The organism is Nocardia sp. NPDC049707, from assembly GCF_040674855.1.
Lineage (GTDB): Bacteria > Actinomycetota > Actinomycetes > Mycobacteriales > Mycobacteriaceae > Nocardia.
The window spans coordinates 1-44,648 of the sequence record NZ_JBFANN010000055.1 but is presented as its reverse complement, the minus strand read 5'-3'; the positions used below and the strand labels follow the sequence as shown (position 1 = coordinate 44,648).

At 65.7% G+C, this 44,648-nt stretch carries 39 protein-coding genes and 2 pseudogenes; 29 read left to right on the top strand and 12 right to left on the bottom strand.

Going from position 1 to position 44,648, the window contains the following annotated elements:
- Positions 1 to 223 precede the first annotated feature (223 nt).
- From AB0J29_RS32675 to coaD, 3 genes are read left to right on the top strand one after another with little or no spacing between them, the layout of a single operon-like run.
- Positions 224 to 3,628, top strand: coding sequence for a pyruvate carboxylase (locus AB0J29_RS32675; protein WP_364794418.1), 3,405 nt, complete (start codon positions 224 to 226; stop codon positions 3,626 to 3,628).
- Positions 3,625 to 4,185, top strand: coding sequence for a 16S rRNA (guanine(966)-N(2))-methyltransferase RsmD (gene rsmD, locus AB0J29_RS32670; RefSeq protein WP_364794417.1), 561 nt, complete (start codon positions 3,625 to 3,627; stop codon positions 4,183 to 4,185). The genes AB0J29_RS32675 and rsmD overlap by 4 nt, the downstream gene beginning before the upstream one ends.
- 53 nt (positions 4,186 to 4,238) lie before the next feature.
- Positions 4,239 to 4,724, top strand: a complete 486-nt coding sequence (gene coaD, locus AB0J29_RS32665; RefSeq protein WP_364794414.1) for a pantetheine-phosphate adenylyltransferase — start codon at positions 4,239 to 4,241, stop codon at positions 4,722 to 4,724.
- A gap of 32 nt (positions 4,725 to 4,756) precedes the next feature.
- Here the strand turns inward: coaD and AB0J29_RS32660 are convergent, their stop codons facing one another.
- Positions 4,757 to 5,269, bottom strand: coding sequence for a GtrA family protein (locus AB0J29_RS32660; RefSeq protein WP_364794412.1), 513 nt, complete (start codon positions 5,267 to 5,269; stop codon positions 4,757 to 4,759).
- A 394-nt stretch (positions 5,270 to 5,663) separates the two neighbouring features.
- Between AB0J29_RS32660 and AB0J29_RS32655 the strand changes: the two genes are divergently transcribed.
- The 10 genes and pseudogenes from AB0J29_RS32655 (at position 5,664) to AB0J29_RS32610 (ending at position 13,775) form a co-directional block, all read left to right on the top strand.
- The gene (locus tag AB0J29_RS32655) at positions 5,664 to 6,410 is read left to right on the top strand and encodes a DivIVA domain-containing protein (protein WP_364794410.1); all 747 of its coding nucleotides are present in this window, start codon (positions 5,664 to 5,666) and stop codon (positions 6,408 to 6,410) included.
- A 76-nt stretch (positions 6,411 to 6,486) separates the two neighbouring features.
- The gene (locus tag AB0J29_RS32650) at positions 6,487 to 7,116 is read left to right on the top strand and encodes a DUF177 domain-containing protein (RefSeq protein ID WP_364794408.1); all 630 of its coding nucleotides are present in this window, start codon (positions 6,487 to 6,489) and stop codon (positions 7,114 to 7,116) included.
- A gap of 54 nt (positions 7,117 to 7,170) precedes the next feature.
- Entirely contained in the window at positions 7,171 to 7,353 is a 183-nt protein-coding gene (rpmF, locus tag AB0J29_RS32645) for a 50S ribosomal protein L32 (protein WP_364498663.1), read from the top strand.
- 22 nt (positions 7,354 to 7,375) lie between these two features.
- Complete coding sequence (rnc, locus tag AB0J29_RS32640; RefSeq protein WP_364794406.1) at positions 7,376 to 8,098, top strand: ribonuclease III; 723 nt, start codon at positions 7,376 to 7,378, stop codon at positions 8,096 to 8,098.
- A 1-nt stretch (position 8,099) separates the two neighbouring features.
- Entirely contained in the window at positions 8,100 to 8,966 is an 867-nt protein-coding gene (gene mutM / locus AB0J29_RS32635) for a bifunctional DNA-formamidopyrimidine glycosylase/DNA-(apurinic or apyrimidinic site) lyase (protein WP_364794404.1), read from the top strand.
- A 58-nt stretch (positions 8,967 to 9,024) separates the two neighbouring features.
- A complete protein-coding gene (locus tag AB0J29_RS32630) occupies positions 9,025 to 9,606 on the top strand; it encodes a dihydrofolate reductase family protein (protein ID WP_364794403.1) in 582 nt (193 codons plus the stop codon).
- Positions 9,607 to 9,611: 5 nt separating this feature from the next.
- A pseudogene (locus AB0J29_RS32625) lies at positions 9,612 to 10,685 on the top strand (PHP domain-containing protein).
- A 58-nt stretch (positions 10,686 to 10,743) separates the two neighbouring features.
- Positions 10,744 to 11,622: a hypothetical protein gene (locus AB0J29_RS32620; protein ID WP_364794402.1), complete on the top strand. Its 879-nt coding sequence runs from the start codon at positions 10,744 to 10,746 to the stop codon at positions 11,620 to 11,622.
- A 120-nt stretch (positions 11,623 to 11,742) separates the two neighbouring features.
- The gene (locus AB0J29_RS32615; protein ID WP_364794400.1) at positions 11,743 to 13,269 is read left to right on the top strand and encodes a substrate-binding domain-containing protein; all 1,527 of its coding nucleotides are present in this window, start codon (positions 11,743 to 11,745) and stop codon (positions 13,267 to 13,269) included.
- Between the two features lie 65 nt (positions 13,270 to 13,334).
- Complete coding sequence (locus AB0J29_RS32610; RefSeq protein ID WP_364794399.1) at positions 13,335 to 13,775, top strand: carboxymuconolactone decarboxylase family protein; 441 nt, start codon at positions 13,335 to 13,337, stop codon at positions 13,773 to 13,775.
- 90 nt (positions 13,776 to 13,865) lie between these two features.
- Here the strand turns inward: AB0J29_RS32610 and AB0J29_RS32605 are convergent, their stop codons facing one another.
- The gene (locus AB0J29_RS32605; protein WP_364794398.1) at positions 13,866 to 14,171 is read right to left on the bottom strand and encodes a hypothetical protein; all 306 of its coding nucleotides are present in this window, start codon (positions 14,169 to 14,171) and stop codon (positions 13,866 to 13,868) included.
- 787 nt (positions 14,172 to 14,958) lie between these two features.
- On the opposite strand from AB0J29_RS32605, the gene AB0J29_RS32600 reads away from it, so the two are divergent.
- The 3 genes and pseudogenes from AB0J29_RS32600 (at position 14,959) to AB0J29_RS32590 (ending at position 16,684) form a co-directional block, all read left to right on the top strand.
- A complete protein-coding gene (locus tag AB0J29_RS32600) occupies positions 14,959 to 16,062 on the top strand; it encodes a glycosyltransferase family 4 protein (RefSeq protein ID WP_364794420.1) in 1,104 nt (367 codons plus the stop codon).
- Positions 16,059 to 16,418 (top strand): annotated as a pseudogene (locus tag AB0J29_RS32595) (glycogen debranching N-terminal domain-containing protein); the annotation flags it as partial. The gene AB0J29_RS32600 and the pseudogene AB0J29_RS32595, both read left to right, overlap by 4 nt.
- A gap of 80 nt (positions 16,419 to 16,498) precedes the next feature.
- On the top strand, positions 16,499 to 16,684 hold the full coding sequence (locus AB0J29_RS32590) for a hypothetical protein (protein ID WP_040693417.1): 186 nt from the start codon (positions 16,499 to 16,501) through the stop codon (positions 16,682 to 16,684).
- Between the two features lie 80 nt (positions 16,685 to 16,764).
- Here AB0J29_RS32590 and AB0J29_RS32585 read toward each other — a convergent pair whose 3' ends face one another.
- From AB0J29_RS32585 to AB0J29_RS32570, 4 genes are read right to left on the bottom strand one after another with little or no spacing between them, the layout of a single operon-like run.
- Complete coding sequence (locus AB0J29_RS32585) at positions 16,765 to 17,652, bottom strand: potassium-transporting ATPase subunit C (RefSeq protein ID WP_364794396.1); 888 nt, start codon at positions 17,650 to 17,652, stop codon at positions 16,765 to 16,767.
- 1 nt (position 17,653) lies between these two features.
- Positions 17,654 to 19,795, bottom strand: a complete 2,142-nt coding sequence (gene kdpB / locus AB0J29_RS32580) for a potassium-transporting ATPase subunit KdpB (RefSeq protein WP_364794394.1) — start codon at positions 19,793 to 19,795, stop codon at positions 17,654 to 17,656.
- A gap of 1 nt (position 19,796) precedes the next feature.
- The gene (kdpA, locus tag AB0J29_RS32575; RefSeq protein WP_364794393.1) at positions 19,797 to 21,467 is read right to left on the bottom strand and encodes a potassium-transporting ATPase subunit KdpA; all 1,671 of its coding nucleotides are present in this window, start codon (positions 21,465 to 21,467) and stop codon (positions 19,797 to 19,799) included.
- Positions 21,468 to 21,554 (bottom strand): potassium-transporting ATPase subunit F, encoded by an 87-nt coding sequence (locus AB0J29_RS32570; protein WP_364499176.1) that lies wholly within the window; start codon positions 21,552 to 21,554, stop codon positions 21,468 to 21,470. It lies immediately after the preceding gene.
- 378 nt (positions 21,555 to 21,932) lie between these two features.
- Between AB0J29_RS32570 and AB0J29_RS32565 the strand changes: the two genes are divergently transcribed.
- The 8 genes from AB0J29_RS32565 (at position 21,933) to AB0J29_RS32530 (ending at position 28,909) form a co-directional block, all read left to right on the top strand.
- Complete coding sequence (locus tag AB0J29_RS32565) at positions 21,933 to 22,091, top strand: hypothetical protein (RefSeq protein WP_364794391.1); 159 nt, start codon at positions 21,933 to 21,935, stop codon at positions 22,089 to 22,091.
- Positions 22,088 to 24,589 (top strand): sensor histidine kinase KdpD, encoded by a 2,502-nt coding sequence (locus AB0J29_RS32560; RefSeq protein ID WP_364794389.1) that lies wholly within the window; start codon positions 22,088 to 22,090, stop codon positions 24,587 to 24,589. The genes AB0J29_RS32565 and AB0J29_RS32560 overlap by 4 nt, the downstream gene beginning before the upstream one ends.
- A 38-nt stretch (positions 24,590 to 24,627) precedes the next feature.
- Positions 24,628 to 25,335 (top strand): response regulator, encoded by a 708-nt coding sequence (locus AB0J29_RS32555; protein ID WP_364794387.1) that lies wholly within the window; start codon positions 24,628 to 24,630, stop codon positions 25,333 to 25,335.
- 105 nt (positions 25,336 to 25,440) lie between these two features.
- Positions 25,441 to 25,911 (top strand): OsmC family protein, encoded by a 471-nt coding sequence (locus AB0J29_RS32550; protein ID WP_364498713.1) that lies wholly within the window; start codon positions 25,441 to 25,443, stop codon positions 25,909 to 25,911.
- A complete protein-coding gene (locus AB0J29_RS32545) occupies positions 25,911 to 26,189 on the top strand; it encodes an acylphosphatase (protein WP_364794385.1) in 279 nt (92 codons plus the stop codon). Before AB0J29_RS32550 ends, AB0J29_RS32545 begins: the two co-directional genes overlap by 1 nt.
- 466 nt (positions 26,190 to 26,655) lie before the next feature.
- Complete coding sequence (locus AB0J29_RS32540) at positions 26,656 to 27,267, top strand: hypothetical protein (RefSeq protein ID WP_364794383.1); 612 nt, start codon at positions 26,656 to 26,658, stop codon at positions 27,265 to 27,267.
- Positions 27,267 to 28,430 (top strand): glutathionylspermidine synthase family protein, encoded by a 1,164-nt coding sequence (locus AB0J29_RS32535; RefSeq protein ID WP_364794381.1) that lies wholly within the window; start codon positions 27,267 to 27,269, stop codon positions 28,428 to 28,430. The genes AB0J29_RS32540 and AB0J29_RS32535 overlap by 1 nt, the downstream gene beginning before the upstream one ends.
- 29 nt (positions 28,431 to 28,459) lie before the next feature.
- On the top strand, positions 28,460 to 28,909 hold the full coding sequence (locus tag AB0J29_RS32530; protein ID WP_364794379.1) for a DUF350 domain-containing protein: 450 nt from the start codon (positions 28,460 to 28,462) through the stop codon (positions 28,907 to 28,909).
- 88 nt (positions 28,910 to 28,997) lie between these two features.
- Here AB0J29_RS32530 and AB0J29_RS32525 read toward each other — a convergent pair whose 3' ends face one another.
- A complete protein-coding gene (locus tag AB0J29_RS32525) occupies positions 28,998 to 29,870 on the bottom strand; it encodes a pyridoxamine 5'-phosphate oxidase family protein (RefSeq protein WP_364794377.1) in 873 nt (290 codons plus the stop codon).
- Positions 29,871 to 29,998: 128 nt separating this feature from the next.
- The gene (locus tag AB0J29_RS32520; RefSeq protein ID WP_364794375.1) at positions 29,999 to 30,511 is read right to left on the bottom strand and encodes a GNAT family N-acetyltransferase; all 513 of its coding nucleotides are present in this window, start codon (positions 30,509 to 30,511) and stop codon (positions 29,999 to 30,001) included.
- A gap of 69 nt (positions 30,512 to 30,580) precedes the next feature.
- Here AB0J29_RS32520 and AB0J29_RS32515 point away from each other — a divergent pair, with 69 nt between their 5' ends.
- A complete protein-coding gene (locus AB0J29_RS32515; protein WP_364794373.1) occupies positions 30,581 to 31,537 on the top strand; it encodes a LysR substrate-binding domain-containing protein in 957 nt (318 codons plus the stop codon).
- Positions 31,538 to 31,842: 305 nt separating this feature from the next.
- On the opposite strand, the gene AB0J29_RS32510 is transcribed toward AB0J29_RS32515, so the two are convergent.
- Both AB0J29_RS32510 and AB0J29_RS32505 read right to left on the bottom strand, forming a co-directional pair.
- Positions 31,843 to 33,990, bottom strand: a complete 2,148-nt coding sequence (locus tag AB0J29_RS32510) for a hypothetical protein (protein WP_364794371.1) — start codon at positions 33,988 to 33,990, stop codon at positions 31,843 to 31,845.
- Positions 33,991 to 34,352: 362 nt separating this feature from the next.
- Entirely contained in the window at positions 34,353 to 34,778 is a 426-nt protein-coding gene (locus AB0J29_RS32505) for a DUF1707 domain-containing protein (RefSeq protein ID WP_364794370.1), read from the bottom strand.
- A gap of 897 nt (positions 34,779 to 35,675) precedes the next feature.
- Between AB0J29_RS32505 and AB0J29_RS32500 the strand changes: the two genes are divergently transcribed.
- Entirely contained in the window at positions 35,676 to 36,206 is a 531-nt protein-coding gene (locus AB0J29_RS32500; protein ID WP_364794369.1) for a hypothetical protein, read from the top strand.
- Between the two features lie 471 nt (positions 36,207 to 36,677).
- Positions 36,678 to 40,292, top strand: a complete 3,615-nt coding sequence (smc, locus tag AB0J29_RS32495; protein WP_364794368.1) for a chromosome segregation protein SMC — start codon at positions 36,678 to 36,680, stop codon at positions 40,290 to 40,292.
- Between the two features lie 200 nt (positions 40,293 to 40,492).
- Here smc and AB0J29_RS32490 read toward each other — a convergent pair whose 3' ends face one another.
- Positions 40,493 to 41,419, bottom strand: coding sequence for an NmrA family NAD(P)-binding protein (locus tag AB0J29_RS32490; protein ID WP_364794366.1), 927 nt, complete (start codon positions 41,417 to 41,419; stop codon positions 40,493 to 40,495).
- Positions 41,420 to 41,525: 106 nt separating this feature from the next.
- Between AB0J29_RS32490 and AB0J29_RS32485 the strand changes: the two genes are divergently transcribed.
- Positions 41,526 to 42,323, top strand: coding sequence for a helix-turn-helix domain-containing protein (locus AB0J29_RS32485; RefSeq protein WP_364794364.1), 798 nt, complete (start codon positions 41,526 to 41,528; stop codon positions 42,321 to 42,323).
- A gap of 93 nt (positions 42,324 to 42,416) precedes the next feature.
- Here the strand turns inward: AB0J29_RS32485 and AB0J29_RS32480 are convergent, their stop codons facing one another.
- The gene (locus AB0J29_RS32480; RefSeq protein ID WP_364498746.1) at positions 42,417 to 42,806 is read right to left on the bottom strand and encodes a DUF2237 domain-containing protein; all 390 of its coding nucleotides are present in this window, start codon (positions 42,804 to 42,806) and stop codon (positions 42,417 to 42,419) included.
- Between the two features lie 120 nt (positions 42,807 to 42,926).
- Here AB0J29_RS32480 and ftsY point away from each other — a divergent pair, with 120 nt between their 5' ends.
- A complete protein-coding gene (gene ftsY, locus AB0J29_RS32475) occupies positions 42,927 to 44,519 on the top strand; it encodes a signal recognition particle-docking protein FtsY (RefSeq protein ID WP_364794363.1) in 1,593 nt (530 codons plus the stop codon).
- Positions 44,520 to 44,648 lie beyond the last annotated feature (129 nt).

The following is a 44,648-nucleotide window of genomic DNA, read 5'->3' as shown; positions in this document are numbered from 1 at the left end:
TCGCGTCCGAGTCGTCGAAGCGCATGCGACGAAGTCGCGAGTCTCGACGGCTCGGACGCGAGACAGAAGGGGGCCGCGAACACGCCGCGCCGCAGGCGCGGCAAATCAAACACGGCAATCAAACACCTCACAACTTCGCAACTTTGCTAGGACTCGTTGTGAAGATTTCTGCTAATGGGACTTCCCTGTCGGGGCACCATTCCGGGCCGGGTACCTTAGTTCAATGTTCTCGAAAGTCTTGGTTGCGAACCGTGGCGAGATCGCCATCCGCGCCTTCCGCGCGGCCTACGAACTCGGCATCGGGACCGTCGCAGTCTTTCCGTACGAGGACCGCAACTCGGTCCACCGGTTGAAGGCCGCGGAGTCCTACCAAATCGGCGAGCAGGGGCACCCGGTCCGGGCGTACCTGTCGATCGAGGCGATCATCGCGGCGGCCAAGTCCGCCGGTGCCGACGCCATCTACCCCGGTTACGGCTTCCTGTCCGAGAACCCGGACCTCGCGGCGGCCTGCGCGCGTGAGGGCATCACCTTCATCGGTCCATCGGCCGAAGTGCTCGAGCTGGCTGGTAACAAGGCCCGCGCGATCGAAGCGGCCAGGGCGGCGGGTCTGCCGGTGCTGAAGTCCAGCGCCCCCTCCGCCGATGTGGACGAACTGCTGGCCGCCGCCGCGGACCTGGACTATCCGATCTTCGTGAAGGCCGTGGCGGGCGGTGGCGGGCGCGGCATGCGCCGGGTCGCCGATCCGGCGCAGCTGCGCGAATCGATCGAGGCGGCGTCTCGCGAGGCGGAGTCAGCTTTCGGTGATCCGACCGTCTTCCTGGAACAGGCCGTGGTGAACCCGCGCCACATCGAGGTGCAGATCCTGGCCGATCAGCACGGCAATGTCATGCACCTGTTCGAGCGCGACTGTTCGGTGCAACGCCGCCACCAGAAGGTGATCGAACTCGCGCCGGCCCCGAATCTGGATCCCGCACTGCGGATGCGTATCTGCAACGATGCCGTGGCCTTCGCCCGTCAGATCGGCTACAGCTGCGCGGGCACCGTGGAGTTCCTGCTCGACGAGCGCGGCAACCACGTGTTCATCGAGATGAATCCGCGCATCCAGGTAGAGCACACCGTGACCGAGGAGATCACCGATGTCGATCTGGTGCAGTCCCAGCTGCGCATCGCGGCGGGGGAGACCCTCGAACAGCTCGGCCTGAGCCAGGACAAGGTCGCCATTCGCGGCGCGGCCCTGCAATGCCGGATCACCACCGAGGATCCGGCCAACGGCTTCCGCCCCGACACCGGCCGCATCACCGCCTACCGCACCCCCGGCGGCGCGGGCATCCGTCTCGACGGCGGTGCGAACCTGGGCGCGGAGATCGGCGCCTACTTCGACTCGATGCTGGTCAAGCTCACCTGTCGCGGCCGCGATCTGCCCGCCGCGGTGGCCAGGGCCAGTCGCGCGCTCGCGGAATTCCGCATCCGCGGCGTCACCACCAATATCCCGTTCCTGCTCGCGGTGCTCGACGATCCCGACTTCAAGGCGGGCCGGGTCACCACGTCGTTCATCGATGAGCGCCCGGAGCTGCTGACCCTGCGCGGTTCGGCCGATCGCGGCACGAAAATCCTGAATTACCTTGCCGATATCACCGTGAACAAGCCGCACGGCGAGCGCCCGACCACGGTGTATCCGCACGACAAACTGCCCGCCATCGATCTGAGCGTGCCGCCGCCGGACGGTTCCCGTCAGCGGTTGTTGCGTCTCGGCCCCGAAGGTTTCGCGCAGGCGCTGCGCGAGCAGAAAGCTGTCGGCGTCACCGACACCACCTTCCGCGACGCGCATCAATCGCTACTGGCCACCCGCGTGCGCACCAATGGTCTGCTCGGTGTCGCCGGACATGTCGCGCGCCTGACACCGGAGCTACTGTCCATCGAGGCCTGGGGCGGTGCGACTTACGATGTGGCACTGCGTTTCCTGTTCGAGGATCCGTGGGAGCGGCTGGCGGCACTGCGTGAGGCCGTGCCGAATATCTGTCTGCAGATGCTGCTGCGCGGCCGTAATACCGTCGGCTACACACCGTATCCGGAGCAGGTGACGCGCGCGTTCGTCGCCGAGGCCACCGCCACCGGCATCGATATCTTCCGCATCTTCGACGCGCTCAACAATGTCGACCAGATGCGTCCGGCCATCGATGCGGTGCGCGAAACCGGTACGGCCATCGCGGAAGTCGCGATGAGCTACACCGGCGACCTGTCCAACCCGGACGAAAACCTCTACACCCTCGACTACTACCTCAAGCTCGCTGAGCAGATCGTCGACGCGGGTGCGCATGTGCTGGCCATCAAGGATATGGCCGGCCTGCTCCGCGCTCCGGCCGCCGCGACCCTGGTCTCCGCGCTGCGCAGCAACTTCGACCTCCCGGTGCATGTGCACACCCACGACACCCCGGGGGGTCAGCTGGCCACCTACCTCGCCGCGTGGCAGGCCGGTGCCGACGCGGTCGACGGTGCGAGCGCCGCCATGGCCGGAACTACCAGTCAGCCAGCACTTTCCGCGATCGTCGCGGCCGCCGCGCACAGCGAATACGACACCGGTCTCAACCTGCAGAATGTCTGTGATCTGGAGCCGTACTGGGAGGCACTGCGAAAGGTATACGCGCCCTTCGAATCCGGGCTGCCCGCGCCGACGGGCCGGGTGTACACCCACGAAATCCCGGGCGGTCAGCTGTCGAATCTGCGTCAGCAGGCCATCGCGCTCGGTCTCGGCGACCGATTCGAAGAGGTCGAGGCGAAGTACGCTGCGGCGGACCGACTGCTGGGCCGGTTGGTCAAGGTCACCCCCTCCTCGAAGGTGGTCGGCGACCTCGCGCTCGCCCTGGTCGGCACCGGGGTCGATATCGAAAGCTTCGCCGCCGATCCGGGCCGCTACGACATTCCGGATTCGGTCATCGGTTTCCTGCGTGGCGAACTCGGTAATCCGGCGGGCGGCTGGCCCGAGCCGTTCCGCAGCCGGGCTCTGGCCGGGCGCGGTCCGGCCAAACCGGAGACACCGCTGACCCCGGCGGACGAAGCCGGACTCGCGGGTTCGTCCGAACAGCGCCGCGCCACGCTCAACCGCCTGCTCTTCCCCGGTCCCACCGCGGAATTCCTCGCACACCGGGAAAAGTACGGTGACACCATGGGCCTTTCGGCCAACCAGTTCTTCTACGGACTGCGCCGCGGCGAGGAACACCGTGTGCAACTGGAGAAGGGCGTCACTCTGCTCATCGGACTGGAGGCCATCTCCGAACCCGATGCGCGCGGTATGCGCACGGTCATGTGCATCATGAACGGCCAACTGCGCCCGGTCGCCGTGCGCGACCGCTCCATCGCCAGCGATATCCCGGCTGCGGAGAAGGCCGATAAGAACAACCCCGGTCATATCGCGGCGCCGTTCGCCGGTGTGGTGACACTTGCTGTGTCCGAAGGTGATTCGATCGCGGCGGGCGATATCGTCGGCACCATCGAGGCGATGAAGATGGAGGCGGCCATCACCGCGCCGCGCGCTGGCATCGTCGGCCGGGTCGCGATCGGCAAGGTGCAGCAGGTCGAAGGCGGCGACCTGCTGGTCGAACTCACGGTGCGCGAGTCCACGGCCGAATGACCCGGATCGTCGCGGGTGCCGCGGGTGGGCGGCGGCTACGTGTCCCGCCCGCAGGTACCCGGCCCACGTCTGATCGAGTGCGCGAGGCGCTGTTCAGCGCCCTCGACGCCCGCATCGATTTCGACGGCGTCCGCGTACTGGACCTCTACGCCGGATCCGGCGCATTGGGCCTGGAGGCCCTCTCCCGCGGCGCCGCCCACGCCTTGCTGATCGAATCCGACCGCAAGGCCGCAGCCATCGTGCGCGGCAATATCACTGATCTCGGACTGCCCGGCGCCGAACTCCGCATCGGATCCGTCGCCACTGTCCTGGCGGGCGGCGGTGCGGGCAAATACGACATCGTCTTCTCCGATCCGCCCTACGAGGTCGACACCGCGACGGTCACCGCCGACTTGCGCGCGCTCGCCGGACACGACTGGCTGGCACCGGACGCCCTCGTCGTGGTGGAGCGTTCCATCCGCTCCCCCGAGATCGTCTGGCCCGCAGGCTATATCCCCGCGAAGGCGCGCAAATACGGCGAAACCCGCATCGAACTAGCCGAATTCGCCCCGGAGTGACGTCGCGTCGCGGCATTCGAGGTCATGATCCGGCCTCCTGATACCGTCTGTGCATGGCAGGAGCGTTGTGCCCGGGCTCGTTCGACCCGGTGACCAATGGACATATCGATGTTTTCGAGCGGGCCGCGGCCCAGTTCGACGAGGTCGTAGTGACCGTCATGATCAATCCCAAGAAGCAGGGCATGTTCAGCGTGGAGGAGCGCATCGAGATGCTGCGCGAGGCCACCGCGCACCTGCCCAATGTCCGGGTGGAGTCCTGGCAGGGGCTGCTGGTGGATTTCGCCAAACAGGAGGGGATCGGCGCGATCGTCAAGGGACTGCGTGATGCCATCGATTTCGGCTATGAACTGCAGATGGCGCAGATGAACAAGAAGCTCACCGGCGTCGACACCTTCTTCATCGCCACCAACCCGACCTTCAGCTTCCTGTCCAGCTCACTGGTCAAGGAGGTCGCGGCCTACGGCGGCGATGTCACGGACATGCTCCCGCCCGCGGTCCACAAACGCCTCCTCGATCGCCTCGCAGAAGGTAAAGGCTGAACGCCCCAATTCGTGTGGGTTGTTGAAGAGGTTCAGAAGACCAAGCCGCGCAGGGCGAGGAAGCGCATACCTCCGACCGCGGCGGTGATGGCCAGCACGGCCGCGGCTTGGTAAGTCCCGCCCATACCGGGCGTCCACACCTCGAGCGCGACCAGCGCGGCGGTGGTGATGCCGAGTCCGACCAGCGCGAGTCCGCCGCCCTCCCACTGTGCGGTGAACCAGCCGACCCGGCCCGCCGCGTGGAAGGTGAGCTGCCGGTGCATTTCATTGGCGATCACGGTGCTCACGACCGAGCCCGCGATATTGGCGACCAAGGGGCCGACTCCGTGCATCGCGAAGAACAGCAGCACATAGGCAACGTTGCTGGAACCACCGACCAGGGCGAAGCGGATCAGCTGCGCTAGTGCCCGATCGCCACGCAGGTACTGCATCAACTGCCCGGACCGAGCGGCCGTCGCCGTGCGCTGCACCGGGTATGGGCCAGCCCACGGTATGTACAGGCTGCTCGGCAGAACCGTCGTCCGCGGTAGTTCCAGTAGGGTCATCGTCTTTCCGATCCCACACGAGCCTTCGGTACGGACAACCGCGATGGTGATCGCATCCTTCCCGCCGACTCTAGAATGTTCCTTGCGTATCGCATGTTCAGCATGTACTGAACATGCGGAACATGTCAATCATTCAATTGGAGGAATCCGCCCCGTTGGTCTCCTTGTGTCTCCGCAGTCCCGGTCGGGGCCTGCGATCCACTGAAGAAGATCTTGTTTGGAGCTCCCTGGATAAATGTAACACCAAGTGGAGGAAGATCCTCCGCTTGTTTGTGTGGCGTACGAGACACCCGCACGACACACCGGTGGGTGACTCGGCAGGAGCCGTGACGAGAGGCACACTGGGCCTCGGCGGTAATTTCGCCGTAGGTCTGCAGGAGAGTGGGGTAGGAGCATGTACCGCGTATTCGAAGCACTCGACGAGCTGGTCGCCATCCTCGAGGAAGCGCGCGGCATCCCGCCGACCCGCAGCTGCATAGTGCCGCGCGGTGATGTGCTCGAATTGCTCGATGACGTGCGCGATGCGTTGCCTGGCGAACTCGACGACGCCCAGGATGTGCTCGATCATCGCGACAAGATCGTCTCCGACGCCCGCTCCGCCGCCGAGAAGACCGTGACCACCGCCAACGACCAGGCAGACCAGACCGTTGGATCGGCCCGCAAGGAGGCCGACCGGATTCTCGCCGATGCCAAGGCGCATGCCGACCGTATGGTCGCCGAGGCCAGTGCGCATGCCGATCATCTGGTGAATACCGCACAGGCCGAGGCTGATCGCGTCGTCGCCGACGGCAATGCCGAATTCGAGGCCGTCACCAGTCGGGCCCTTGTCGAATCCGACCGGATGATCGAGGCGGGTAAGGCCGCCTATGACCGTTCGGTCGCCGAGGGGGTGGCCGAGCGTGATCGCTTGGTCGGACAGACCGAAGTGGTGCGTGCCGCACATGCCGAATCGGCCCGGTTGATCGACGGCGCGAACCAAGAGGTCGATCGGATGCGCGACGAATGCGACCACTACGTCGACAGCCGGCTCGCCGACTTCGAGGAGACCCTTAACGCTGCCCTGCGGACCGTGCGCGGCGGACGGCATCAACTGCGTTCCGGTGCGGGCGCTCCGGATTACGGGGTCGACTATCGCCGCTGACGGTTTGGGTGCTCGTCCTGCCCTCGCGTACTGTGGAGTGGTTGCCCATTTCCCTCGAATGTGAAGTGAGTTCGTGATGTCCGCCGGTTCCGGTCCCGATTCGCGCTCTCGTTCGGCCTCGCGCCGTGCGCCGGACTCGGGTTTCGTGCTGGATGTCATCAGCCTGGGCCGCCGCCCCGGCACGATGAAAGAGCTGCACCGCGTGGTCACCGCCGACGAGCCGATCGGGCTGGACCTGATCGCCATCCCGGCGGGCGTCGAGGTGGATTGCGATCTGCGATTGCAGGCCGTATCCGAAGGGGTGCTCGTCACCGGAACGGTCGCCGCGCCGACAGCCGGGGAGTGCGCGCGTTGCCTCGAACCGTTCACCGGCTCGGTGGAAATCCAGCTCACCGAACTGTTCGCCTACCCGGACAGCGCGACCGAGCAGACTACCGAGGACGACGAGATCTACCGCATCGTCGATGACAAGATCGACCTGGAACCGGTGATCACGAACGCGATCGGACTCGAACTCCCGCTGCAACCGCTGTGTACTCCGGACTGCGCGGGCCTGTGCCCGGAATGCGGTGTCCGGATGGCGATTGCGGGTTCCGGCCATGGGCATGAGATACTTGACCCTCGCTGGGCCGGATTGGCGAATTTCGCCGCCGAGTCGCCCGGCAATGGCAGCCCCGATTCGGGTGCAACCAACACAGACCATTAAGACCGAGACAGTGCTGCCGTACCGGCAAGCAATAGGACAAGAGGAGAAGTAGTCGTGGCCGTTCCCAAGCGCCGGATGTCCCGTTCCAACACCAGGTCGCGGCGCAGCCAGTGGAAGGCCGCTGCGCCGACCCTGATCACGTGCCCGAACCGCGCCTGCGGTGAGAAGACGCTGCCGCATATCGCGTGCCCCTCCTGCGGCACCTACAAGGGCCGCCAGATCACCGCTGCTGTCTGATCGTTCGACCTGTCGTATCGACGTGACCGTCAGCAAGGACGAAACCGGCCCGTCCGGTGAACATGCGAGCCTGCTCGTGGCGCTCGGCGTCCACGTGCGGGCCGATCTGCTGCGCCTGGCGCTGACGCACCGGTCGTATGCGTATGAGAACGGCGGGCTGCCGACCAACGAGCGTCTGGAGTTCCTCGGTGACTCGGTCCTCGGTCTGAGCATCACCGAGCGGCTCTACCACGAGCACCCGGACAAATCCGAGGGCGAACTGGCCAAGCTGCGGGCGAGCGTGGTGAATATGCACGCGCTCGCCGAGGTTGCGCGCGGGCTCGGCGAGGGCGGGCTCGGCGTGCACCTGCTGCTCGGAAAGGGTGAAGAGCTCACGGGCGGCCGGGATAAGCCGAGCATTCTCGCCGACGGCATGGAGTCGCTGCTCGGCGCCGTCCATCTCGAGCACGGTATCGATGTCGCGCGCGAGGTGGTGTTGCGGCTCTTCGCCGATCTGCTCGAGCGCGGTCCGCGGATGGGCGCCGGACTGGACTGGAAGACCAGCCTGCAGGAGCTCACCGCCGAACGTGGCCTCGGCGTGCCCAGCTACGAGATCACCTCGACAGGTCCCGACCACGACAAGGAATTCACCGCGACCACCGTGATCGGCGGTCGTCCGTACGGTCAGGGCATCGGCCGCTCCAAGAAGGAAGCCGAGCAGAAGGCCGCGGGCGCCGCCTATCAGGCGCTGACCGACGAAGCCTGACGTGCCCGAACTTCCCGAGGTCGAGGTCGTCCGGCGCGGACTCGCCGAATATGTTGTCGGGCGAGTGATCGAATCCGTCACGGTGAACCATCCCAGGTCGGTACGCCGTCATCTCGAAGGTGCGGATGATCTGACGGCCCGGATGACGGGTCTGCGGGTCGCCGCCGCCGAGCGGCGCGGCAAATACCTGTGGCTCACCTTCGACGATCCGGACACCTCGCTCGTGGTCCATCTCGGTATGAGCGGGCAGATGCTGGTGCAGCCCGCCGAGGCTCCGGTGGAGAAGCACGCGCATATCCTCGCCACGCTCGACGACGGCGCACAATTGCGCTTCGTCGATCAACGCACCTTCGGCGGCTGGGCGCTCGCACCACTGCTCGAGGTGGACGGAACGCTGGTGCCCGAGCCCGTCGCGCATATCGCCCGGGATCCACTGGACCCGCGCTACGACCCCGAGGTTGTGGTGGCCGCGCTACGCGCCAAACAGACCGAGATCAAACGGGTGCTGCTGGATCAGACCGTGATCTCCGGCGTCGGCAATATCTATGCCGACGAATCCCTGTGGCGGGCGAAGATCCACGGCAACCGGCTCGCATCCGGTCTGACCCGACCCGCTGCGCGCACCTTGCTCACCGAGGTCGGCGCGGTGCTGGGGGAGGCGCTCGCGGCCGGTGGCACCTCATTCGATGCGCTGTATGTCAACGTCAACGGCCAATCCGGCTACTTCGAACGCTCGCTCGCGGTCTACGGCCGCCAGGACGAACCGTGCCGTCGCTGCGGTGCGCCCATCCTGCGGGAGAAGTTCATGAACCGTTCGTCCTACTCCTGCCCACGCTGCCAACCGAAGGTCCGTCGCAGTTCGCGTTAGCGAGCTACCGTTCTTCTAGGTGGTTCGCAGAAGCTGACCGGTCGTGGAGGAAGGACATATGCGCAAGCTCACCTACTACGTCGCTTCGACTATCGACGGGTTCATCGCCACCGAGGAAGGGTCGGTCGACTTCTTCCCGGTCGGTGGCGATCACGGCCCGGCGATCACCGCACAGTACCCCGAGACCTTGCCGACGAAGGTGCGGGAGGCCCTCGGCATCGATAAGCGCAACCGCTACTTCGACACCGTACTGATGGGTCGAAAGACCCACGATTTCGGTGTGCGGACCGGAACCGCCAGCCCGTATTCGCATCTGCGTCAATTCGTCGTGTCGACGACGTTGCCGGAAAGTCCGGATCCGTCGGTGGAACTGATCTCGGCCGATCCGCTCGCCACGGTGCGAGAGTTGAAGCGGGACAGCGGACTCGGGATCTGGCTGTGCGGCGGCGGGGAATTGGCGCAGGTGTTGCTGCCGGAGATCGATCAGATCTTCCTGAAGCTGTATCCGGTCGTACTCGGCCGGGGCCGTCCGCTGTTCGGGTCCGGTCCGCGCCTGCCGGAGGCGGCCCGCTTCCGGGTGATCACCAGCCGGGTGTTCGAGGACGGCGTTGCCTTCGTGAAGTACAGCAGGATTCGATAACCGCTGTGGCGGAAGATGATTCGATCGTCGCTCCGGATCCGGAGAACGCTCCGGGTCCGGTCGAGGCGCTGCGCGAGATCGGATTCTGGCTCGAACGCGCACGGGCGCAAACGCATCGGGTGAAGGCGTACCGGCGGGCTGCCGATACCGTGGCGGAGCTTTCCGAGGACGAACGGGCGACCCATCGCGCGGCACACAGCTGGCGCGAACTCGCCGGGATCGGGCCGAAGACCGCCGCCGTCATCGAACAGGCGCATTCCGGTGCGGTACCGGAGTATTTGAGTGAACTCCGCTAAGCCGCGCAGCCCATCGGGGCACCGGGCAAGCCCATGCGGGCCCAGTTGCGTGGTGATCTGCACACCCACTCCGACTGGTCCGACGGGGGCAGTCCGATCGCGGAGATGATGGGCGTCGCGGCTGCGCTCGGTCACCAATACTGTGCACTGACCGATCATTCGCCGCGGTTGACCGTCGCCAACGGGCTCTCCGCCGACCGATTGCGGCGGCAGTTGGATGTGGTCGCGGAGCTGAACGAACGAGTCGCACCGTTCCGAATTCTCACCGGGATCGAGGTGGACATCCTCGATGACGGGACGCTGGACCAGCAGAGCGATCTGCTCGCCGAACTCGATATCGTTGTTGCCAGCGTCCATTCGCATCTGCGTGCCGACAGCGAGACCATGACCAAGCGCATGGTGTACGCCGTGGCTAATCCGAATGTGGATGTGTTGGGCCACTGCACCGGTCGGCTGATCGATGGGGAGCGGGGTCTGCGGCCGGAGTCGAGTTTCGACGCCGAACTCGTCTTCGAGGCGTGCCGGAGCTACGGCACGGCCGTGGAGATCAACAGCCGTCCCGAGCGGCTCGATCCGCCGTCTCGGCTACTGCGGCTGGCGGTCGAGATGGGTTGCTATTTCTCGATCGATACCGATGCGCATGCTCCTGGTCAGTTGGACTGGCTGGGTTACGGATGCGAGCGCGCGGTCGCGAACGGTGTTGCGGCGGAGCGGGTCATCAATACGTGGCCGGCGGAGCGGCTACTGGCCTGGACGAAATCGGCAGCGGGGGATGTGGTTTGATCGCGGCCGCGGCCGTAGAGTGGATGTGTAGTCGCCTCCGATCTGCCAGGGTGGTGCGATGGACCGCGCAGTACATGTGACGTCACTCGGGTCATTGGTCGGCGCGTGGACGGTGAATGTGATCGGTGCCCGGATCAGCGAAAATAGAGATCTGCGGTGTGCGGTCGTGCCTGGCTCCAGGCGGGGCTCGTATTCTTCGGATCTCGAAGCCGCTGAGGCGGACTGCAACCGTTGGTGCGCGGCGACCGAGCGCTTGGTGGCGACTATCGGTGCGTTACAGGAAAAGGAGCGACTGGTCAGTTTGCACCTGCACCCGCCCTGGCAAGGTCGGCTGCGCTGGCGCCTGCAGTATGCCCAACGAAATCGATTGCTGCGCAAGCGATACGACCATGCGAAGGCCGAACTGCTGGCCGAGTTCGCCACGGCGCTTGCGGAATATCAGGTCCGAGCCGGTGATCTGCCCGAGTATCAGGAGCGGTACCGCAGGCAAGAGCAGCAACGACTGAAGCGCGAACAAGAGCAGGCACGCCTACGGCGCGAGGCGGCCGTGGCGAGTGATACCGATCCGCGGTGGACCTACCAGATCAGGGAACTCTCCGGCGATCGCAGCTTCTGGATCTACCAGACCAGCCTCGAGCACCCCTATCCGGCGGTCGAGGAGGTCGGACTGACACCGGTCGAGATCCAGGCCGAGCTGGTGGCCGAACGCGCGGAGCATTCATATACCTCGGCGATGTGGGCACTGGAAACGGGTCAGGCACTGCGGGAGAAGTACCAGACCGAGGTGGCCGGTTGGCAGGCGCTCACCGGTATCGAGATCGAACCGTCTCCGCGTGATCCGAACAAGCCCCGGTCGAATCGCCGGAACGGGGTCTACGGAATACACGGCAGCGACTACGGATCGGGTCATTTCGGCTGTTTCGGCGGCGCCTTCTGACGGTGCGGGCAGGTTGGCCGCCGGGTTAACTGTTGCCGAACATTCGTGCGGTATCTGGGAGGATTCCGGATGACGTTCGAAAATGGTTGACACACAGATCTCTTGGGGGTGGCGGCACCGGTGGGTGGATTTCCGATCGAAATCGTGCTCGGACTCATCGGTGTCGCGGTGCCGATCATCGCGTTCCTGTGGGAGTTCGTGTTTGTCGGACGCAAGGAACTCGGCTATCGGGTACAGATGGATACGCCGGTCACCGGTGAGATCGAATCGGTCTTTCCCGGTGTACTACCGCAGCTGCGCCCCGCACACGATGATGCGAGTCCGCCGCTGAAGGATCTGTCGGTGGTGCTGGTCCGCATCGAAAACAGCGGTGCGACACCGATCGATACGCACGACTACCGGGCGCCGGAGGCGGGCCAGGTCGGTTTGCATCTGAACTTTCCACAGCGCCGGGTCATCGGAATGGCGGTCACCGAGCTGAGTGATCCGGGGCTGGCCGATTCACTGGACCGTGATTCGGGCATCGCGGTTCGCGAGGATGCGGCCGGGCATATCGGTGTCATCGATCTGCCGAGGGTGCCGCTCAATCGTGCTGATCACTACAAGATCCTGGCCATTCTGCAACGTTCGGAGGGCACCGGGGAGTATTCGGCACCGGTGCTGAGCGGCGGCATCAAGGGCGGGCGGATCATCGAAACCCAGAGCCGCACCGGCATTTCGCGAGTGATGGTGGCGCTCACGGTCTTTCTGGTTGTGGTGATCGTCGTCCAGCTGGTGGTGTCCGCACTTGTGCCTGATCCGACGCCATTGGACTGTGCCGCGGGCAAACTCACGGTGGTCGGCTCGTCGGCCTTCGAACCGGTCATCCGTGATGCCGCCGCGCAGTACGGGAAGCGGTGCACTGGAGCGGAATTCGCGTTCGGCTTCGAGGGCACCGAACGCGGTCTCGACCGGGTCGCCGAGGAGGGCAAGGACAATCCGGATCTGCTGGCAATCAGCGACGGCCCGAAAGGTGATGGCTACCAGCCGCTGCTGGACCGTCCGCTGGCGCTGTCGCTGTTCACTATGATCGTGCACAAGGATGTCGGCCTCACCAACCTGACGGTCGCGCAGATCCAGGATCTGTATCAGGGCCGGATCACCAACTGGCGCGATATCGGCGGTCCGAATCTGCCGGTTGTGCTGGTCAACCGGATACCTGGATCGGGTACCCGAAATACATTGGAGCGCAGGGTACTCGGCGGTCCGCAGCCCGATCGGGCGCATGTCAGCTGTGTCGCGATCAAGGATGGCGCACCGACGGCGGCCCGATATTGCGATGTGCAGGTCACTAAGGATATGCAGAAGGCCGTGAGCGAGATTCCGGGCGCCATCGGTTACAGCGAGTTCTCCGAGGCGGTGAAGGCGGGAGCCACGACCCTCACCATCAATGGCGTGACGCCGGGACGTGACGTCGCCGTCAACCGCAGCTATCCGTTCTGGGGCGTCGAATACGCCTACAGCTACGGCGAACTCCCCGGCGATTCGCTCGGCGCCAGCTTCCTGCACTTCCTCACCGATCTGACCGGTAAGGATGTGCTGCGTGAGCACGGCAACGAACCATGTAGTGAGCTGCCCGATCGGGCCCGCTGCCTGCCGTCTTCGTGACATTGTCACGAATTCGGCGGCCATCTCGTCTTACTCGGGTAAGCGATTTCGAGAGAGGACGATTCATGTCACGCATGCAACTCGCCGAGGCGGCACCCGAGATCTACCAGGCCTGGTTCGCCGCCGAACAGGGCATCCGCCGCGGACCACTGGATCCGACCGTGCGGGAACTGGTGAAGATCCGCGTATCCCAGATGAACGGCTGCCTGTTCTGCATCGATATGCACACCACCGACGCGCGGATGGCGGGCGAGACCGAACAGCGGATCTACTATCTCAATGCCTGGCGTGAGTCGGTGAAGTTCACCGCGGCCGAGCGAGCCGCGCTCGCCTACGCGGAGGCGGTCACCCGACTCGGTGAACACGGTGTCAGCGATGAGATCTGGGCCGATGTCGAGAAGAACTTCGACGAGGGCGCGCTGGCCGGTCTGGTCGCGGTTACCGCGATGATCAACCTGTGGAACCGGATCGGGGTGCCGTTGCGGATGCAGCCCGCGTCAGTCTGACGAATCCGACTGGTGCCGTCACAGCTCAACCGCACGCTGTTGCTCGACGTATCGCGCTGGGCGGCAGCGTACTGGGCGACTCCGGAACCGTCAGTCGCCCGAGCGCGGCATCGGTTCATCGGCCAAGGGCATGATCGTTCGGCTGAAGAAATCCTCGACCGGGACCGGACCGGTGTAGCGGCGGCACGTGCACTGCACCCATACGCGACCGACCATCGTCTTGCGGCCCAGTTCGGCATGGCAGGTGCCCGCCTTCGGATCGTGCAGTGCCAGGTCGTGGCCGCAGCCACACTGCGCCCCTGCGGGTTGTGCGGCCGAACGTCGGCCGAACCGCCCGACCGCCCAGCCCGCACATGCGATCCCAGCTCCGATAGCGAGGGTGATTGGATCGAACATAACTGCATTATATGTATGCGTATACCGAGATGATAGTAGTGGTCATCGATCAGCGTGCCGAGAGTGCGCACTGCGAAATCCGCTCCGGACAAGTCGGACTCGACAAGGCCAGGTCGGACTTTCTTGTCGTGCAGGCCTTTTCGTCAGGATGTCCGGAGCCGGGTGATCTCTGACGGATGCCGGCCTTCCGTAAGCCCAAGGCGCCCACTGCTACTCGCGTGAACCGTAGTGGTGCGATCTCGATCACGATGTTCGTCGTTGTCGTGGCGCTCGCGTTGGCGGGAGAACCTGCTGTACCCCCCAGAGCTTGCCGCGGTATGCGCGGAGTGCAGCCCCGGCGCGATCCAGTGCGGCATCGCTGGTACGGTCTCGGGCTGACGAATTCTGAGTTGGAATTATTTCGATATAAGTCGAAATCCCCGTAAGTCCCCTTGATGCCAAGGCCGGATAATGGGTCATTTTGTCCCAAATGTTGAGATTTCAGACCAACTGCCTGGTTTGAGCAGCCGGAAATAAGGTACGTCTGTGTTCGGCCCCCCTGTTCACGCGATCCAGCATGACCAGGCCAACCAAGCCCCTCTGGACGGCGGTGCAGGCTCGAGTCTCCACCTCCGCCGCGGCGGCCACCACGTTCGGCGCCCAGCGCACCGAGTGCTGGGTGGATGTGCACACGGTTGTCCCTGGAAGGATGGTCATGAGCGCAGGTCTGTTCGCGCCGAATTCGGCGCAAATCGCCGCTTCGGATTTGCTGTCTACCGATCATGTCGGTGAACGATTCCGCATTGCGATGGTTGTTCCGCCATACTTCGACGTACCGCCGAAGGCCTATGGCGGCGTCGAGGCCGTCGTCGCCGATTTGGTCGACGCATTGGTCGCGCGCGGACACGATGTGACGTTGTTCGGCGCTGGTGAACCCGGCACCACGGCGAAATTCATTCCGGTGTGGGATCGCGCATTGCCTGAACGGCTCGGGGAGCCGTTTCCCGAGGTCGTGCATGCTCTGAAGGTGCGAAGGGCGATCGAACAGGTCGCCGCTACCTCCGGCGTGGACCTCGTGCACGACCACACCTTTGCCGGACCACTGAATGCCCCGGCGTATATGGGCCTGGGCTTACCGACAGTGGTGACCGTGCACGGGCCGGTCGACGAGGGTGACTGCTACCACTACTACCGCGAATTGGGTCAGGAAGTATCGTTGGTCGCCATCAGCGATCGGCAGCGCGAATTGGCGCCCGATCTGAATTGGGTCGGTCGCGTACACAATGCACTGCATGTCGATCAGTGGCCGTACCAAACCGAAAAAGGTGACTACGCACTGTTTCTCGGCCGTTTCACGGCGACCAAGGGAACGCATCTGGCATTGCAAGCCGCGCACGAGGCCGATATTCCATTGGTGCTCGCTGGCAAGTGCAGTGAGGCCCACGAGCAGGCGTATTTCGAAAAGCAAGTGCGCCCGCTGATCACTGCGCGAGACCACCTTTTCGGACTCGCGGATGCGTCGGCCAAGCGCAAGCTGCTCGCGGGTGCGCGCTGCCTGTTGTTCCCCATCGACTGGGAGGAACCGTTCGGCATGGTGATGATCGAGGCGATGGTCTGCGGCACACCGGTGGTCGCACTCCGCGGCGGTGCGGTTGCCGAGGTCATCGTCGATGGCGTGACCGGCCGGATTTGTGACGATCCCGCCGAGCTGCCCGCCGCGATCGCCGAGGTGAGCAAGTTCGATCCGGCAGCGTGCCGTGCGCACGTCGAGGCGAACTTCGGCGCGGGCACGCTGGGTCGCGGCTATGAGCAGGTCTATCATCAGCTCCTGCGTTCGCGGCGCAATGCGCGCGCGGCACGGCTGCTCGATGAGACGGTGCCGGTTCGTATTCCGGCGAGCGAACGCGTATGACCGCAGACGCCGGCGCCGCGAATCCCGCACCGCTGAATTCCGGTGAGCCGACCGGACTCGGTGGTTGCGGTAGTTCGGTGACCCTGGTCGAGGGCGGCACCTTCTGCCTGTCGAATCGGCTCGGCGATATCGAACCGGGACACCCGGATGGGTTGTTCTTCCGCGACGCCCGCGTCATCTCCCGCTGGGAACTGCTGGTGGACGGCCAACCGGCCGAATCGCTATCGGTGCTCAGCCCGGAGGCGTTCGCCGCCACATTCGTGCTGCGCCGACCACCGCAGGCCGGACAGCCCGACAGCACTGTGCTGGTGGTGCGCGAACGCCTCATCGCCGATGGCATGCACGAGATTCTGACCCGGCGCCGGATCGGGTAATCCACCACCGAATGAACACGGGATTGCTTCTCCACTGAATACCAGCAGGCTGGAGGTGCACAATGCAGACATCACTGGATCGGCGGGATCTGTGGAGCACTCAGCATCGTGATTGCAGCGCCGAGCCCATGGATCTCGATCTCGACCTGGCGCGTTTCATCTGCAGTACGCATGCGGGCCACGGTCCGGACTGTCACCAGTATCTCGCCGCATCGGCGTATTGCTTCGCCTGCGTCGAGGACAACTGAGTGGAAACGGCCGAGCGCCCATTCCCGTGGCGTTCCAGCAGTTCTGGTGGATGCCCGTTCGGGAATGAGCGCTCGGGTCGCTAGCCGCGGAATGGGTACCGCTTGTCGAGATCGAGGTTCAGCTCGACCACATTGACGCGCGGTTCACCGAGGAAGCCGAGAGTCCGGCCGTCGGTGTGCGTGTCGACGAGTGTGCGTACTTGATCCTCGGCGATATTGCGGGCCTTGGCGATTCGTGCGACCTGGATGGCCGCGTACTCGGGTGAGATGTGCGGGTCCAGGCCACTGCCGCTGGCGGTGACTGCATCGGTGGGCACCGGTGTGTCGGTCGAGGCATCGCCGATGATCGGGACGATCCGGCCGACCGAATAGTCCTCGCCCGGCTTGGCGCATTCGACCTGGACCCCCTTGTAGGTGGCCAGGAACGGCAGCGCTGGGCACGCCTCGTTGACGCTCACGACCTGCACCGGATGCGAAACCTCGCCGTCGGCGTCGCGCGGTCCGATTACCGAAAGCACCGCGCCGACTCCGTCTTTGGTGCAGAACGGACGACTGCCGTCGACCCCCTCACGGTCGCCGACCTCCTTGCTGCGCGCGCAGACCGTCGAGAGCAGGCTCAACTTCACCTGGGCCGGGTCGGCGTCGAGGGTGTCGACAATGCTCTCCGGGCCGAGGTTGGACGCCGAGGTGGACAGCGGGTCGTAGCCGTCGCCCGCCGCCGACGGACGGCTCTGGAAGTACTGCACCAGCGCCTTGCCGTCCTTATCGGTGAACGACTGCCCGATCAGGCTGCTGCCCACCACCTTTCCCTCCACGGTGACAAGCGAGCCCTCGGCCTTGTCGTGTAGGCCGGGCAGCTGTGCGACCGCGAAAACCGTCAGCGGATAGACGATTCCGGTGATCGCGGTGAGCACGAGCAGCGCACGCAACGCGGCCAGGTGCTGCCGGATCCAAGGTGACATACGCATATCAGGACATCCCGGGGAGGAGTTGGACGACGAGGTCGATCAGTTTGATGCCGATGAACGGCGCGACGATGCCGCCGAGACCGTAGATCGTCAGGTTGCGGCTCAACAGCGACGACGCATTGCTCGGCCGGTAGTTCACACCGCGTAGCGCCAGCGGGATCAGCGCGACGATGATGATCGCGTTGAAAATGACCGCAGACAGAATCGCCGACTGCGGGCTGTGCAGTCGCATGATGTTCAGCGTGTCGAGGCCCGGAAACAGCGCCACGAACAGTGCGGGAATGATCGCGAAGTACTTGGCGATGTCATTGGCGATCGAGAAGGTGGTCAGCGCGCCACGGGTAATGAGCAGCTGTTTGCCGATCTCCACGATTTCGATGAGCTTGGTCGGATCCGAATCCAGATCGACCATATTTCCGGCTTCCTTGGCCGCCGAGGTACCGGTGTTCATCGCGACGCCCACGTCGGCTTGGGCCAGGGCCGGAGCGTCATTGGTGCCGTCACCGGTCATCGCGACCAGGCGACCGCCGTCCTGCTCCTTCTTGATCAGCGCCAGTTTGTCCTCTGGCGTCGCCTCGGCGAGGAAGTCGTCCACACCGGCCTCATCGGCAATCGCTTTGGCGGTCAACGGGTTATCGCCGGTGATCATCACCGTGCGGATGCCCATTCGACGCATCTCGTCGAAACGCTCCCGCATGCCCTGCTTGACAACGTCTTTGAGATGAATGACGCCGAGCACCCGGGCGTTGCCGTCATCGACCTCACCGACGACCAGCGGTGTGCCGCCGGATGCGGAGATCCCGTCGACGATCATGCCGACCTCGTCGGGCACCCTCCCGCCTTGTGCGCGAACCCATTCGGTGACGGCGCTGGCGGCACCCTTGCGCAGTTGGTGCCCGTCCTGCAGGTTCACACCCGACATGCGGGTCTGGGCAGTGAATTCCACCCAAGTCGCACCGGTCAGCTCACCCGGGGTGCGCTCGCGCTTGTTGAACGCCTGCTTGGCGTAGACCACGATGGAGCGCCCCTCGGGGGTTTCGTCGGCGAGGCTGGAAAGCTGTGCGGCATCGGCCAATTCGTCATCGGGAACGCCTGGCATCGGCACGAAATCCGAGGCCTGACGGTTGCCGAGAGTGATGGTGCCGGTCTTGTCCAGCAGCAGGGTGTTCACGTCACCGGCCGCCTCGACCGCGCGGCCGGACATGGCCAGCACATTGCGCTGCACCAGCCGGTCCATACCGGCGATGCCGATGGCCGACAGCAGCGCGCCGATGGTGGTCGGGATCAGGCACACCAGCAGCGAGACCATGACAATTCCGGTGATGCCGTGCAAGTTCAGTGCTGAAGTGTCCGGCACCCCAGGGTTGTTCGACTTCGAGAAGATCGCCAACGGCTGCAGTGTGGTGACCGCGAAGACGAAGATGATGGTCAGCGCGGCGAGCAGGATGTTCAGCGCGATCTCGTTGGGGGTCTTCTGCCGCGACGCACCCTCGACGAGCGCGATCATCTTGTCGATGAAGCTCGCGCCGGGCTCCTGGGTGACTTTGACGATGATCCGGTCGGACAGCACCGTGGTGCCGCCGGTCACGGCCGAACGGTCGCCGCCGGATTCCCGGATGACCGGGGCGGACTCACCGGTGATGGCCGATTCGTCCACCGACGCGATGCCTTCCACGACATCGCCGTCACCCGGGATGACCTGGCCGGCCTCGACGACGACATAGTCGCCGCGTTGCAGCGCCGGGGCCCCGACGCTTTCCTCGACGATCCGTGCGCCGGGTGACCACTCGACCAGCCGCCGAGCCATGGTGTCGGTCTTGGCCTTGCGCAAGGTATCGGCCTGCGCCTTGCCGCGCCCCTCCGCGACGGCCTCGGCCAGATTCGCGAAAATGACGGTGAGCCAGAGCCACACGACGATGGCCCACGAGAAGAACGTCGGCTTGGTCAGCGCGAGCACGGTCGACCACACTGCGCCGATCTCGACGATGAACATCACCGGATTGCGCCACATCGTGCGCGGATCGAGCTTCTTCGCCGCGTCCGGAATGGACGTCAGCAGCATCTTCGGATCGAGCACGCCGCGCTGGACGCCGCGGCTCTTGTTGGCCGTCTCCGCGGTCGTTTCGGTTGTCGTAGTGGACATATCAGTGGATTCCTTCAGCGAGCGGCCCGAGTGCGAGTGCGGGCAGGAAGGTCAGCGCGACCAGGATCAATGTCACGCCGACGACCATGCCGACGAACTGTGGCCGGTGCGTCGGCAGCGTGCCGATCGACTCGGGGGTCTGGCCCTGCTGGGCGAGCGAACCGGCAAGCGCCAGTACGAAAATCATCGGCAGGAAGCGTCCGAACACCATCGCTAGGCCGAGGGCGGTGTTGTACCACTCGGTATTGCCGGTCAGACCCGCGAAGGCCGAGCCGTTGTTGTTGGCCGCGGAGGTGAAGGCGTACAAGACTTCCGAGAGCCCGTGCGGGCCGGAGTTGAGCATGCCCGCGCGTTGGCCCGGCATGGCCATCGCGGCCGCCGTACCCACCAGCACGATCAGCGGGCTGATCAGGAAATACGAAGCGGCGAGTTTGATTTCACGCGGCGTGATCTTCTTGCCGAGGTATTCCGGCGTGCGGCCGACCATCAGACCGGCGACGAAGACGGTGATCACTGCGAGGATGAGCATGCCGTACAGACCCGAACCGGTACCGCCAGGGGCGACTTCTCCCAGCTGCATATTGAACATCGTCATCATGCCGCCGAGGCTGGTGTAGGAGTCGTGGAACGAGTCGACCGCACCCGTCGAGGTCAGCGTGGTCGCGGTCGCGAAGGTCGCGGAATTCGCCACGCCGAAACGGGTTTCGACGCCCTCCAGGGATGCGCCGATCGCGGTCGGGACGGTGCCGTGGTGCTGCAACTGGAAGAAGTTCTGCAGGGTCACGCTGATCAGCGCGATCGTGCCCATCACCGCCACGATCGCGTAGCCCTGCTTCTTACTGCCGACCATGCGACCGAAGGTGCGCGGCAGCGAGAAGCTGATCATCAGAATCAGGAAGATTTCGACCCAGTTGGTCCAGGTGGTCGGGTTCTCGAACGGGTGCGAGGAGTTCGCGTTGTAGAAGCCGCCGCCGTTGGTGCCGAGCTCCTTGATGACCTCCTGGCTGGCCACCGGACCGCCGGTAATGGTCTGTTCGGTGCCGTTCAGTGTCTGCGCGACCTGATCGTGCAGGTGGAAGTTCTGGATCGCGCCACCGGCGACGAGGACGATCGCGAAGATGAATGCCAGCGGCAGCAGAATGCGAATGGTGCCGCGGACCAGATCCACCCAGAAGTTGCCGAGATCGCCGGTATGCCTGCGGGCGAAGCCGCGTACGAGGGCAACGGCCACCGAGATGCCGACCGCTGCGGAGACGAAGTTCTGCACCGCGAGCCCGGCCATCTGCACCAAGTGGCCCTGGGTCGACTCGCCGGAGTAGTTCTGCCAGTTCGTATTGGTCACGAAGCTGACCGCGGTATTCCAGGCCAGTGCCGGAGTCATCTCGGTCGCCGGATCGTGCAGATGCAGCGGCAGTTTGCCCTGGATCAGCTGGAAGAAGAACAGGAACAGAATGCTGACCGCCGAGAACGCCAGCACGCTGCGGGCGTAGACGCCCCAGGACTGCTCGACCTCGGGATGTACGCCGATGGCCCGGTAGATGACCCGCTCGGCACGGGAGTGTTTCTTGGCGTTGTACACCCGAAACATGTAGTCGCCGAGCGGCACATGCACCAGGGCCAACGCGATGATCAGGGAGGCGACGAACGCGATCCCCGCTGTTGTCGTGTTCACCTAGAACCTCTCGGGGAAGAGCAGCGCCGCCACCATGTAGACCGCGACGAGGATGGCGAGAATCAGGCCGATCAGGTTCGCGATCACAGTTTTTCCACTCCCCGCTGGATCAGGCCCAGTAGCGCGAAGATCGCCACGGTTAGCACCGCGAACACCACGACAGACATTTACACAACCTCCATTGGCGCTCCCTGTATGGAGCGCGACAGGGTGAGTTAAGCGGGTCGTTCGAGCTGGTGCGGAGCTTGTTTACGGGTCCTTAGCGGCCCGTTGCAGAGCATTGACGCTTCGTTTACAGGTCCGGCTCGGATGCTGAGTGAAAGGATGCCGTCAAGGTAGGCGGACAACCCGTCAACACACCGTAAAGATCCAGATAGCCGGCCGATACCGGAGTAGAAATTCATCGACCGGCATGCGGGGGATTCCAGCACGACCGGGTTCCTATTGGTTGCTGAAAGGATTGTCATGTCGGCTGTCACGGTCGCGGTGATCATCGGATTCGTCTGTTGCGCGCTGATCATTCGCGCGCTGGCGATGTTGGAGCAGGGGCGGGATTCGGATATCGCGACAGAACGGGTACGGGTCTTCGGTGACACGCCGAATCGCGCGATGATGGACGAGTGAAACGCGGCCAACTGCGCATCTACCTCGGTGCGGCACCGGGAGTCGGCAAGACCTACGCCATGTTGGGCGAGGCCCACCGCCGACTCGAACGCGGCCGCGACGTAGTAGCTGCGGTAGTGGAGACCCACGGTCGAGCCAAGACCGCCGAACTGCTTGCGGGCATCGAGCAGATTCCGCCGCGCATGGTGGAGTACCGCGGCACCCGGCTGCCCGAACTCGATGTCGAGGCGGTGCTGCGCCGCGCACCGGCCGTGGTTCTGGTCGATGAACTCGCGCACACCAATGCGCCCGGCAGCAAACACACCAAGCGCTGGCAGGACGTCGAGGATTTGCTGGCCGCGGGCATCGACGTCATCTCGACGGTCAATGTGCAGCATCTGGAGAGCCTCAACGACGTCGTCGAGCAGATCACCGGCATCCAGCAGAAGGAGACCCTGCCCGACGCCGTGGTGCGCAGCGCGGACCAGGTCGAATTGGTGGATATCACGCCGGAGGCGTTGCGGCGCAGGCTCTCCCACGGCAATGTGTACGCCGCCGACAAGGTCGACGCGGCGCTGCGCAACTACTTCCGGCCCGGAAATCTCACCGCCCTGCGCGAATTGGCGCTGCTGTGGTTGGCCGACCAGGTCGACGCCGCATTGGCCAAATACCGGGCCGACCACAAGATCACGGAGCTGTGGGAAGCGCGCGAACGGGTGGTCGTCGCGGTGACCGGCGGTCCGGAGTCGGAAACCGTGGTGCGCCGGGCCAGCCGCATCGCGACCAAATCGAGTGCTGATCTCCTGCTGGTACATGTGGTGCGGGGCGATGGTTTGGCCGGGGTATCGACCGAACGGCTGAATCGGCTGCGGGAACTGGCCGCCAGCCTGGATGCCTCGCTGCACACGGTCACCGGTGACGATGTGCCGAATACGCTGCTGGAGTTCGCCCGCGAGGTGAATGCGACCCAGCTGGTGATCGGCACCTCCCGACGCTCGCGCTGGGCGCGCATGCTCGACGAGGGCATCGGCTCGGCCGTGGTGCAGGCGTCCGGCAAGATCGACGTGCATATGGTCACGCATGAGGAGGCCAACCGTGGGCTGCGTCGCTATTCGCTGAGGCCGCACCAGCCCATCCGGGCCTGGCTCGCGGCGGTGCTGGTGCCGGTATTGGTCTCGGTGATCTGCTACGTCCTCGAAGCCCATCTCGAGCTCGGCGGCCTCAGCGCGCTGTTCTTCATCGGCGTCGTCGCAGTGGCGTTGCTCGGTGGCGTTGTACCCGCGGCACTTTCGGCGCTGCTGTCGGGTGTGCTGTTGAACTGGTTCTTCGTCGAACCGCGCTACAGCTTGACCATTGCCGAACCGGACAACTTTATTACGGTGGTGGTATTGCTGATCGTCGCGGTGGCGGTCGCGGCGCTGGTGGATGTGGCCGCCAAGCAGACCCGCCAGGCGCGCCGGGCCTCCCAGCAGGCCGAATTGCTGACTCTGTTCGCCGGTGCCGTGCTGCACGGTGCGGATCTGCCCAATCTGCTGGAACAGGTCCGCGAGACGTATGGGCTGCGTGCGGTCAGCATGCAGTGCGGCGATGAGGTGATCGCGGCGGTCGGCACGAGTCCACCGCAGCGGGCCGCCGAGGCCGAGACCACCATCCAGGCGGGCGATGCGACGAGCTGGCTGCTGTTGGCCGGACGTCCGCTCGCCGCGACCGATCGTCCGGTGCTCAACGCGGTCGCCAATCAGGCGGCCGGATTGGTCCGCCAGTCCCGGCTGGCCGAGGAGGCCAGCGCCGCCGCGGCCCTGCTCGAGGCCGACCGATTGCGCCGGGCGCTGCTGTCCGCGGTGAGTCACGATCTGCGCACACCGCTGGCCGGGGCCAAGGCCGCGGTATCCAGCCTGCGCAGTGACGACATCGAGTTCTCGCCCGAGGACACCGTCGAATTGCTGGAAACCATCGAGGAATCGGTGGATCAGCTGACGGCGCTGGTCGGCAATCTGCTCGACTCCTCACGCCTGGCGGTCGGCGTGGTGCAGCCGCAGTTCCGCCGGGTGTACATGGACGAGGTCGTGCACCAGGCGCTGGTGAGTGTCGGAATGGGCGCGCGCGGGTTGCGCCGCGCGGCAATGGATCGGGTGAAGGTGGAGGTCGGCGAGGTTTCGGTGCGGGCGGACAGCGGCCTGCTAGAGCGGGTGTTGGCCAATCTGATCGATAACGCGCTGCGGCATTCGACACGCGATACACCCGTGCGGGTCACCGCGGAACGCGACGGCGCCCAGGTCTCGATCGCCGTGGTCGATGTAGGTCCTGGTGTGCCGCCAGGGACCGAGGAGCAATTATTCGAGCCGTTCCAGCGGCTCGGCGATCGTGACAACACCACCGGAGTCGGGCTCGGTCTGTCGGTGGTGCGTGGATTCGTCGAGGCGATGGGCGGCACCGTGCATGCCGAACCGACACCGGGCGGAGGATTGACGATGATCGTGGACCTGCCTGCCGACGAAACCGAGGTGAGCAGCCGATGATTAGCACAACGACCCCGCGGACCGCACAGGAAGTCGTAATGACCGACAAGAAGCAGGAAGCACCGTCGACCAAGGTGCTGGTGGTCGATGACGAACCGCAGATCGTGCGCGCGTTGCGCATCAATTTGTCGGTGCGCGGCTATGAGGTGATCACCGCGGGCACCGGCGCGGCGGCATTGCGCGCAGCGGCCGATAAGCATCCTGATGTGGTCATTCTGGATCTGGGTCTACCCGATATGGATGGTATCGAGGTGCTGGCCGGGCTGCGGGGCTGGTCCGTCGCGCCGGTGATCGTGCTTTCAGCGCGAACCGATTCGACCGACAAGGTGCAGGCGCTGGACGCGGGCGCGGACGACTACGTCACCAAGCCGTTCGGGATGGATGAGCTGCTGGCCCGGCTGCGGGCCGCGGTCCGGCGCGGCGCGACCGATACCGATGCCTCCGATCCCGTGGTGGTGACGTCCTCGTTCACCGTCGACCTCAGCGCGAAGCAGGTCACCAAGAACGGTCAGCCGGTACATTTGACCCCGACCGAGTGGGGCATGCTCGAGATGCTGGTGCGCAACCGGGGCAAACTAGTCGGGCGGCGCGAGCTGCTGCGTGAGGTGTGGGGGCCGTCGTATGCCACCGAAACGCACTATCTGCGGGTGTATCTCGCGCAGTTGCGGCGCAAGCTCGAGATCGACCCGTCGCATCCGAAACATCTGCTGACCGAGGCCGGAATGGGCTACCGCTTCCAGGAGTGATGTCTCGGAGATCACCGGCCGACGTGGCCATTCGCGGAAGGGCTCGCGCTCGCACGGCGTTGGCGGGGGTGAGAGTTCCATTTCGAGAATGGCAGGATCGAGACCATGGCTGACCAGACCACCGCATCCGCGACCACGACCACCGCTGCGACCGAGCCCACTACCTTGTGGGTCGAGCGCACCGGGACCAGGGCGTACACCGGCCGCAGCTCGCGCGGTGCCGAGGTATTGATCGCATCGCAGGGCGTACCCGGGGCCTTCACCCCGGGTGAGCTGCTGAAGATCGCCCTGGCGGGCTGCTCCGGACTGAGCGCGGACTTCCCGCTCTCGCGCAAGCTCGGCGACGCCTTCGACGCGACCATCCGCGTCTCCGGCGACGCCGACCGCGAGAACGAGGTGTACCCGCAGCTCGACGAGGTATTCGAGCTGGACCTCAGCGAATTGGACGAGGAGGCCCGCGAGCGACTGCTGGTCACTGTGCAGCGCGCCATCGACAAGGTGTGCACCGTCGGCCGGACGCTGAAGGCCGGTACCAAGGTCACGCTGACATTCGATATCGACGCCATCGACGCGTGATGTCGGAATCGGTTCGGCTCAGCGCATGGGTGCACGGCTATGTCCAGGGCGTCGGCTTCCGCTGGTGGACGCGCTCGCGGGCGCTGGCGCTGGGTCTGGTCGGACACGCCACCAACGCCCGCGACGGTCGGGTGCATGTGGTCGCCGAAGGTCCACGACCCGCGTGCGAAATGTTGCTGGATCTTCTGCGTTCTGGAGATACTCCTGGTCGGGTCGACCTCGTTGTGGAAAGCTGGGAGTTCGCGCGGGGTGGTTTGTCCGGATTCGAGGAGCGGTAGTGGTGGGTTCGACCGAGCGATGGGATCGTTGAGTACCGGCGGTCCGGGGGCGGGAGACGACGCGGATCGGCCGGAGTCCGATCGGGAGTCGGGCTCGTCGACGCCCAATAGTCCCGCGCCCGGCGCTGGATCCGCGGGCTGCGAAACTACCCCGCCCCAACCGTTGTCGTCGGGCGGCGATCCTGGTTCTGTGGGTGCCGAACCTGGTTCTGTGAGAGCCGGGTCGGGTTCCCCGGGCGGCGGTCCTCGTTCGTCCGGGGGCGGGCTCGGCTCGCCGGGGACCGGTCATGATGTGCCCGATGCAGGAGGGGGTGGGGCTGGGACTGGTTCTGGCTCTGTGGGTGGCGCGGGTGGCTCGCCAGGCGGCGGGTCCGCTGGGGCTGGTTCGCCGAGCAGCGGTATCGGTTCGGCTGGTGCTGGGTCAGATACGTCGGGTGGCGGTCCTGGTACGCCAGGTGAATCTGGTGTGCCGGGCACCGAGCCGTCGCCGGGGACTGAGCCCAAGCGGTTCGGCACGCCACCGCGCGCCGGCAGTATCCAGCGGCAAGAGGCCGGCGTTACCCAGCCGCGGCCGCCGACGGTGGCCGAGGCACGGGCGCGCGATAAGGCGCGTAAGCGCGCGGAGGAGGCGCAGCGGGCCGCCGCGGCTGCCGCCGAGCACAAGAAACGCACTCGCAAGCGCGTACTCATCGGCGGCGTCGCCATTGTCGGTGTCGCGGGTCTGGTCGGTGGTGGTTATCTCGCCTATCGGGCAGTCACCAAACCCGCTCAGGTGACCGCGTATTGCACCGTGATCGATCAGAACGGTCAAGAGATCGTCGCACCCGACGATCAGTGCGAGACCGCCTCGACCGCCGTCGGATCCGGCGCGACCGGTGCGTACACCGGCCTCAACGGGATCTTCATCTACAACGGGCACCAGTACCGCTACTACTACGGCGGCAACAACACCGTCGGCAAACCGCCGACCGGCGGAACCACGGTGCAGCCCAAGGGCGCTCACATCTCGACCAAGAGCGGCAGCACCATTACCCGCGGCGGTCTCGGTACCAGCAGCAAGAGTGGCGGAGGTTCGTAATGCGACGCGTGCGCGGTACGCCGCGGCTCGGTTGGCAGCAGATCATCGAGGGCCAGGGGCTGGTCTACGGGTCGCCCGGCCGGGATGCGAGCGGTCTGCCCAGGCCGTACTGGGATGAATCGGTGCACTACGAGTTCGAGATGCCGGAAATCCTCGCGCTGGAAGCCGATGTCGAACTGCTGCATTCGATGTGTCTGAATGCCGTCGAACATGTCGTGCTCACCGAGCGGTACAAGGATTTCGGTCTGCCCGAATGGAGTTGGGGGCCGATCGCGGAATCCTGGAAGCGTAATGACCCGCATGTCTACGGGCGCTTCGATCTGCGTTATGACGCGCGCCGTCCGGCGAAACTGTTGGAGTACAACGCCGATACGCCGACCTCACTATTGGAGGCGGCAATTGTGCAGTGGCACTGGCTCACCGCACTCTATCCGGACGGCGATCAGTGGAATTCCCTGCACGAGAAGCTGGTCGAGCGCTGGACCGAGTTGCGCGACATCCTGCCGTCGGCGCAATTGCATTTCACCTGGTCTGGTGCGGATGCCACCGGTGAGGACAATGTCACCACCGCGTATATGCAGGAGACCGCGGCCGAGGCCGGGTTCGACACCATCGCGCTGCCGATCGAGGAGATCGGATTCGACAGCGAACTGGAGCGTTTCGTCGATCTGGCCGAGGGGTCGATCGATGCGATCTTCAAGCTCTATCCGTGGGAGTGGGTGCTCGACGACGATTTCGGTAAGCGTGTGGTCGCGAGCCTGCCGCAGACCATGTGGGTCGAGCCGCTGTGGAAAACCCTGCTGAGCAATAAGGCGATCCTCGCGATCCTGTGGGAGATGTATCCCGGGCACCCGAATCTATTGCCCGCCTACCTCGATCAGCCCAATGAGCTCACCGAATACATTCGCAAGCCGAAGCTGGGGCGCGAGGGTGCGAATATGACCATTATCGGCGCGGGTCTGGAGACAGCCACCGGTGGGGTCTACGGCGAAGAGGGGTTCGTCTACCAATTGCTGGACCCCCTACCGGAATTCGACGATATGCGTCCGGTGCTCGGTGCTTGGATCGTCGGTGACAATGCGGCAGGGCTGGGGTTACGCGAAACCGCCGGATTGATCACCGATGACGGCTCGGCCTTTGTCCCGCACCGCATTACGCAGTAACCACGCGACCTCACCTCGGAAGGATCACGATGACCGCAGTTGCCCTCGAATCGGGTTACTGGAACTCGCTCGGCACCGGCGTCGGCGCCATCATCCTCTACGCCATTGTCGGCTTGGCTCTCATACTCGTCGGCTTCTACGCCATCGATCTGACCACACCCGGTAAGCTGCGTGCCCTGGTCGTGGCGGGTAAACCCAATGCGGTCATCGTCGCCGCCGCGGCCATGGTCAGCATGGCCTTGATCGTGGTGCTTGCGACCTACGCATCGGCGGGCAAGCTTTCCGAAGGGCTCATCGCGGCCAGCGTCTATGGGCTGGTCGGCATTGTCGCGCAGGTTATCTCGGTGCGGGTCATCGAGCGCGCGCTCGGCATCGATATCGGCGCCGCGCTGGCATCCGATGTCTACACCGCCAAGGTACTCGTGGTGGCCGCCGCGCATCTCGCGCTCGGTCTGGTTGTCGCCTTCGCCATTCTGTAGTTCCCCGGGCGGAATGCCGGTGCGGCGGATCACAGAGATTTCCGATATTCCGGTACTGGCGAAAGGCTGTGGCACATCCACAGCCTTGTCACGTATGCGAGTGCGGCGCACGACATTCGATCGCTGATTGTGGCGTGATGATGACGTGCGCCGCTTGCGACTGCGCGTAATAGCGCATCCGCCGGCGCCATAGCCGCAGGTGATTCAGCTCCGCCGCCGCAAACTGTGGGGCCAGGTAGTAGCGCCAAGCTATTCGAGCGAGCACCGCTGGCGGTGGTGGGCCGGAGACGGCGCGAGCACGTCCGCGCACGAGCAGTCGGTGGGAGTCGCGCCCATTCTCGCCGCCGAATAAGAGGGCCACCTGCGAGCGACTGGCCACATTGCGTACCGTCCACGACGAAGCCGAGGTCCCCGCGAAGATTCGGCCATGGTCCGCCATAACAAACCACAGCGGTACCGCGAATGGTGTGCCCCGCTCCGAGTGCGTGGCAAGGATCATGACGCGCGCAGCGGATAGCGCCGCGTCCAAATTCGGTGACGTCAACGGGTTGATGTCGGTATAGCTGGCACCACTGAATACGGGCTGTCGTGGATCGACGGTATCCGGTGGCGTTGGCGCGTAATGAAGTGAGCCGTAGTCCCAGGCGACAACTCGCGTCGGGACCAGCCGATATGACTGATCGCCCATCGAAATTGCCTTCCCTCGGACGGTCAGCGACCGCAACCGGAACCATTGCGGGCCGTCGTCGGCAATTACCACGACATTTCGGTCGGCCAGATCGGGGGCGTCTTCCGGCACCCGCATTATCCGCGGCGATGCTCCGGGGGCCGCCGGATCTTCGACACTCACGCCGATGGGCAGCACGTGGATTTCGTCGTCAATAGTGACAGCCAACGCAGCGCGCGGCGGTGCCAGCGCCAAGTCGGCTACCGCGGTTGCCTCGACATCACGGGTTACCACTTGATACCTCCGGAGTCATCAGCTCACCGGCAAGGGCTCGGGGACGATGCTGTTCCCGGTCGTGCGACTTGGCTCGTCCTTCAACCTACCTGTGTCCAAGGGCGCGGTTGCACCTCAGCCACAACCGGTCAGTCGAACTCGTACCGCATGAACACGTCCGCGCGCTCATACGGCATCGGCCCGATGTGATCGTTCGGGACGTGCACGAAACCGATTGATTCGTACAGATGTACAGCGTCGGCCAGCTTAGTGCTGCTACCGAGGAACAACGCCGTGGCACCCTGCCGTCGGGCGTAGTCGATGGCCTCCTCCAGGATGATGCGACCGAGGCCGCGGCCGCGGCGGTGCCGCGCCACAGCCATCTTCGACAGCTCGAACACACCGTCACCCGCCAGCACCAGCGCCACACATCCGACGATGTCCTCGCCGTCGCGGGCGATGAGTACCTGTCCGCCCCTGGCGACGATCTCGCGCTCCGGGTTGTCCAGTTTGACGGAGTCGGCGGGTTCAAGGGAGAACAGCTCGACGATCCATTCCTCGTTGAGTTCCTTGAACGCCCGTGCATCGGCCGGGCTCGACATCGGCTCGACGACGATGGTGTCGATCTGTCGGGTGGCGACGGGTTCGGTCTGCTGTGTCACGTTGTCAGCATGCCGGGCCGTGAATCATCATGTCCAATACTTGATAGGTCCGATTGATATGTTGAACTTATGATTGATGGGGTTGAACTGCGGCACCTGCGCTACTTCCTGGCAGTCGCCGAGGAACTGCATTTCGGCCGGGCTGCCGCGCGGCTGCACATCGCTCAACCCGCGCTGACCCAGCAGATCCAGCGGCTGGAGACGCTGCTGGGTACCCGTGTGTTCGACCGCACCTCGCGCAGTGTCGCCCTCACCCCGGCGGGAGAGGTGCTGCGTGAGCGGGCCGCGGCGATCCTCGGTCATGCGACTCGCGACCTGGACGAGGTCGCGCGCATCGGCCAGGGTAGCCAGGGGCGGCTTTACCTGGGCTTTGTCCCGTCGGTGCTACCGCTGAAACCGCTGCGGAGTGTCCGGCAGTTCCGAGACCGCTATCCGCTGGTCCAGATCGATCTCATCGAGGGCTACACCACCCACATGATGGCGCAGCTCGGCCACGGCGCGCTCGACATGGCGATCGTGCGCGATCCCGACGAGCAGCCAGACACCGTCGTATTCCCGCTGGTCACCGAGCCGTTCATGGCAGTGCTGCCGGTCGATCACCCGCTGGCGGACCATGCCGCCCTCACCGGGCCCGACCTCGCCGAGGACCCGCTCGTGTTCTTCCCCCGGGCTGCGGGCTCCCATGCCCACGACAAGAACCTGCGGCCCCTGGTGGAAGCCGGTCACCGGCCCCGCATCGTGCAGGAGGGCAACAACTGGACCACCATCCTCTACTTGGTGGGTGAGGGGCTGGGCGTCACCATTGCACCGCGCAGCGCGACGTTCACCGCGCCGCGGACCGTCCGCATCGTGCCACTCACCGAAACCGCCGCCACGACAACGGTTTACGTGGCTCACCGGGGCGATGACGAGCGCGCTCTCATTCGCAACTTCCTGGCGTTATTGCCGAACGACGCCGCTCGACCGACCGAACCAGAGGCTCGAACGGCATGTGCGGCAGCAGATCTCGCTGCGGTGGTCGAGTAGTCGGCGAAATCACCTGCGACTGTCCTGTTTGCCGCCGCTGTCCTCTGGTCGGGGGATCGCCGCCAGAAAGCAGGCGCTGTAGCCGCACAAGCGGGCCGTCACTCGTCGGCTCCGTATCACTGATTCGCGCGGGTCGGTGGCGTCTGGTGGCAAAGCCGGTGCCAGATGCACGGACCTTCGCGCCGCCGAGAGCAATACGACTGTGGCACAGCGGTTTCGCTACCCCGTCGGTGTCGTGATCGTTGTTCTGGCAGCTGTCGGTTGCGAGTGGAGCTCAATCTTACATAGCGTCCATTGCCCGGCGGTCAGTTGTCGTAGGAGGCGACTCCTACGGGCCCGACCCCGAGGCAGAGTTCGAGTCCTGGTGTGCGAGGGCTGATTCGAAGCGTGGTCCCGCTGCCGACAACGCGAACGTAGACGGTATTCAATCCCTTGCGAACCGGCGCGCCCACGGGTTCGCCGTATTCGAACGAGACAGTAATGCGTCCATCCTGGTTGGCCAGATAGTTGAGCTGCACAGTCCATTCGTGTTCGAGCATCGGCCCGTCGAGCGGAACATCGGCCGGCTGCGGCCCGAGGATCCGGTAGCCGCAGCCGGGCTCCGGCCCCGGCAGAATACTGCGGTTCCACCACACCGCCGCCTCGACGATCTCGCCGCTATCAGTAATCATCCGCAGATGCGGCGTCGAGTCGGCAAAGGTACTTGGCTTCGTCAACGGTGCGAGCACGCGACTCGTCAAATTCTGCGGATACGCCGTCGGATTCAACACATTCCACGGCACCTCCTGCTCGAGCAGCGGCTCTCCATCGACCCGAGCCAACCCCGCCTTCACATTCGCCACATACGCCCTCGTCGGATTGACCCGCCAAGACTCCACGAAACCCGCAGTAGACCACAGACAACTCACCAGAAACGCCACCCCCAACAAGGCCATAACCCGCCCGTCCACCGCCCTTGCCCTGCGCCCACCCACCCTGAAGACCCGCCCAGCTGCCAGACCTCCCAGCAACCCGGAACCCCGCCCCGCCAATAACCCCGCCCGATCTCGCGAATCGCGAGCCGGTCCATCCCCGCTGCGCGGGACTGTCGCATCATCTTCCGGACTGGGCCGCCGCGCCGAAGTGCGTTCGTGCGGGTTGGTCGCGTCGTGTGGCGAGTCGGGGAGCGCCGCGGCGGCGCGGTTGCGTGACGCAGCCGCTCCACGCCGCGAATCGTGAGCCGCTGCAGGAATCCCACTGCCCGTTACACTCGCGTCGTCACTCGAATCCGGGAGCAAGTCCGGAACACGGCCCCGCGGTTGAGCACGCAGTATCAGCGCACCGGCTGCGGTCGACACCACTGCGATATCGGCGAAATAGCGCAGGGACTGCATCAGTTCGGCGGCGGTGTTGGGTCCGCTGCGGACCAACGCGACCGGCAGTTGGGCGACGAGCACGTACGCCGCCGCTGTCACCCACACCGGCCACACGCGGAGCCGGGCACGCAGGGACAGTAGCACCAATGCGCACAATGCGACCCACGCCGACACCACCGTCCAACTCGGCGGATCCGCCCACGGTGTCGACGGCAACCAGCGCTCCCAACTCCACGGTCCGCCGAACAGTGTCGGCACAATCCCCAATGATGTTGCGCCGGGCAATAAGTCACGCAATTCCGCCGGACTGGTATGCACCGCCGAAACATCCACCACCGCCAGATATCCGGCCAGCCAACAGCCGATCACCACACCGGAACCGCCCCACAGCGCCGCCCCACGCCGCGCCACAACCCGCAGCGCGGATCCGAGACCGTCGACGTGCCGAGCGAGTACAGCGCCGGCGAATGCGGCGAACGGCACGATCACCGACTTCTCGAAGAAGAGCAGCGCCGCCGCCAGCACCACGACCCCCGATACCGCGTACCGCCGCCGCCCCGTCTCGACCAGCCGCACGGCATCACCGATCACCCACGCGAGCGCGAATTGCAGTGGCAGTGCATTGAGCGCGGCGGCCCACCACGCGAACGCTGGAAGCGTCAGCGGACAGAACAGATAAAACCCGAGCGGCACCAGAATCGCCCACCGCATCCCCATCAGCACGACCAGCATCCGTACCACCGCCACCGACGCCGCGAGCTGCAACACCACCAGCGACACCACTGGCCCAGCCCATGCCAATGGCGCAACCGCGGTCACCACCCAAGCCGTCGCGAACGCCAACGGCATGAAATGCCCATCATGGTCGTACAACAGCAAATCCGCAGACCACAGCGAATAACTACCGGCCCGCCCCACCAAAATCAGATCGTCCCAATAGAAAAAACCACTCCCCGCTACCCACCCCCGGATCACCGACTGCACCAACACGAGCCCCAACGCCACGCCGAGCACACCCCGTGCCACCCCAAGCACCCGCCAACGCCGCGCAGGCACAGGCGCGACATCGACGCATTCCGACACCGGGACGCTGTCCATGTCACCCCACCGTAGTGTCACGCCTGAGCAGGTCGACAACTTCGCGCTCACGCGCGGCGTGCCCTCTTGCAGGCGGGGAGTACCTGGGGGCAAGCCTGCGCGATCTTCCTTCGGGCGGGATGTCGACGTCTGCGGGCACGGTGGCGGCGCGCTAGCTCGATGGTTCGGCTCAGCGCCTGTGCCCCGTCCCGAGCAGCTCGATCAGGCCGGGAAAACGGGCGGCCAGCTCCGCCCGTGCGCACTCGCGCCACAGCGGACCCGAGCGGCAGGCCCCGGGGTTCCTGACGTGGGGTGCACGATCAGTGGTGCTGGATGCCCTTGCGGTGCATTCAGCACTGGTGCCAGCTGACCGGCACGATGTGTCAGTTGGTGTGCCGACCGAACCTGCCCGATTCGAAACCGGCCAGCATACGGAAGGCGAGCACGGCGCCCCACGGACCGATGACCCAGATCGGCCACGGGTAGGTGAGCTCCCCGACGCTCATCGAGATCGCCGCCCAGATGGCGAGCACCAGCACGCTCACGCCGAGCCACGAAGTACCTTCGATCTGCTGCCAGATCGGGAAGCGGCTCATCGAATTCTTCGGTACGGCCGACTCTTTCGGCAGCTTCGGCAGATCGGACAGCACCAGTTGCAGATCGTCGCGAACGCCGGTCTCGTAGACACGTGCGACGCGCTGATCGTATTCGGCAAGATCGATCCGACCGTCGGCCATATGCCGTCCGAGCAGGCGCACAACCTTCTCGCGCTCCGCATCGGAAGCCCGAGTACCAGGCGAGATTTCCATGTCCAGTTCCTAACGACTAGATCCATATTCCACATTGGAATGTGGAATCAGCATGAACCCTCCAATGTGGAATGTCAACCCCTGGTGTGGCGGTGTATCGGGACGCGGTCGAGTCGGCCTCAGCGCCGATGAGTCCAAGATTTCGGGTGTCACCGAAGCCTTGCTGAACTCCGCTGTTCGTTCGGCCTATGACCTGCGATGACGTCGGACCGGTTGCTCGTTCCGTGCCCATGGTTCGCGCTGCGATGGCCGAGACGGTTCGCTGGGGTGTGCGCGGGATTGCCCTTGGCGGTACGCGCCGGAACTTTCATCCCTGGGCTGACGGTAGCCAGGTTGTTCCCGGGAGCGAGTGGCGGGAAAATCGGTCGACGGTGGGGATCGCCTCGGATCCGCGTGGTTTTCGCGGCGGGCGCGTGCTGGGGCGCCCAGTTCGTCGGGAGGTGCCTCGGCGTGGCGGCGGCTGGGTGGTGTACCTCGACCAGCCTGTGGTTCGTTTCGCCGATCCATCGGAGGTTCGTGGCCGTATGGGTCCGACCAGGGGTGGTGTGCGCCGGAATTCTGGTCGAAAGGGCGGTGGGAGGGGCTGTGGTGGCGTGATTCGGGTTGCTCGTCCCACGAGTCGTCGAGCGATTCGTTCCTACGGGATCGAGGTCTCTCACCTGTTCTAGCCGCACGCCACCCCGACCGATCGCTTGCTCTTCGGCGCGTGTTCGACGGCTGGTCGCGCCGAATCGGCGGTTCGTCGAAGCGGTTGTCGGAGTTACGGTGATTTTGGGAGCGGGGGGCAGCGGCCCCGCGGCGGGTGGGAGTGTCTTGGTCAGGTGGTTGGCGGCGGCTTCGGCTGGGGCGAGGCGGGTCCACGGGTTCGCGTGCGTTGCGGCGCTTGCTCGATAGCTGATGTGCCCCAATGGATTCGCGGGACTGATCGCGGCGGGGAGCTTCGAGGTCCAGCACCGGCAGTTCGCGGGTGATGCGGTGGGAGGTATCGCCGCGTTCCCGGAAGGCAGCGGGGATGCCCTGGTTGTGCAGCCAAGCGCCGGGGTCGTGGCGGTCCAGGTCGAGGACGGTGCGTTCGAGGAGGTCGAGCAGGTCGCCCCGGCCACCGCCGAGAGCGGCGCGGATGTCGGGGAAGGTGCTGGTCCGGAAGGCCCAATTCCATTCGTAGGCCGGAGCGGCGCCGCTGGTGTCGTGGCCGTGGAAGACGAGATCGCCGGAGCGGGTGATGCGGGCCCGGACAGTTATGCCGTCGGATTCGATGCGGAAACCGCGAATGTCGGTGCGGGCACGGGTGGCGGCGTGGTCGGCGGCCTGCACCTCGAACCAGGCGGTTATCAGGCCGATGAGCGCGAAGCCGGCGGCGACAGCGACCTGCACCCAGACATCGGACAAATCGCTTTTTCGGCTGACCTCGCACGCATGCAGAAATAGCAGGCACCCCACGACCAGTGTCGCGATGCGCGTCAGCCGCAGCGTCGTCGCATGACGGACCAGACCGAACACGGTGCTGGTCTTGGCCGATGACATGCTCTGCACTCCCGCCGAACTACCGGTCCGCTGGCGAATCAGACTGGATCGTATGCGCCCCGGCAGTCCGGCGATACCGCAAGCGCATACCGGTCGGTCCGGCGGAGTTGGAGTCACTGCGAAGTCAGGGGACACGCCATCCGGCGTGGTGACAGGCTGCCCACTTGGTTGCGCTCGCCTTCCGCCGGACCCGAGGAGACCATGCGCGCGGTCGCCGAAATGCTGGATAGTGGGCGCCGAATCGATAACCTACCGAGGTGGCCGAGCGGTGTCCGCCCGCCTACCGGGTAACCGATGCTCGACGGATACCATGGCTGGTCGCCCTCCTCGGGGACGACGAATTGTTCGACCGCGTGCAGGGAAGGGGCGTCGAATTTGCACCTGAAGAGTCTGACGTTGAAGGGTTTCAAGTCCTTCGCGTCCGCGACGACCTTGCGGCTCGAGCCGGGCATCACCTGCGTGGTCGGCCCGAACGGCTCGGGCAAATCCAATGTCGTCGACGCGCTCACCTGGGTGATGGGCGAGCAGGGTGCGAAGGCGCTGCGCGGCGGCAAGATGCAGGACGTCATCTTCGCCGGTACCTCCGGACGCGCGCCGCTCGGTCGCGCCGAGGTGACGCTGACCATCGACAACTCCGACGGTGCGCTGCCGATCGACTACGCCGAGGTCTCCATTACCCGGCGCATGTTCCGCGACGGCGCGGGTGAATACGAGATCAATGGCAGCTCCTGCCGCCTGATGGATGTGCAGGAACTGCTCAGCGATTCCGGCATCGGCCGGGAAATGCACGTCATCGTCGGACAGGGCCAACTCTCGGCGATCCTGGAATCGCGCCCCGAGGACCGCCGTGCCTTCGTCGAAGAGGCCGCCGGTGTGCTCAAGCACCGCAAGCGCAAGGAAAAGGCGGTCCGCAAACTGGAGGCGATGCAGGCCAACCTGGCCCGCCTCACCGATCTCACCACCGAGCTGCGCCGCCAACTCAAACCGCTCGGAAGACAGGCCGAGGTGGCCCGCCGTGCCCAGACCGTACAGGCCGATCTGCGCGACGCGCGCCTGCGCCTGGCCGCCGACGACCTGGTCACCCGGCGCAACGAGCTGGAGAGCCAGCAGAGCAAAGAGGCGTACGCGCGCGAGCAGCAGATCACGGTGCAGACCGAACTCGATGCCGCGAATGCCGCACTGGCGCAGCAGGAATTCCAGCTGTCCCGACTGACCCCGAGCGCCGAGGCCGCCGCGCAGATCTGGTTCCAGCTGTCCGCGCTGGCCGAGCGGGTCAATGCCACCATCCGAATCGCGGGCGACCGCGCCCGCAACCTGCACACCGAACTGCCCGTCGGCAGCGGTCGTGATCCGGAGCAGCTCGAGGCAGAGGCCGAACGGGTGGAAGCCGAGGAGGCCGAACTGCGCGAGGCGGTCGAAATCGCGGCCGAGACCCTGGAGGCCGCGCGCGAGGCACTCGCCGAACGTGAGCAGGCCGCGAAGGCCGCCGAACAGGCGCATTTGGCCGCGGTGCGCGCCATCGCCGACCGGCGTGAGGGGTTGGCCCGGTTGTCCGGTCAGGTCGAAACCCTGCGCACCCGATCCCAGTCGGTGGATGCGGAGGTCACCCGGCTCACCGTCGCGATCGGTGAGGCCCGCCAGCGTGGCGAGGCGGCCCAGGCCGAATTCGAGGCGGGCCAAGGCGAACTCGGTGAACTCGAGGCCGGTGAGGCCGGTCTGGACGCCCAGCACGAGCATGCGGTGCAGGCCCTCGAACTCGCCGATCAGCGCGTGACCGAACTGCGCGAACAGGATCGCGACGCCACCAAGCGGGTCGCGTCGCTGAGCGCCCGCATCGAAGCGTTGGGGATGGGCTTGGCGCGCAAGGACGGCGCGGCCTGGTTGGTCGAGAATCGCGCGCAGGGCCTGCTCGGTCCGCTTTCCGGGCTGATCCGGGTGCACGGTGGTTTCGAGGTCGCTGTCGCCGCGACCCTCGGCCCGCTCGCCGACGCCGTTGCCGCCGACACCGGAGATTCCGCGCACACAGCGGTGCGGGCGTTGAAGGAGGCCGATGGTGGTCGGGCCGCACTCGTCTTCGATGCCGCGGCCGCGCCGATCACGCCCAACGGTGCATTGCCCGGCGGGGCGCGCTGGCTGGCCGATGTGGTCGACGGACCGGACAACGTTCGCGCCGCCCTTGCGGCGCTGACCGCCGGTGTCGCCGTGGTCGACGATCTCGCCGCCGCCGCCGAACTGGTCCGGGCTCGGCCGGAACTGCGCGTGGTCACCCGCGACGGCGATCTCACCGGAATCGGTTGGGTGCTCGGCGGATCCGATCGCGCACCGAGTCAGCTGGAGATCCAGGCCGATATCGATGCCGCCAAGGCCGATTTGGTCGTAGCGCAACGCCGCGCCGAAGAACTGGAGGCGGCCCTGTCCGGTGCGTTGGCCGAACAAGCCGATCGCAAGGATGCGGTCGATCACGCACTGCTCGCACTGCACGAATCCGATCAGGCCCTGGTCGTGATCTACGACCGCCTCGGCAGGCTCGGCGAGGTGGCCCGCACGGCCCAAACGGATATCGACCGGCTCACCGCCCAGCGCGCGGAAACCGAGTCCGGTCGGGAAGAGACACTGGCGGCGCTGGCCGATCTCGAACAACGGCTGCGCCGCATCGAACTCGAATCCGAGGTCGACGACGGCATGGGCGCGGCGGGCACCGAATCCGCCGGCCGCGAGCGCGAGGAGGCCGCCGCCGCACTGGCCGAGGCACGGTCCATGGAGGTGGAGGCCCGCTTGACTGTGCGCACCTCCGAGGAACGCGCGGAATCGGTTCGCGGCAAAGCGGATTCGCTGCGCCGGGCCGCGCGCGCCGAACGCGAGACAAGGGCGCGCGCCGAACGCGCACAGGCCGCGCGCAGACAGGCCGCCGAAGTCGCCGCCGCCGTTGCCGAATCCGGTGCCAAGGTCGCCGCCGAACTGGAATCCGTTGTGGCGCAAGCGGGTGCGCGCCGCGACGAACTGGTACGCCGCCGCACCGAATGCGCTACCCAGGTCGAACAGGTCAAGGAGCGGGCCCGCGCGCTGACCACCCAGCTTGCCCAACTCACCGATGCTGTGCACCGCGACGAGGTCGCCAAAGCCCAAGCGGCACTGCGCATCGAGCAGATCGAGGCGACCATCGCCGAACAGTTCGGCATCGCACTGGCCGATCTGATCGCTGAATACGGTCCGGATGTGCCGATGCCGCCATCGGATCTGGAGTGGCAGGAGTACGAGCAGGCCAAGGAGCGCGGCGAACAGGTCAGCGCGCCCGCTCCGATGCCGTACGACCGCAAGACTCAAGAGCGCCGCGCCAAGCGCGCCGAGAAGGACCTCGCCACCCTCGGCAAGGTGAATCCTCTTGCGCTGGAAGAGTTCGCGGCGCTCGAGGAGCGCTACAACTTCCTCGCCACTCAGCTCGACGACGTGAAGAGCGCGCGCAAGGATCTGCTGGATGTGGTGGCCGAAGTGGACGCGCGCATCCTGCAGGTGTTCACCGATGCCTACGGGGATGTCGAGCGCGAATTCGTCGGCGTCTTCGCGAAACTGTTTCCGGGCGGCGAGGGCCGGCTGGTGCTGACCGACCCGTCGGACATGCTGACCACCGGTATCGAGGTGGAGGCGCGCCCGCCCGGCAAGAAGGTCAAGCGACTATCGCTGCTGTCCGGCGGCGAGAAATCGCTGACCGCGGTTGCCCTGCTGGTGGCCATCTTCCGCGCCCGCCCCTCGCCGTTCTACGTGATGGACGAGGTCGAGGCCGCGCTGGACGACACCAATCTGCGCCGTCTCATCGGCCTGTTCGAGCAGCTGCGCGAGAAGAGTCAGCTGATCGTCATCACCCACCAGAAGCCGACCATGGAGATTGCCGATGCCCTCTACGGTGTCAGCATGCGCGGCGACGGCATCACCCAGGTGATCAGTCAACGACTGCGCGGGGAGACCCTCACCCCGGTCGGCGCGGCCGGCTGAAGGTAAGGCCGCGACCCAGAAGCCCTCGCAGGCAACACGTCTGGTGATCTTTCGGCAACAAGGTACTCGCCAGCCTCAACGACACTCGCTGCACCCACATAACCCACTACAACGGAAGCGACCGCAGCACAGGCGGATTCGGGGCAATGACCCGAATCCGCCGCGGGCTGGGTCACACTAATGGCGACATCGATCCGCGCTCATGGCGCCATCGAGGTGGCGGCGTGCCGGTCGTTGTCCTGTTGCGCCATGATCTTGGCGGCACCGGTTGTGGTGAGCCAGGATTCGAGGGTGCTGAGGGCGGGGTGGATTTCCCGGAGCGCGGGAATGTCGGCGCGCCAGCCGCCGGACTTGCGGAGCAACCGCCACGTGTTGCCGATCTGTTCGCCCATGGCATCCGCCTCGGCCTCGGTGACCTCGTGGTAGTGCACCGGGTATCCGGTGGCCCGGGTGATCGCCGCCAGGGCCGCGACGGGAGTTATCGCGTCACCCGCCAATTCGAGGGTTCGGCCGTGGAAGCGATCCGGGTCGGCGAAGGCCAGTGCGGCGAAGGCCGCGATATCGTCGATCGCAATCATCTGCAGCGGCTGGTCCGCCGGGAACAGATGTTTCTGCACGCCGTCGATGATGCCGTCCAGCGGACTGCCACGCAGGATGTAGTTCTCCATGAAGCGCACCGGACGCAGCAGGGTGTAGCGCAGACCGCTGGTCGCGGCGGCTGCCTCGATGTCGCCCTTTCCGGCCTGGCCCCATGCGGCGTCATCGGTCATCGAAGCGACACCGGTGAAGACGATCTGTTGGACTCCTGCGCGCTTGGCCGCGTCGATCACCGCGATGCCGCGGGTGGCCTCCACGTCGGCCTGCCAACCGTTCGGCCCGAAAGCGGCTGGGGGCAAGAGGAATACGCCGTGTGCTCCGGCGACGGCGGTGTCCAGCGTTGCGGGAGTGTCGAAGTCACCGGTTACCAATTCGGCGCCGGCGTCGGCCAATGCGCGGGCCGAGGGCGCGTGCGGATCGCGGACCAGCGCACGCACCGCGATGCCGTCGGCCAGCAGTCGGCGCGCGGTCGCACCGCCCTGCTTGCCGGTTGCGCCGGTGACCAGGATGGGGTTCTGCTGAAGGGACATACTCGCCTTCTCTGCTCGATACAATCGGGTCGGACAACCCGAATTCGAACGATATGGGTGTGATCGCCCGCTTGGCCAGGTGACAGGAACGGAAGGCCGTAACGAAATGTCTGCTTCGCTGTCCACGCCGGAACCGTCCATGGTCGCCGCGCGGGCCGATGCCCGCCGTAATCGCGCGCTGGTGCTGGCCGCCGCGCAACGCGCCTTCGCCGAACAGGGCACCTCGGTATCATTGGCCGAGGTCGCGCGCAGGGCCGGGGTGGGCGCGGGCACCGTCTATCGACATTTCCCCACGAAAACCGATCTGCTGGAAGCGGTTATGCAACAGCGCATCGACCGGCTGGCGACACTCGCCGTCGAATATCTCGACGCGCCGGATCCCGGTGCCGCATTCTTCGCGGTCTGTACCGAGGTGGTCAGCTCCGCTCCGCGCAGCCAGGCACTCTGCGATGTCATCCAATCCGACGACGGCTGGCCGAAGGCACTGCTACGCAGTGCGGGCGACCGCTTTCATCACGCGCTCGGCGCCCTGCTGGCGGCCGCGCAGCGCCAGGGCACGGTCCGTTCGGATCTCGAAATCGCTGATGTACTGGACGTTTTCACCGGATGCGTGGCGATTCAGCGACGTCAGCGCCCCGGCGGACCGCTGCTGCGGGCTGTCGCGATCATGTTCGACGCCATGCGCGCGAACTCCGGAATCCGGCCCGTGACGAAACCCGATATCGGGGCCAAAACTAGTAACGAAACTGGCCATCGTAACGAAACGCCGCACTGTCCGATCTGCGGCACCGAGATCCGCCCCACCGGCACCGGCCGCCCAGCCCGCTACTGTTCCGCGGCCTGCCGTCAGAAGGCGCATCGCCGACGATCGGCCCGCGCCGCATTGGCCGATGCGGCGCGATGACGCCGACACGGCAGAATGTTGCGGATTCCGCCTGCCGACCGTCTGCCCGGGATGGAATTGTTCTGGGCAGACGGTCGGCAAGGATGCGGGGAGTCAGAGCAGGTCACTCACATCGTCCGGTACGTCGACGGCGTATTTGCGCAAAATATCCATCGAGATCACTTCCAGGGCGTTTTCATGGGTGGCCGCCAGCACCACGGGCGCGGCGACACCGTCCTCGTGAGCGTGTAACCAGCGCACGGCCACCACGCACCATCGGTCCCCCGGCTGCAGGCCCGGGAAGCTGTTCTCCGGCCGCGGCGTACTCAGATCGTTGCCGATGGACGCCTGGTGCTCCAGAAATTCAGCCGTGACGACGGTGCACACGGTATGGCTGCCCAGATCCTCCGGCCCGGTACTGCAGCAGCCGTCCCGGTAGAAGCCGGTGAGAGGATCGGTGCCGCACTCTTCCAGCGGCCCCCCAAGCACGTTTCGATCGGTCACGTCGCCGATACTATTGTCCCATCGCGAGAAGTTCCGCAGGACAAGAAATCTCGGGTGCTGTGTGTCGGGTCCGGGACGCTGTGGTAATGCGCAGGACCTGGTTCTGCAAGGATGGTCGGCGTGAGTTCCGAAGCCTGGATCCTGATCGCCGTTGTCGCCGCCGTGTTGGTGGTGGCGTTTGTCGCTGGATTCGTCCTGTACAAGCGCCGTCGCGTCACGCTGACGCCGCCCACCGCCGACAAAGAACTGACCGACCGGTCTGGTGGTTACGCGGCCTCGGGTGGCTTCAACTTCAGTCAGGGCGGCACGGCCACCGCGACACGCCCGGAGCCCGCGCCGATCCAGCGAACCGATACCGAGGGGCAGCCCCACGTCGGTGATGACGCGGCGATTCCGCGTGACGCGCCGAAGCGTGGCATCACCAATGTGCCGCTACCCGAGGGCGATGTCGACATCGCGGAGCCCCCTTCGGTCGAAACCGATGGCGCCGCCACCACGGCCGAGTCCACAACGGCCACGGTGGATTCGGATACCGCGGTCGAATCGGATGCGGCGCCGGCCCCGCCCACGAGCGCCGATGCTTCCGCGTCCTCGGACACCTCCACGGCTGCGGACCTCACCACCGCCGCGGACCCCGGAACCGCAGCGCCGACCGACACCGCCCCGCCAGCGGACACCGCCCCGCCCGCAGCCACCACCGCACCAGCGGCAACCCCGGACCAAGCCGCCGTGGAAGCTGCCCCCGAACCCACCGCCGCCGACGCGGCCACCACCCCAGCCCTGGACTACATCGAGCCCACCGCGGGCCGCCTGGTCCGCCTGCGCGGGCGCCTGTCTCGCTCCCAGAACGCTGTCGGCAAGAGCCTGCTCGGCCTGCTCGGCGGCGGCGACCTGGACGACGACTCCTGGGAAGAGGTCGAAGACACCCTGGTCTTGGCCGATCTCGGCACCGCGAGCACCGCCGCGGTGGTGGATCGGCTGCGCGAGGAAATGGCCACACGCAGCGTCCGCGACACCGAACAGGCGCGCGCCGTGCTGCGCGAGGTATTGATCGAAGCGCTGCGCCCCGAGCTCGACCGCTCGGTGCGCGCGCTCCCGCACGACGACCATCCGTCGATCCTGCTGGTCGTCGGCGTCAACGGCACCGGAAAGACCACTACGACCGGCAAACTCGCCCGCGTGCTGGTCGCCGACGGACGCCGGGTCCTGCTCGGCGCCGCCGATACCTTCCGCGCCGCCGCCGCCGATCAGCTGCAGACCTGGGGTGAACGGGTCGGCGCGGATACGGTTCGCGGCCGGGAGGGCGCGGATCCGGCGGCTGTCGCCTTCGACGCGGTCAGCGCGGGGATCGAGGGCGGCGTCGATGTCGTCATGATCGATACCGCGGGCCGACTGCACACCAAGACCGGTCTGATGGACGAGCTCGGCAAGGTCAAGCGCGTGGTGGAGAAGAAGGCCGCGGTCGACGAGGTCCTGTTGGTCCTGGACGCCACCGTCGGACAGAACGGTCTCATGCAGGCGCGCGTCTTCGCCGAGGTCGTCGATATCACCGGCGTCGTGCTCACCAAACTGGACGGAACGGCCAAGGGCGGCATCGTCTTCCAGGTGCAGCACGAACTCGGTGTTCCGGTGAAGCTGGTCGGCCTCGGCGAAGGCGCCGACGACCTTGCTCCCTTCGAACCCGGGGCCTTCGTGGACGCCCTCTTGGGCTGACTGTGTTTAATTGCCGCGCCTTCGGCGCGGCGGGTTCGCGGCCCCCTTCAGTCTCGCGTCCGAGCCGTCGAGACTCGCGACTTCGTCGCATGCGCTTCGACGGCTCGCAACCGCGACCGGCCGCGCACG

Coding starts and splice junctions, on each gene's coding strand:
- AB0J29_RS32535 (WP_364794381.1), top strand. CDS start 27,267: ATGCGACGCGTGCGCGGTACGCCGCGGCTCGGTTGGCAGCAGATCATC.
- AB0J29_RS32620 (WP_364794402.1), top strand. CDS start 10,744: ATGGACCGCGCAGTACATGTGACGTCACTCGGGTCATTGGTCGGCGCG.
- AB0J29_RS32565 (WP_364794391.1), top strand. CDS start 21,933: ATGTCGGCTGTCACGGTCGCGGTGATCATCGGATTCGTCTGTTGCGCG.
- AB0J29_RS32590 (WP_040693417.1), top strand. CDS start 16,499: ATGCAGACATCACTGGATCGGCGGGATCTGTGGAGCACTCAGCATCGT.
- AB0J29_RS32605 (WP_364794398.1), bottom strand. CDS start 14,171: ATGTTCGATCCAATCACCCTCGCTATCGGAGCTGGGATCGCATGTGCG.
- AB0J29_RS32675 (WP_364794418.1), top strand. CDS start 224: ATGTTCTCGAAAGTCTTGGTTGCGAACCGTGGCGAGATCGCCATCCGC.
- AB0J29_RS32530 (WP_364794379.1), top strand. CDS start 28,460: ATGACCGCAGTTGCCCTCGAATCGGGTTACTGGAACTCGCTCGGCACC.
- AB0J29_RS32610 (WP_364794399.1), top strand. CDS start 13,335: ATGTCACGCATGCAACTCGCCGAGGCGGCACCCGAGATCTACCAGGCC.
- AB0J29_RS32550 (WP_364498713.1), top strand. CDS start 25,441: ATGGCTGACCAGACCACCGCATCCGCGACCACGACCACCGCTGCGACC.
- AB0J29_RS32555 (WP_364794387.1), top strand. CDS start 24,628: ATGACCGACAAGAAGCAGGAAGCACCGTCGACCAAGGTGCTGGTGGTC.
- AB0J29_RS32515 (WP_364794373.1), top strand. CDS start 30,581: ATGATTGATGGGGTTGAACTGCGGCACCTGCGCTACTTCCTGGCAGTC.
- AB0J29_RS32485 (WP_364794364.1), top strand. CDS start 41,526: ATGTCTGCTTCGCTGTCCACGCCGGAACCGTCCATGGTCGCCGCGCGG.
- AB0J29_RS32505 (WP_364794370.1), bottom strand. CDS start 34,778: ATGGAAATCTCGCCTGGTACTCGGGCTTCCGATGCGGAGCGCGAGAAG.
- AB0J29_RS32660 (WP_364794412.1), bottom strand. CDS start 5,269: ATGACCCTACTGGAACTACCGCGGACGACGGTTCTGCCGAGCAGCCTG.
- AB0J29_RS32510 (WP_364794371.1), bottom strand. CDS start 33,990: ATGGACAGCGTCCCGGTGTCGGAATGCGTCGATGTCGCGCCTGTGCCT.
- kdpB (WP_364794394.1), bottom strand. CDS start 19,795: ATGTCCACTACGACAACCGAAACGACCGCGGAGACGGCCAACAAGAGC.
- AB0J29_RS32630 (WP_364794403.1), top strand. CDS start 9,025: ATGCGCAAGCTCACCTACTACGTCGCTTCGACTATCGACGGGTTCATC.
- AB0J29_RS32545 (WP_364794385.1), top strand. CDS start 25,911: ATGTCGGAATCGGTTCGGCTCAGCGCATGGGTGCACGGCTATGTCCAG.
- AB0J29_RS32585 (WP_364794396.1), bottom strand. CDS start 17,652: ATGCGTATGTCACCTTGGATCCGGCAGCACCTGGCCGCGTTGCGTGCG.
- AB0J29_RS32490 (WP_364794366.1), bottom strand. CDS start 41,419: ATGTCCCTTCAGCAGAACCCCATCCTGGTCACCGGCGCAACCGGCAAG.
- rsmD (WP_364794417.1), top strand. CDS start 3,625: ATGACCCGGATCGTCGCGGGTGCCGCGGGTGGGCGGCGGCTACGTGTC.
- AB0J29_RS32650 (WP_364794408.1), top strand. CDS start 6,487: ATGTCCGCCGGTTCCGGTCCCGATTCGCGCTCTCGTTCGGCCTCGCGC.
- coaD (WP_364794414.1), top strand. CDS start 4,239: ATGGCAGGAGCGTTGTGCCCGGGCTCGTTCGACCCGGTGACCAATGGA.
- AB0J29_RS32655 (WP_364794410.1), top strand. CDS start 5,664: ATGTACCGCGTATTCGAAGCACTCGACGAGCTGGTCGCCATCCTCGAG.
- AB0J29_RS32500 (WP_364794369.1), top strand. CDS start 35,676: ATGTGCCCCAATGGATTCGCGGGACTGATCGCGGCGGGGAGCTTCGAG.
- AB0J29_RS32600 (WP_364794420.1), top strand. CDS start 14,959: ATGGTTGTTCCGCCATACTTCGACGTACCGCCGAAGGCCTATGGCGGC.